This is a genomic window from Haladaptatus pallidirubidus, from assembly GCF_020700235.1.
GTDB lineage: Archaea > Halobacteriota > Halobacteria > Halobacteriales > Haladaptataceae > Haladaptatus > Haladaptatus pallidirubidus.
This window is the reverse complement of sequence record NZ_CP085305.1, coordinates 1-55,717: the sequence shown is the minus strand read 5'-3', so window position 1 is coordinate 55,717 and position 55,717 is coordinate 1. Positions and strand designations below refer to the sequence as shown.

The window sequence follows — 55,717 nt, the reverse complement described above, 5'->3', positions numbered from 1 at the left end:
AGTCGCAGACAGGACACGTTCGTTCGAGTTCATCGATCACGCAATCACTAGTATTACCGGTCCATCCACAGTCAGGACATTGAGAGAGGCTAGGACTCATTTCATTCCTCAACGGGTTCCTGTACCAACTACTTTGGGAACGCAAGAGATGTCCTGAATCGACGACGGGATTGGCGGGTATGTCTCCAAAGTCACAAGTACATTTAGTATTATTTATCGAATTTTAATAACTTGGGTCTAAGGCTGGATAGAGGCGTTCTATTCCGCGATATTACCTGTGTGAGCCCATATCGACCCACAAACCTAAGGTTGGATGAGTAACAAGAATCAGAATTACTCGGTCAAATCCTGTGTTCAGTCGTTTGAAGCTGTGAAAGGCTGCATTTATGATTTCAATCCAGCCTTAGAATCCTAAGGCTGGATTCTATGGCCGGAAACCAGCCCTAAGCGATTCTATGCAATTTTAAAGCCGTCAAATGTCGATCTGTACCTCCAAATTCTTCCAAAGTAATAGGGGGTACGAACAAGTGAGACGAGGATCGACACTGATGGGAAAGTCAAGAGGGCAAGACTGTATTGAACAGCTGTATTTTCACTGTTTGAGAACAGCGTCTGGCAGTAACTCGCTGATGACTAGCGCCCTCGATAACGGAGACGGCCGGTTACCTGCTAGACGTATCAACATGGGGAGTCTCGTTAAGTGGTTGTCGGAGGGGGCAGCGAGTGACGAATATACCGCTGAACCAATCAGATTACTATCCATTTGTCAGTACATGACCACACACGTCACAACACTTTTCACCCAATACCACATAGTAAGAGCACGTATGAGCAGTCCAGGATACAATAAGAAAATTCAGTTTCGGGCCGGGGCAGAAAAAGACGCAGCCGAGGTCCTGAACAACGTCCATATGGGTGGAATCAACACCAGCGAGCTCGCCCGTGAAGGACTGATCGAAATGCTACGCCGCATCACCACCGACGAAGACAAAATCGCGATCTACGAACAATACAGTCGAGGCGAGATCTCTGAGGATATCGCCCGCACACTCCTCGGAGACGAACTCGACCATATGGCCGAGGAACGTCGCGACTTCGAACAAGCTACTCAGCTGGACACCGACCAGTTCTTTCAGGAATAGTCCCCTTTACCCATGTCCTCTTCTCCTGTTCACCCAATTCTGATAGACACCAGTGGGTTGATTGCAGCTGCCAACACCAAGCTCTGGCCAGAAGTCTGTGACAACCTAAAACTGACAACAACCAACGTCTGCGAACACGAGCTAACCCGACACGTCCGTGACAAAAACGAGTACGCACCGGAAGACAGTCGAGAATACCAACTCCACCACGGTAGCCAAAAAACGCTTGACGTCATGGACGAAGAAGACGTTCCGATCACCACCGTCAACTGCGTACCCCGCCCACATGGAAGCGATGCTGGCGAAGAATCGCTTCGACGTCAACTCTCCCAAGACCCTGATCCATACAGTCTAGTCATTCTTATGGACGCAGACGGTCGTCGGTCAATCCGAAGGACAATCCAAAGCCAAAACGAGTCGATACCTGTGGTCGGTCCCCCCTACCTCTTTTACCTGCTCAAGGACAAGGGCATCATCAATCGGCAAGAGTTCTGCGAAGCCTGCGGAGAAATGATTGATAACGAAGGCTGGACAGGATACAAAGCAGTCAAAGCAGCGTGGGAAGGAATCCCGGTCGATTGTAGTGACTGCCTTGACGACCGACTCCTCCCGCCATAGTTAGTGGTTACTCCTTATTGTGCAGTGCAGCTGCAATCGCTTTGAGCTCTGGCTTCCGGAACGCGTTTGACGTTTGTTCTGGGTTATCGTCGTCCAGCTCACCGATTTTCCAGAGGATTCCAGCCCGCATTTGGGGTTTGGATGGCAAATTGTGGGTGTCGATATCGTAGTTTACAGCTGTACAGATTGCTGCAAGGGCTTCTTTGGTGAAGGCCGTCGATTCAACGCGTTCGTATCTCCCGACGGCCTGTCGAATGTCGTTGCGGAGTTCATTGACGGTTTGTGTCATAGAGACAATGGTGGGGGATTCGTTGTGTAGGTTCTGGTTTTTACTGAACAGGCTATAGAGGACGATATCACACTGGAAGTGATCCCCAACGGTGCTCAACGGGCAATTCATTGCTCATATTTAATAGTTTGTAAGCTGCATCAGCAGGTATGGTGGGGAATTCGAATACAAATGAAGAAGAGTCAATCAGGGCGTCATCGGACACGCGTGATGAGTTGCGGACGATAGGCTTTCGACTTCGCGAGATTCAACGATTGTTGGGAATGCGCGTGAAGCAGGAAAATCGACGACTTGAGACCGAAGGAATTGACCCCGTTTCATCAACTAGCTTCTTTAAAGATATAGATCGGTTAGGGGAGATTTCACAGACCACGATCAATGAAGCTGTAGATTCGCTCGGGAATCTTGGCCTTGGTGACTCCGTTCGTGGAACTCTTAATGATGGAACCACAATCGAAGGAACAGCGAGTCCGATTGACTATACCCCAACCGAACATCTTCGGGTAGAAGTTGAATCGGTCGACGATTCATCTCTTCGGTATGAACTTCTCTCTCATTATAAATCTGGAAAATGGGAGCCAATTCGAGTGCGACGGTATCGAACCGGTGATGACGATTGGATTCCCCGTGGTGTAATCGCGGAGATTCATGCATCAGGTTGATTATCACAAATTTCTACGGTCGCTACAAGCAGCACTGTGGCCCTAGTCGGCGGGGGGACAGTAACATTTTGGTAATTGCTCTTGTCTAAGGGGTGGTCGAGGGACAATGGTTACGGCTTACGTCTTAATCAAGGCAAATGTGCCAACGGTGGATCAGATACGAGATACGATTATGGAAATCGACGGTGTCGAAGACGCCCATATCGTTGCCGGAGACGTCGATATTATCGCAAAAGTTGTTGTTGGGAGCCCAGCGGATGTTCGGGAAATCGTTGCGTCCGGTATCCTGAGTATCGATGGGATCGAACACACCTACACATACATGGCGATGGAATGAACCTTTGAGCCCGCGGACGAACGTCTAGACGTCGTTATTCAACGATTCAAGAATCAATGCGATAAGGTTGCAGACTCAACGAGCCGGCGCACACTACACGTCAAACCGAACTGTTGATGAACAACTCTAGAAAATCGGGAAGTGGGTATCCGGGAGATGCGCTAACTGACCAACCTGACTTGCCCACGAATCGTGGTTGTACAGTGGTAAACAGCACTGTTAAGCCGTTAGCAATCGTTCTAAAGAGTTGATACCATGAGTGTGTTTACCGACGAGGAAATCGCATATTTAGACGAGCAACGACTCGGACGGCTGGCGACCGTTGGAGCAGACACCCAACCGCACGTTGTTCCCGTTGGATTTCAGTACGATGCCGACGATGACACGATCCACATTGGCGGCTTCAATTTCGGCGAGTCCAAGAAGTTCCATGACGCCGAAACGAATCAGAAGGTTGCGTTCGTCATCGACGATCTCGCCAGTATTGATCCATGGGAACCCCGCGGCATCGAGATCCGTGGCCGTGCCGAGACGTTTCGCGAAAATGGAACACACCTTGGCTCGGGCTATGATGAGTCATGGATACAGATCCATCCAGCACGAATTATCTCCTGGGGAATCAGCGAAGACGGATCCCCCAGCAGTCGGCCTGTCTAGAAACGCTTCGGTTCAACCGATACATCATCTCTTCGGGAAAAACAGACTGAAACTAGTTAGTTCGGCCTGTGCGCGTTTCTGTGCCGTATCGGCCCGTCCTATATTGAACAGAATCTGCCCCTTAGTCGTCGAACTTGGTTGCAATCAAGTAACTAAACTCATTGACCAACCCAGAATCGGGTCAATTCAGCTACTTACTACCACCATGATCCCTGAGAATTCGGTAGCAAATAACACTTGCATGGCCAATTGAGATGGGATCATTTGGTTCAAGATCTGATGGAAGAACCGATGACGGTAATTCATTCTCGTGTAGTTCAGTTCGTAGCAACTGGAGAAAATCACCCGCTGTGAGTAAAGAGGTGTCTGGTTCACCGTCGGACAGCTCTTGTGCCAATGCAGTTGGCTCCTTACCGGGATTAGATAACAATGCAGCAGTATTCTTGCTCCACTGTTGAGCACGCGATCTCGTCAGCTTCGTCGTCGGTAGGGCATTATATGAATCAAAGAAACCTTTCGAGCCGAGATACTGAACTGCGGGAATCCACGATTCAGAATTGAATTCAGAATTGTCAATGTCATTGAAGAATGAATACATAACACCGGATTCACCGAGTGTTCGTTGAAGTTCTCTAATATCGATATCAGCAGGCGGAACCTGCTGTTGCTCGGCAAGTGCAGCAGCAAAACCCGCCGATTCGCCGATATGCATCCAAGTAGGTTCTAAGCGGATCGTACCGTAGGCAACGTGCGTCGCTGACAGCGGGACGGGTGCCAGCAAGTTGTCGATGGTTTTCGGTAGCATAGATCGATAGGGGATCTGTGACGGGCGTGTGACCTGTGATGCATAAAAGAATCCCTCTGGTTCACTTCCCAATTGTCGCTCAGTATGACAGGCATGAGAGTCCAGTGGATACTCAGCAACGGCCACTGCATCCGACTTGATCGGCGTGCGCTCTAATCCAGGGGCATGGCGTGCATCGTTTTCAGTGAAGACAGTTCGCCCCTCTAGTCGTCGCGCCTCTCGAATGTAGAGTTGCCACGGGAAATTGTCCGTATCCGTAAATTCGTCAGTGGCAAGTCCCCATTCACGAGCGTTAGATTGAATTTCGTCGGGAACAGCATCATCGTTCTGCAAGAAATACAGAAGCCCAAGCGCATAATTGCGGTGTCGCGTTGCAATTTCGTCACGCCGGTTCCACCCTGCATCCGGATAATCGTGATTTTCGCCAGGGAGGTCGGCCGAGTTCATATCGGCTTTCTCGTTCGGGAGGTATCGGAGTAACAGATACCGGCGCACACCGCTCTCTATGATCTCATCTAGCTCTTCAAGATACTCGGATCGGTCGTATCCGTCGGGTTCGTCCGGAAGTCGCCTCGTTTCTGGATCCCGGCTTAAGCAGAGACGATAATTGTATGCTTGAATAGCGTCATCTCCCTCACCAGTGCTCTCCGGATAAATTTCTGTGAGACCCGCTGGATGCGGGACAATATCGAGATCGCCTTGCTGTTTATTTGCGGGCACATGAAGAGGTCCACGTCGATCCATCGGTGCAGAGTCGTCGCCGTCGCCGACCGCGGCTCGCGGATAGTACCGATCACCACGAATTCCAGTGAACAGTCGCCCTGCGAACTGCTCATTGAATTCCGAGCGTGATTCTCGACCAACACGATACGCTGCACCAGCAACCGCCATGAGATCACCCTCATATGTCGCTTCGATGAATGTCGAACCAGCAACTTGGAGGGTTGAATCGCCGTCGAACGCTTCGAACGTAACTTTTTGAATAATAGATCCGTTTCGTGTAACCGCTGTCGGTCGATACCCACGAGATACGGTCAAGTTCGGCTCATTCGCGACAAACTCCTCGAAAATCTGCTCAGCGACGTGGGGTTCGAAAATATAGCCATCTTCGGAGAACTCGTACTGTCTTGAGTCTTGCCCGTACTCTGTTCGATAGTGGTCACGAACTGAAGAGAAGAACTCGTCGAGAAGCGGTGCTCGAGATTTTTTGATCAGCGTATCTGTATAGCTCAATCCCCCGGCCATCATCCCGCCGAGATGCTGGTTGTAGGTGACGAGTAATGTTTGTTCACCGTTTCGTGCAGCACGTACTGCAGCTGCAATTCCACCTGCGGTTCCTCCGACAACGACGATTGGGTAGTGATCTTCAGTCATAACTGCGTAAGTATTCTGATTGATTTCTATTGGGATTGCTGAGCGAACGATACAACCGACTCTGGAACCAATGTAGTAGCGAATGAGTGTGCGGCACACTCCTCAAGGCTACGTCTCGACGGTCTGGATGTTCTTCTGAGCGGAAGCCACCGTAGTACGCGTTCAATTGGACTATATTGATCTCGCCACTCCGGTGGATTCTGTTCTAACAGATAATGGGCTAACTCGTGGCTACAAACGGCTTCCCGGAGAACAATTCGGTCGATGTCAGCAGTGTCGGCGACTCGGTCAATCTGTGCCTCGTACAGGGTGATAACGTCGTCCGAGTACGTCCCAAGTAATTGTACTGAGTCGAAGCCGTCCCACGTGTCCCGGTTAATTTCAATATCTCCCTCAAGGGCAATCTGAAATGGGTCGTTCGTTCCATGTTTGTCGCGAATATTGCGGGCACGGTCTTGTCCAGTTTCTTTCGCACGCTGGATCCACGACAGATGTTCAACACCCGAGGCTGTTATTTCAGTCCCCGTGGGATTAGGTACCTGGCTCATGGCTTCTCCGCTAGAATCAGGAGTTGTTCTGAGTCCGGAATCTCCTCGAATTCGACATCGAGCAGCGAGTGGATCTGTTCACGTGACGAGATGCCGCTAACGTCTAACAGTTGATTACCATGACAGATATAGAGGTTCGGCAACTTGGCTGAAGCGTTACTAAATACGGATTCTTCGTCCAGTACCTTGTCGACCACCTTAGTGAGAAGTTCACCAGTCGCTTTGTACACTCCTGCATCGTTAAGCTTGAGTTTGACGACGCCACTTTTGTCGAGAACAGCGAGTCGTTGAGTACCACTGGACACGAGACCGAAGAATTTTGAACTCGTTTCTTCGGATTGATAAACCGATAGCCTCCCAATCGAAGCAAACTTTTCAATGGTTTCGGCCTTAGCATCGAGGCTTGAAGCTGCTGTTTTTCGGAGTTCTGACTCGTCAACTGTCCCTTGGGAGAGGTCACGCGTTTGGAGTTCCGTCGACCCTTCAGCCTCCGCGCGAAGCAGGTTTCGGGAGCTATCGTACTCGACTTTTGCTTCAACCGTTTCTTGGCTCGCTCCCATACCAACTACAGAATCGATGGCTTCCCGTCGTAACTGCTGGATTTCGTCCTCACCAGGATCCATGACGTTCCGCTCGATAACGTCGCGAACCATCGCCAACCCAACACCAATAGTACTGATTGTCTCATGGTTGTGAGCAAGTCGTGCTTCGTAGTGGGTTGTTGCGGCCAAATATGGGACCAAGGCAGCACTCCCCCCACCGCCACCGACTAGTTCGAGAAGTTTTGGGTCAAGATCGTACTCTTCTACAATAGATTCAATGACAGGAATAATTTTTCCGATACTCGCATCAAGCACCATCTCAGCGGCCGTCTCAACGTCCACGTCTAATTCGTCAGCAAGTGGTTCGAACGCACGTCTGGCTGCCTCTGAATTTCCGGCTGCATAGGCTGTTTCGTCGACGTACCCGAGCAAGTTTGCCGCACCGCTCGGCGTCAACGCGTATCGATTCCCATTCGCCGTTTCGATACCAACGTATTCAGGGTCGTTCGGTTTCGGGCGAAGGCGGATAAGCGAGGGTGACTGGATTTCGTCGGGATCAACATACACTGCATACGGAATATCGGCGATATGGGCACTTCGAGGGCCAACTTCTGCGATTTCGTCGCCGTCAAGACGAATCATCGATCCACCGGCAATCCCCTCAGTTCGAATGTCCAGCGTCCGGAGGAAAGTTGTATGACCACCGATTTCGGCGGAATTCCATTTCGGTTGTCCCTTCTCAATGACGCTGATGTCGCTACTGGTGCCACCAACTTCGATAAAGATACCGTCGGTGATGTTCTCATACATCAACGCGCCGGCAACGCCTGCCGCCGGGCCGGAAAGGATCGTTTGAATAGGACGTCGTTGCATCTCCTCGATTTCCATCACGCCACCGTCTGACCGCATGATCATGAGCGGGGCATCGATCCCCATTCCGCCAATGCTCTCAACGGTCGAGCGCGATGTTTCTATCATCCGTGGAAGGATACTCCCGTTAACGACCGCCGTCCGGGTTCGAACTTTGAGGCCATAGCGCTTCGAAACAACGTTCGCACCGATTGCAGCGAGCCCATCCTGGCTCACAAGGTCGCATACCGCGTTTTCCGCAGTCGGGTCGTCGACGCTGAATGCCTGACTTACGACAACGGCTTCAACGTTCTTGTCCGCAAATCGCTCGAGAATTGGCTCGATCTCGTCAGTTGGTACCCCGTCGTCGAGCATCACAAATCCGTGTTCAGTCTCGATCGTTTGGTTATTATCTAGCGAAATGGTGTCGATTTGGGTCTCGGACCGACCGCGTCGACCTTTCAGACCGCGACCCATCCCGAGTACGCCGACCTTTGCGACGTCGCCTTCCAGAAGCGCATTGGTCGCTTGTGTTGTTCCGTGTGCGATGAACACAACGTCATCAGGAGTAACTTCGACTGATTCGAGTATTGTCGAGGCTGCCTCAACGATCCCCGCGGCGACTCCGGCATCCGCATCGTGGGTCGTTGGGACTTTTACTTGATCCAGGACCTCGAAGGTCGTGGTATCAATCGCAACTGCATCTGTAAACGTTCCACCGACGTCAATACCGATTCGTATCTGTGTCATGGATTAGAGTCCGAAAAGATACACCGAAACGATAACACCCACTCCGGCGGTAAACCATGCGAATGGGAGAATGCTCTTAGTGATATCATTGACATTAATCTCCATTTCGTCTGCAGTCCACGCATTGTGCGTGTTCGTTGGGTCAGCCGGCGCTTGTACCCGAAGCGCACTCACTGCGGTAGTCGTGATGAGAGCCGGATTGATTCCGATTGCGGCGAGAACACCGATAATGCCGCTTCCTAGGCCCCACAGGTTCAGTGGCCCCCTGTACAGCGCGAGGGGAGCAAGGACGATGAACATCGCGGCGTAGAGTATCATATTCTGAGGGATGATAAGTCTGAGTAATGGTTCCATCGTCGCTGCCACGGGCTTGGCGAAGACGGCTTGGAGAAGCCACCCAATCGCCACCATCAGCGCGATTGCTGGTGCGGCGTCCGAAATCCCCTCATGGAACGCGTATGTAACTTGATTTAGTGTCTGTTTCATGTTTTTGAATGCTCTGAGTCCGGGCTTGCTTGTGATGGCCGCATAGAGGATACCGACGACGAAGGCAGGAAGAACAGGACTGCCAGCAACGACCAACAGAACTGGGAGAACTGGTGCAAGAAGTGCATATGTCGGAACGGTCGATTCGAACTGCTGTTCGATTTCATCTGCCGTCGATCCGACGTCTTCGGCGTTCGTCGCCCAGGTCGCCTGAATGTTGCCCCGTCTTGTTTGGAATCCGATATACGCGAGCCCCGCAATCAACGCGGCTAGACCAGTTGGAAGCGCCCACACTAACACCTGCTGTAAATCTATCCCAGTGACGTCAGCATAGAACACCCAGTTAGCTGGGTTAAACATGACCCCGTTTCCATATCCCAGGAGAACGATGCCAGCGGCAACCTTCCGCTGAAAACCGATGCTAACCATGATCGGGAAGACGATAGTTGCGATCATAATGAATGCACCCAATCCCGAAATGCTCGTTGAAATGACTGCGACGGCGAGGTAGAGGAGTATCGAAACGACGATCGCATTGTCCCCGCCGAGTTCGGCTGCAGATTTGACAATCTCCTCGGCAATACCGGTTTGTTCGATGATCGCGCCGAGTGCTGCACCAAAGAACACGGCAACGAACGCTGCTGCAAGCTCCGTTGATCCATCTACAATTACCGTATTAATAATTTGATCAGCTCCCAACCCACCGACGACGGCGATACCTATTGCCATCGCAGCCAATGCGACGAAGGTGGGCACCAGCTCTGTCATCATTAGAATCCCGAAAATTGCGAATACGACGATTATTCCAATTGCTCCGATAAGCCCCATGTGGTCTAAACACCGACTCAACGTGGTAATAGACGATATATAATACTATCTAATATATTATTATAATTTTTATATCGAATAATAGGTGTATAGCGTTTACAGAAGGATATTTCCAGTCGAAACAGAATGGAACCGAGATATGGCAAAATACGTTTTTAGCTCATACAAAGAGGGATCAAGAGGTTAACGACTCTCTATTGGTGTGTTTCTAATTCAGTCTATCCAGTGGTAGAACATATTTATTGAAATATTACCATAATTTTCTGATATTACTGGTTCTGTTCCGTAGAATGGAACGCCAACCGAGAAAAACCAATGTGCTTATAGTCCAGTCATTATAATCAATGACAATATTAAATTAAAAAGGAAATATTCCATACAACGGGAATATCGTTCCACAGAGTGGAATGGTATTTATACAAATGGGCCACGTATACAAACACAATGTCTGACCAACCTGAGGGACCAATCCAAGCACTCGATACTGGAATCGAAATTCTGGAGAAGCTTGGAAATTTAAATGGAGCAGGTGTCTCAACGCTTGCTGCCGAGGTTGATCGGCCAAAGAGTACAGTACATCGCCATCTTAAGACGCTTGAGAATCGTGGGTATGTCCAAAACGATGGCACGGAATATTTTGTTGGACTGAAAGCACTTCGTCTCGGAGCAAATGCACTTAATCGCCATCTCGTCTATCCGGTTACAAAATCAGTAGTGAATAATCTGGTAGAAGAAACAGGGGAGTCAGCAGCAGTTGCCGTTGAAGAGGCCGGACAAGCAGTATATCTCTACTATAATCGAACGGATCAAGCAGTCAAAACAGACGCTCGTCTGGGTATCCGTTTATACCTTCACTGTACCGGAACTGGAAAAGCAATTTTAGCATATCTTCCAGAGGAACGAATAGACCAAATCATTGACCAGCATGGTCTGCCGAAGCGAACGCCACAAACAATCACTGATCGAGATGAGTTGGACACTGAGTTAAAACGTATACGTCAACGTGGCGTTGCATTCGATGATGAGGAGCGATTAGAAGGAATGCGAGGTGTTGCTACTCCAATAGTGAATCAGGAAACGGGTACTCTCCTTGGTGCGCTTACAGTCGCTGGACCAACTCATCGTGTTCATGGCGATTGGTTTCGAGAAGACATCCCAGAGTTGCTCCAGCGAGCTACTAAGATGATTGAAGTGAATATTACATACCAATAAACGACGGAATCGGTGGTTAGTTCGGCAGTTCCTTCCGCCCGATCCTCACGCATGGCCAGCATGGGAACCCCTTAAGGCCGTCACAGTCGCAGTCTTCTGATCCAGTATCGTCTTCATCCTCCGATGGGAAGGCCTCGAGCGTGCCGTCGTTGGTTGCGTTTTCGACGGCAGCCATGTGTTTGCAGAATGCGTTGTGGTGGACGTGGTGCGGGCAGGTACAGGCCATCAGTTCGTTGGTCACATCGTCGATGGAGACGGTGTACTGGTGGTCTGCAGGGTTCTCGTGGCTCTCGTTGGTGACGTTGATGAGTCCGGGGGCATCGACGTCGAAGGCAAATTGTTCGGTCTGTGCGCGTTTCTGTGCCGTCTCGGCAGCTTCAAGTTCCGTAGGCGATTTCGTTGACATGGTCTTCATCCATAGGAAGACCGATGCCGGGTGCTAGTGACACCCGGCGCGTTTTGACACGCCCGAGGGCACCGTTCTTCCTACTATACACTATGTAGTGCGTGGGTGGTAAAACTGTCGGTTCAACACATAGTGAATGGGTATAAGTAGGAGGGCGAGAAACGACCAGATACAATGACCGACGAGGCGGGTGACAGAGAGCGCGATAATAAGGGGCAATTCACCGAAGCAGCGACCGACGACGAGATTCTTGCCACGATGCGAGACGCCGAGTTCCCTGCAGTGACCGCCCGGTGGATCGCAGATACGCTTGAGGTGGACCGGACAACGATCCATCGTCGACTGGAAACATTACAAGAGAGTGGGACTGTCAAACGGGGGAAGCTCAGCCCCCGTGTCGTAATCTGGTGGCTCCCAGAGGACCGGTGACAGATGCCACGCGAGTACGAGCGAGAATTCACCGCAGCAGTCGCCCATCGAATCCGCCGCCGACTTGGCTTTGATACAGAGCAAGGCACTGTGGTGCGGTCGTTGTACAGCTTGAGTATTACCACGATGACGAGTGGCATTCGGTCGTGCGGTATGATCATGATGGAACGGGTGAAGCCGAGTTCACCCACGATGTGACCACTGACGGACTGCATCTCGATATTTATCGCGATGATGAGAAAGATGCAACCGAATATATTACACCCCCACTCCCAGCGGCTGACGCACTCGATCGCGCCGAAGACCATTATAGCCAACAATCTCGAACGGTATATTAGAAGGTACGAACGATGGCACGGAATCACCCCATGACGGACGACGAAATCGCCGAGCTGCGCGAAAAGATGGCTGCCCAGCGTCCAGATATTCGTGCCGCCCTCGCCGACGATCTCGACTGTGACGCCGATGAGTCACCACTTGACGACACCGCACTGCCTGACGGTGGCGACACGACCGAGTAATCCACTCGACGCGACTCGAGAGCACACCGCTTCACCTAACACTAAGGCGAAAGCCTCTCGTCGGTGGACCGCAGTGCTATCCACCTCGCTTCCAGCGGGGCAGAATCGACAGTATCCGCCAATCAGATTATGAACACCTTCACTCACATTCGAGACAGCAACGAGATGTTGCTTGTCTTGCTCGGCGCGTTCGCCCTGTTCGGTCATGACTGGCTTGCCGCGACAGCTGGCAAGACGGTTGCCGCCGTGGTTGGGATCGCGCTCATTGTGCTCGCGGGGATCGGTATCCGCGACGACATACAGGACTTGCTCGCGACTGAAGCGCCGGCCTAGCGATCAGTCACCTCCTCAATTTTGGGATGTTCGGAAGATTCGTGGCAATCGGTACAAACTACTTGTCGGTTTTCGTCTGTTTATCTCTGATTAAGTAGTTCTGGGACTTATATTATGATATGGTCGAAGATAGTGACGCAAACAGTATGGCTGACTCGCTTCACCGACAAGCACAGAGCCTGCAGGAAACGTCGCCTGCGAAGTACGGTCTCTTGGAAGCGTACCACGAGAGTGTCCGAGAAGCGCTCGAAGTCTGCTCGCGGAACTATCCCTCTACCAAACAACTGAGTGAAAATCTTCCCGATTCCAGCCTGACACCGCAAATGCTGGGGAATCTGCTAGCGTTACTCGTGCAGTTTGAGATCATCGAGGTATTCAGTGAACGCAATAATAGCAACCGCTACGACCTCACTCACTATGATCGCAAGCGAATGGACACGCTCAATCATATTCTTCAGCGAGTGTCCGCAAGTTCGTAACCAGCAAAATTCGAACGAAGAAGCCCGAGACTCGTCGGGTGATAGGGCTTCGAACGGGATAGCGGTCGCTAGAGAAATGGGTTCTGTGTAGTGACGAGCAAAAACAGGTTGATGCTACGTTAAGGCGATGAGTTGCTACAAGTCGCGCGGTTGAACGGTTTTGCGATCGTTTTCTTCGGCTCGGCGAGAGGCGTTTTCGAGAACCGTCGCAACTTCCTCATCGAGTGCATCGTAGAAGTCACTTGCAACGTTCTGTCCTTCGAGCTGTTCTTTTACTGCCGCTTTGACAATCAAATCAGCCATACAAGCGCCCAGACGGGATAATACTACAAAAGACCAGTGGTAGAATAGTTGAAAAAGGACCAGTAATTGGGATCACTGATGACGATATTCTTCGGGTAATTCGTGAGTCCGAGTTTCCGGCAGTGTCCGCTCGGTGGGTTGTAGATACGGTCGAGAATACCTAGCTACTTCTAAGTGGTGGATTATGACGAGGATCGATCTTTCTGCGTCGATCTCCAGTTAGCAAAAGGGCTGCAAGGAGTAAGAGGACAGCTGCCGGTGCAATAATCAGTCCAATGCTGAACAGCCCAAGCAGTGTCAGGACACCCAGTCCAATGGCAAGCAGCCAAATCGCCCAAAGGATGCCACGCAATACAGCATATCCTGCGAGGAGAGAGATGACGAGCAGGACACCACTCCAGAAGGCAAAGACTGGCGCGTTTGCTGCTCCGAGTGACGCATCCTCGTGACTGAATCGGATTCCAGTGACAGAGATGGAGAGGTATGGAATCACGAAGGTAAACAGCATGTAGAGTACGCCGAGAATACCAGCGATCATCGCACTCAAGCCGCTGATTTGTCCACCCTGTTCGAGTCGTGAGGGACGGTTGTTCATACGTACTATACGCTTGCAACTATCTAATACATTCTCACAGGATGGACTATGAGGGTCGAATAAACCGATGTTAGTAAGGTATACTAACCCAAACGCCACTACCGCATCATCAGAAAGCGCGATACTCGTGGTCAATTTGCAGAAGAAACGACAGACGACGATATTCTCGCGGCGATGCGCGAGCCCGAGTTTCCGGCAGTGACCGCTCGGTGGGTGACGGATACGGTTGCAATGGAACGGTGGCCAGTACATCAGCGGTTCGAGGAGTTGCATGAACTGGGCAAGTTAGAAGGCGGGAAATTGAGTCCGCAGATGGTTACGATGATTAAAGACTCTGTATTGGCCGGTTCTGGTGCCCTCTGGTGGAAATTTATCCGGTCTGGCAACCACTCATATCGCTGAATGAACGGATGCAATTTTCCGACGATTGGCTGCTACTGAGGCCACCAACCGTGTCATTCGTCCGACGATACCGGTTCGCCGTCTTCCATTCGCCATTCGAGTTCGACTTCGAACTCAGCCTCGTCGTCGGTAACCTCATACTCGACTTCCAGTTCGAAGTGCTCTGGAACCGCGACCGTGAAACCGTTGTCTCCTTCGATGTCGATTGTCCCGTTCTCCACACCATCGGCGACTTCGCGGAGGATCCCCGCACCGTCTGCCCGACTCATCACTTGCTCACCTTCACGTTCCGTCTCATCATCTGCCGATTCCGCTTCGGTTTTGGATTCTTCGTCGTCGTTTCCCATACCAAACCTGCAACGGCTGTCAATAAAACATCTCGGGCTTCATATCCGCACAGTTTGATCGGTGGTAGTCACCACTTTCATCGAAGCACCACCGAGAGGATCCTTACTGTCTCAAGTGGTAAGTCTATCTCCTGTATCTACCGATTAGAGTGACTAGTCGAGATTGTGGGTGGGGCAGGTGATGGTGAGTTCTCGAAACTGTTTCCGCCAGTATCGAGCCGATCGAACGCCTTATACAATCACCATATTATTGATCTGATTTGGTCTTTGAAGATACTCATCCCTTTCCATTGGATACATCATAATCGATTTCGGCCGTGTAACTGGCACGAGACAGTAGTCTCAACTGAATTATAAAAATCGCTTCGTCGTGAAAGAAGACCCTCATCACCAAGTCAACCAGTAGTCTCGTTCATTCATATTCAGTCCAAATGTCGCCCATTCGATCATAGACCCAAGGGACAACGACACGTGAGAATACGGATGGCAACTCTGGTGGATGCTCTCGGTTCACCCCATCGTCATGAGTCGCGTTTGGTGGTGAGTGAAAATGGTGCATAGAATATTCTTCACTCTCGTGGCGATCCCAACGACACATCCACTCCTCACCGAAATGATCTTCGACATATGTAATATGGAAATCACCGTTGACATACGATTGCACCTCGATATATGCTTCGCTCACATACTCCTCTGGGTAATGTTCGTCACGAAGCGAGATAACGATCGAATCCGGCCGATTCGATGGAAAGATAGAAATAGTCTCGATCCACTCCTCTGATCCCAGAATCGATGCGATTTCCCGCAGTAAAGCACGATTTGGTGTCCGCTTTCTCTTCCCGTCGACCACACTCAGACGACCCCTTCATCGGTTGCACTGTCGCGGTTGACACGACGAAGGTCATGGATCTCCTGTCTGACTGCCTCCCAATTGGTGATATCTAACCAGACCTGTTCTGGATCCCCGTACTCTGCATACTCTAAGGGATCGATGTCGTCAGGGCGCTCGACATCGTAAGTCTGCTTGTAGTCCTCGTTCTCGGCGAGCAAATCACCAAGCCGGGATTTGTACTCCTGCTCGCTCAACTCTGCTAAGCGATTCAGCCGTCGCCATTTGAAGTAGGCTTCATTCCGTCTGTACGTCACCGGGTTCTCTGTCACACGGGTCAAGAGACCGATCTCGGCAAGTCGTTTGAGGTGGCGTCGGGCCGCATTCGCAGAGCAGTCTGCGCGGTCAGCAACTTCAGAAACAGGGGTTGGATCGGTGAGTTCGAGGGCGATTCTGTATACTCGCTCGTCAGCGGGGGCATTTTCAAGCCGATCGGCGAAATCGGTCGCAAAATCGGTCTTGGGTGGTCCTCGTTCGTTTGTATAGCCCATACGCAGAAATACGAGCTGGTACGCAATATATCTATTGACTGCGCATATTAACGATGATTCACAGTATCTCTGGAACTGGATCGAGAATAGTTAACAGTCATTAACAGATGTACTAGCGAGGAGCAGTTATAGAGAGCTTGAGATTAGTGAATTGCCCTATTCTCTGGCTGATCCCTCCAAAAATTCGCACGCACTCGATTCGATCGCCGCAGCGTAGTCATCGTATGACTCGACAGCCGCGTTCGTGGCTAACGCCCAGAGCGAAGACGATACTCACTCATCACTCGTGATTTCTCTGCAATCCGATCGTCTCGACCAGGATAGACGAGTACTCCCGGCACTGCAAGTGCGAGGATGTACGACGTGAGCTGATAGACATTATTGGATGACGCCGACCCTGTCTTCCACTTGGCGTCAACTACCAGACGGGTGCGCCATCACTCCGAGTAACGAGGACATCCAGTCGCATGGAAACTGCATGCGGTCCTTCGACAACGTTTGGAATCGACGCTTGTCCCTCGACGGTGAAATTCCCGAATTCCTGTGCTGCCGCAGTGAATGCCCGCTCGACGATGCGTTCGAATACGTCGTGCATGTTGACGAACAGTGCCTAGCGGTGCCACCCCCGGCGCTTTCGCCCAGTCTAGCAGGTTGCGCTCCGTCGTCGGCGTGTCGTCGTGTTTGGTCGTCTCCGCGCTTTCGCTGAGCGTTCGCTGGGCAACATCGGCCAGCGTTGTTTGGCGTGCCATAAATGGAAAGAGTGAGTGGATTAGCAGCAGTCGGTGAGTGCACCTTTCCGAGTGGCTTGCGCACCACACTCCTCACACTTCCAGTAGGTGTGATCGACGTTGCCGTATTTGTCGTGGCCCGTGTACGGGCCACTGACACGCTCGTCGGTGTCCGCCGATGGGAACGTCTCAAGCGTCCCGTCGTCCGTTGCGGTTTTGACGGCGGTCATGTGCTTGCAGAAGGCATTTCGGTGGACGTGGTGCGGGCACGTGCAGGCCATCAGTTCGTCAGTCACGTCGTCGATGGAGACGGTGTACTGGTGGGCTGCGGGGTTCTCGTGGCTCTCGTTGGTCACTTCGACCATTCCGGGGGCTTCGATGTCGTAGGAGAACTGTTCCCACTGTGCGCGTTTCTGTGCCGTCTCGATACTATTGGCTACCAAAGCAGATCATCCTCTTATCGTCCAGCGTCGCTTGCCAGAAATTTCATCGTCGCAGTTAGATTGCAGCACGGTGACGAGCCCATCGAACTTGCACGTGATCGCTCGACCGAGGCTCCGAACGACAAGACGATGAAGCAGCGACTGCGGTTGGTCAACGAGAAAGAGGTGGCCACAATCATACTGCTGAGCAGCGGTGAGTAGGCGATCAGTTTCGCGACCAACCATCCCAACGGCTGTGTAGTCGATGCCAAGCGGTTCGAGCGCTTGTCGCCCAAGCTTGAGGGCGTTTTGTCGGCATGATTCTTCTGCCTGGCGTATACTGTACGTCGGAAGATGAGCGATCGGAGCGTACGCTCGCTGTCGCTCCATAAATTCACCCGTGGCCATTATGCTCACCAGTACGAGTTTACCACCCGTGCCGACGACGTACGTTCCTGCTTCACGAATGAGGCGCTGATCGATCTCGGTATCAGTGAGATGTACTATTACATTTCGTGAACGATCGTCGATCGTAACTGTGTCGTCAAACGCCTCGACAGTGACTGTCGCCGGTGATTTGGCCATATACCATAATCACTTGGAAGCTCCATAATCGCGAGCCATACCCAGAGTGAAAGTGGTTTCGTCTCTATTCAAGAGACAGTATATCGAACGGCAGAGCAGCTGATGAGCCACTTTCACCGACGGTTTTCGGGAGTGTGCTCCGAATATACTTCAACCCAACAAGGATCCTTCTGGAACTAGCGTGTTTCGACACGTCCGAGGGTACTGTTCTCCCTGCCACGTACTATGTGATACTTGGTAATAAAGCTACCGAGGTACTACGTAGTGTATGGGATTAAGACGGTGGAAAATGAACTGACGGCTACGATGACAGACGAGAGAGAGCGCGATACTCGTGGTCAATTTACAGAGGAAACGGCTGACGACGATATTCTCACGGCGATGCGCGAGTCAGAGTTTCCGGCAGTAACCGCTCGGTGGGTGGCGGATACGCTGAAGATCGAGCGGCCCTCCGCGCATCGACGGCTTGAGGAGTTGCACGAGAATGGAGAGATAAAGCGGGGGAAGTTGAGTCCGCGGGTTGTTATCTGGTGGCTTTCAGAGAAATAAGCGCAAGAGACAATACTCCTGAGCAGAAACTGATGTGAAAGACAGAGCAGCTGCTATCTATCTGGAATACTACAATTATTATATGCACATGAACATCACTCGATGGCTTGTACTCACGTCTGGGCGTGCTTCAGCGAGCTGCTCTCGCTGAGTGTCATTAGTGAAAGACCAAACGATCAACGATCAGAACAAACTCATCGAATTGATTCAGAGTCAGGGCTGGAATATTACCACCCTTGAGCTCAAAGATATTGAGACAAACCATAGTCACCATATTCATAAAGTCTCTTTATTAAATATCACTAGTAAGTTTTTGGAAATTATATCTCGACAGTCGAATTTTGGTTAGAGATAACACCCTTAGGACGTTATTTATTAATGGAGTAGCTCTTGCTTCGCAAAATCAGATTTTGATTTTCTTGACATTTGGTAACGTTAGTTACAGGAGAACAGTCACAATTACATGAAATAATGGCGAACAGCTGACGTTACGCTTCGCTCAGTAGGGCGTCAGGCAAAAAAGTAGACAATCAGTTATCGTTCACTGAGGAGATCGTCAAGCTTCTCGAATTTTGGTGCAGGGAATGCACGCTTACTCTGAATAATGCCATGGCGAGCCCAGGTGTTCGCCTGTTCGAGCGCAATGGTTGCCGGGTCGAGGAACGGAACATCGACTCGTTCTTGAATCTCGTCGTGCCGCTGTGCAAATGAAAGGCTCATACAGCCAGGAAACAGCGCCTCTGCACCGTCCTTAGTGACTGCCTCTCGTCCGACTGAAACCATCCGCTCGACCAGCTCATCCGACTCATGATCGATGGATTCGACCGGAGCGTCCACCGAACGGACGCTGGCCAATCGTTCTGATAGACCGTACTCGTGGACTTGTTCACGGGACATTGGGACGGTTTCATCGAGAATTGTCAGCCATGAGAAACGGTCAGCAACCTGTGCCGCCGTGAAGACGGTCGCCTCAGCCGGGCCGACGACAGGGATGTCAAGAAGTTCGCGTAGCGGGCGGAGACCTGGATCGCCAAAACAGCCAATAACAATAGCGTCGAACTCGTCACGGAGTTCGTAAGCACGTTGCATCTCTCCGATGACGCACCAAGCTTCCTCGACGCTGCTCTCGATGCTTGACGGTCCACCATTGCGTGTTTGGACAACCGTCACATTGGCTGCAGTTACTTCGTTGGCGATTCGTTCGCGGCGAGCCCGCTCCGCTGCGTCAAGTCCCGTTCCGGGTACAAGATAGGCTATTGCAGTCATCTATGCCTCGGGCAGTAGATCGCGTGCCTGACGAAGCTCGTGTATGACTCCATTCTGCTCGCGTTTCAGTTGCACCTGAAGGAACTTTCGGTCATCTCCTTCAAGAAACGCGAATTTGCGGGCTGGAGAATACCGTGGGAACGGTTCACGCTTTACAGCTGGATCCTGTTCGAACTGGGTGCGCCGTACGAGATTCAACCGCGTAAGGATTCTCGCAAGGCCGGTGATCGTATCATTCGCAACAGCCGGGGTGACATCGCCGTCATGAGCAGCCTCTTGGAATGATTCGATATCATCACGGAGCGGATAGAGTTCTGCGAGTGTTGGGCCAAAATCGAAGGCCTCGCCTGCTTCTTTATCGTACTCCTCGACTATCTCAATGAGCCGGTCAGCATTGCGTACATGGTCGAACGGAAGAACATCCGCGTTGAGTACGCGAAGTAAGCTGACTGCGTACACACGGATGTCGCGTACGAGTTCTTCCTTACCGGCCTTATCAAGCGTGTCGGTCGAGACATGCCATGCGTCAGAGTTGCCACCACAGCCACCAACGGGGTGCCACCCGTTTTCTTCCCGTACATCGGCTGGGATATTCGAAGAGAGCATGAAGAAGCCGGTCAAGCCAATATTGTCGAATGAGTAGTCACCCGCTCGAAATGGGTGATTTTCGCCGTATGGTGCGCCAGTCACGTCGTTGATGGCGTCGCCGACAAGCGCGTGCGCCTCTGGCGTCCAGCAGGACATATCAGCGTACTCGGTCGCGCCCTTTGCACCAGGGCTGTCCATGTTTACCTGGGCAACGCAGTTCTCTACCAAGTCGTGTGCGAACTCATCGGCATACCACGTGCTGCCGGCGTACCGCCCCGTTGAATGGCCCGGCCACCACGCGACCCGCAGGTTGCGATCCAGTTCGTCGCCGTAGTTATTGATTACACGTGCTAGTTCGAGTAATCCCGCGTCGCCGGTTGCGTTGTCTGTGATGCCGACATACCACGAGTCATAGTGGCCGTGGAGCAGGACGAACTCGTCGGTGTCTCCGCTCCCTTCGATCTCAGCAACCACGACCGGGCACTCCATCCAGTCAGTCGTCAGATCCGTCTCTAATTCGACTTTGAGGCCTTCCTCGCTGTCGGCCCACTCACGCAATTGCGCTCCGTCCGGTTTTCGGACATTTACAATGGGAATGTTGGGAATTTTGTCCGCTTCGTCCAACCGTGGAGCGCCGCCCCAAATAGGGGTCGCGATACCGTTGTGCGGCTCGCGGTCATGTTCGTGAATAGCGATAACACCGATAGCGCCCTTTTCCTCTAAAATACGCGTTGCACGAATCGAGAGACTGCCCGCGGCAGTAAGAGCAATCTTGTCGTTTAAATCACCGACGTCCGTGTACGGTTCGCGTGCATCGTCTTCTTGAGAGAGTAAGTCAGTCCCCGCTGAACCGACGTACTCTACCTTGCCCGACACGGTCGTCGAGGCAGCGAAAGAGATTGTCTTAACAGGGCCAAACTCGAACTCACGGTTCAGTGTCCGAACAGATGCATCGTGAGGCTGGCTAATGTACAATTCCGGGTCGTATCGATCGTATTTAACTCCAAACTCATCCAGCTGTTCGGTGATATACTCAGCAGCACGTACCTCGTCCTCGGTTCCGGAGACGCGTTCTAACTCCGAGAACTCCTCCAACAATGACCAAGGTTCGTCCACTGAAATGTCATCAACGACACGTGTTTCAATGTCGCTAAGGGCTGCACTGTTTGCTACTTGCTGACTCATCACATCGATACTCACAATACGTATACAAAACAGTTTGGTATGAGTGTACAGATCGCCTCTATTCGGACACAATTAGCGTCATTCGATGCCGTTTAAGAACTACCACGACTCGGCGTTCGCCGCAGCACGTAGATTTACGTATCGTGATAGGTAATCGCACGTCATGCGTACCGCACACATTATGCAGTATGGATCGTCAGATGAAGCATTGGCGGTCGTCGAGACGGACGCTCCTGAACCTGACCGAGGCGAGGTGCGGATTCAAGTTGAGGCCTGCGCACTCAACCATCTTGATGTCTTTGCCAGACTAGGACACCCTGAAGACGACGGGGACTTTCCGAAGCGTACTGGCTGTGACATTGCGGGTATTGTCGACGCAGTTGGGGATGACGTCGACGAAGATCGTATTGGTGATGAGGTCGTCGTCTACCCTGGCGTCACGTGTGGGGAGTGTCGGTACTGCCTTAACGGCGAGCACACGATGTGCCACGAATACAGAATTATTGGAGAAGATTTGCCGGGTGGCCTCGCAGAATACGTAACTGTCCCGGCGTGGTGTCTTGACCCGAAACCGGAATCGCTCACCTTCGTTACCGCAGCCGCGTGGCCAATTACCTTCACGACCGCCTGGCGCATGATAATTACCACGGGCGAGCTTCGTCCCGCTGAAACAGCATTGATACTCGGCGCCAGCGGCGGTGTCGGAAATGCTGCACTCCAGATTGCCAATCGACTTGGGGCAACAACCTTTGCCACGACCTCAACCCCTGAGAAAGCCGAACGTGTCTCCGAATGGGCAGACGAGGTTATCGACTATACGAGGGTTGCTTTCGATGAGGAAGTTCACAAGCTAACCGACGGTCACGGCGTCAACCTCGTTGCAGACCACGTCGGCCAAGAGACGTGGCAGCAAAGCATCGACAGCCTCGCGATGGGCGGCCGAATGGTTATTTGTGGGGCGACAAGCGGCTCCGACTCAGACATTGATATTCGATCCGTTTACCAGCATCACCGCCAAATTCGCGGCGCACCCATGGGAAACCGCCAGGATTTCCGCGACGTTGGCAGTCTCGTTGCTGCTGGAGAACTTGAACCCGTCATCGACCGAGTACTCCCTCTCGATGGGATCACCGAGGCCCATGAGGCTATCGAGAATCGGGAGGTATTCGGTAAAGTGGTTATTGAACCCCAAGAATAATTTCGCTAACTAGTAAGAAGTTTTACCTTTCCCGATGCTTTTAAGTGGTGTCTCTTGGTCGAAGAATGTGAGGTTGACTAGTGGTGCCAAATAACATACGAATACTATTACGAATATGTTTCCTCGTGGCGGTTCTCACAGGCCTGAGCGTCGCACCTGCGACCGCACAAGAGGAATCGAGTCCAGATGTGACGCTCGCAACTGCATCCATAGACATAGATGCTGGTGAGTCGAGCGTTGTCACAGCCCAGTACACGTTTGATGTCGAAAGCACTGGGAACGGAGAGTCATCGCTCTCCGCGGTTGAAGGGACGATGTGGCTATTCCCAGATCATCGAATCGGAGACGTGTCCGCCACAGTGAACGGAAACGAGGTCTCACCGGACGTGACTCGGCATGACAGATACATGGATCTCGCAGTTCCAGTTGAAAGCGTGAGTGATGGCGATAGGGTTACCGTCGCGCTTGAGTATACAGTGCAAGGAATAGCGAACAAGCTCAAGGCTCCGATTTGGGTTCCGTCGTTCGAAACCGCTGGAACAGACCGGAATATCGATATGACGGTAATGTTGCCTGAAGGAACGCAGGTTCACGGCGCATCGTTCCCGAAGGTGAACGCACAAAGCAACGGCGGCTCGACGCTCCAATTTGATTTAGTTCATGTCCCAGGATTCGTCTCAGTAACATACGGTGACGGAGCCGGGTCGTTTTTCACAATCGACACTATTGCAACAATAGTCGGACTCACTCTCATTGGTGGGTTCCTCGGTCTATGGTTGGCGTACACTCGCGGACTCATCGGTAACAGGAGGGAAACAAATGTCGCTTAGTTCACAGCTGATGGTATTTTTGGGAGTTGCACTGCTATACATAGTCTTCACATTTGCGTGGGGCTGGTATAAGGGTAGACAGGAGGACAATAAAACGCGGATTGATTCACAAACCGTGACCGACAGAACCGGAGGTGAGCAGTGATGGTCGGTGCTAACCTTAGCCCACTGTTCCTCGGGACGGTTGTCGTATACTTCCTCATCATCCTCGGAATCGGGTATTATGGCTATACCAAGACAAAGGATGAAGAGGACTTTCTTGTCGCAGGACGAGAGATTGGTCCGCTCGTAGGGGGTGCAACGCTCTCGGCCTCTCAAATGAGTGCAGGAACACTGGTTGGAACGTTCGGTGTCCACTACCTGCTCGGCTTTGGATTCATCTGGATTTGGCCTGGACTTTGGGCTGGATGGATTGTCTCACTTCTCCTCGTTGCACCGCAGATGCGGCGGTTCGGTCGAGTTACCGTCCCTGACTTCATCGCTGAGCGGTATCGCGACGATGGGGCTGACGGCAACTACTCGCGCGCGATCGGGGCGATTCTCATCGTCCTTGCGTACACTGTCTACCTGAGCGCACAGCTGACCGGTGGCGGTATCGTCTTCCAATCGATGTTTGGGCTCGCCCCCGAGATTGGAATTATCGCTATGGCGCTGACGGCGGTGTTTTACACGGCCATAGGCGGCATGCGCGCGAGCATGCTGACTGACTTTGTTCAAGCAATCATTATGGCGGTTGCGGTCGTCGTCGCGCTGCCGCTTGCGTTCACCTTTGTCGGCGGTCTCGGAACCGTGAACGCCATCTTCCAGTCATTCAATCCATCGTTTGTCGGGCAGGCACTATCAACCCAAGAGATTGTTGGCTTCATGGCCGCGTTCGGTTTCTCTATCGCGGCAGCACCATACGAGATCACTCGCATCTACTCGATGCGAGATGAGAAAACCGTTCGTCAGGCCATCGGTATCACCCTCATCTTCCAGGCAATCATCGGTACTTCAGTCGCACTGCTCGCGGTCTACATGCGTGTCATGTTCCCTGCGCTGTCGAACCCCGACCTGGCTAGCGTCATCATGAGTTTGAACGTGCTCGGCCCGATCCTCGGTGCGTTGCTCATTAGTGCGATCTTCTCGGCTATCTTGAGCACCGTTGACTCGGTGATGATTGTCTCGGGTGCTGGTCTCGCTCATGACATCTATGTCAAACTCTTCAACCCAGATGCAACGGAGCGACAGAAACTGTGGGCGAACCGCATCTCCATCGGAATTCTCGGTCTTATTCCGCTTGTGCTCGCACTGAATCGCGGGCTTGTCGGTGACCTCGTCCAGTTCATCGTCGTGCTCCAGGCGTCGATGATGGGAGCAATGTTCTTTATGCCGTTGGTGCTCGGTCTCCATTGGAAACGGGTGACAACGGCGGGCGGCGTAGCGGGAATGGTATTTGGATTCTCTACGGTCATTATCTGGCACGTTGGCACCGAAATATACTCGTTTATTCCGGAGAGCTTAGCAGCAAATGATCCAGTCATCCCGGGAGTACTTGTGAGTTTCCTCGTGATGGTTGTCGTCTCATACGCGACAGGGAAACCGTCTCGAAAGTCTCTCGCTCCATTCTTCGATGACGTTACTGTCGCTGATGGGGGAACAGACGAACGCGATACATAGACGCGGCAAAACTATTTGAGTAGAGAGTAACGAGGTATCGTCGTGCAATTCGATTCGACGACGTTGACTGCCATCGCATTGTTGGTAGGAATGGCAGTCCTTTCCGTTGTGCTGGGCGTCTATCTTGTCTTCACTAATCCGCCGAAGGATCGATCAAAGTTCATTGGATTACGCGCGGAGAAAATGACGGACGAAGAAGTAGACGATCTCGTATACGGGGAAGAAGAGGGCTAAATCACTCCACTCTTTGGCAACCGCTGGAGTAGCTCCATTGTCGTCAGAATGCCGTTTTTGAAGCAGTCGAGTGAGAAGTTCTCATCGGGCGAATGATTGTTCTCGTCGCTATTGGCGTACGGGACAGTGACGCACGGTATCCCGAGTTCGTCGGTAAAGACTGCCGTTGGAAGCGATCCCCCGAGCGTTGGCTTTAGAATGGGCTCGGCATCCCAGCCTGCCGCCACTGCTGCCAGTATCGGCTCGCGAACGGGATGGTCAAGCGGCGTCCGTTGCGGTCGCATCGTCCCTAGCTTCTGTACATCGATATCGACGGTTCCTGACGCGTGTTTTTCAACGTGCTGGTGGAACTTCTCAAATATGTTGTCAGGGTCTTGGTCGGCGACGAGACGCATGTCGAGTTTTGCCTGAGCCCGCGATGGAATGATGGTCTTCGTCCCTTCACCACCGTAGCCGCTCGTGAAGCCGGCGACGTTCAGCGTCGGGTAGTAGAGCAGTTTCTCCAAGTAGCTTTCCCCTGGTCCGTCGGCAAAGCCCGCCACATCTAGCTCTGCTTGTACTGCTTCAGCATCGAACGGCATCGCCTCCAACGCTTCCCGGTCAATTTCCTCAATGGGTCGCACGTCGTCATAGAATCCATTGATGGTGATACGCCCCTCTTTGTCCTTCATCGAGTCTAAGACACGTATCAACTCCCATGCTGGATTTGGGATTGGACCGCCGTAGTTGCCCGAATGGAGGTCACGGTTCGGTCCGCGCGCGTTTACCTCAACGTAGCAGAGACCGCGTGCACCCATCAGCACGTGTGGCCGACCTGAGGTATCTATGGGGCCGTCAGCTACGTATGCCAGATCAGCCGCCAGGGTTTCAGCGTGCTCCCGAACGACAGATTCCAAGTTTGGACTGCCGCTTTCCTCCTCTCCTTCAAGGAGTAGGGTGACGTCAACCGGAAGATCGTCTGTCTCGCTAAGGGCCCGAATTGCACAAAGGTGAGCGAACCACTGACCCTTGTTATCGCCCGCGCCGCGGGCATAGATTCGTTTATCGCCGTTTCCACCAGGGCCTTCACGTATCGTCGGTTCAAACGGTGGTGTCGTCCATTCTCCAGGGGAGACTGGCTGAACATCGTAGTGGCCGTAGATGAGTATCCGTGGCGTATTCTTGGCGTCGGAAACAGTTCGAGTTCGTGCGATAATGGCGGGCTGTCCTGACGTTTCGACGATCTCGACGTTTTTAAACCCATACTCGCGACAAAGCCGCTCAACAAGGGCCGTACATTCTGGTACCCCCTCACCTGTGGCGCTGATGGACGGTTGGGCGAGCAGTTCAAAAAGATCGTCTACGAACGCTTCGAACTCGCGCTCGATGTAGTCTGTAGCGCTCATGCGACCACCTCTCCACGTTTGACAACCGCCTGCGGATCAGCAACCGTGTGCGGATTCTCCAATGGATGATCGTTTACAATGACGAGGTCGGCGCTTTTGCCCGCTTCGAGGCTACCGACGCGGTGGTCGATGTGTGCCGCCCGCGCAGCTTCGGTTGTGATTGCTCGAATTGCGACTTCGGGACTCGTCCCGAGGTCGAGCAAGTGAGCGACCTCGTCAGCTAGGTGTCCGTGCATGCTGTCCGTACCCAATGCAACCGCCACGTCGCGCTCCAACAGCGTTGTCCAGGCTTCACCCCCTCGCTCGCGTGCCTCGCGGACCTTTGCCATGACGGCGGGAGAGTCTGCGTCGCCTGCTTCGATGCCGCGGGGATGGTGGAGGATAGAGAACGTTCCGATAACGTGTCGGTCGCTACCGTCGAGCGCGTTGAGTGTTTCCTCGTCGAGCGCGCCCCCGTGTTCGATCGTATCGACGCCTGCTTCAACGGCTGATAACGCTCCTCGTCCGCCATGGGCATGGGCGGCCACGTGGACGCCTAGTCGATGGCTCTCGTCCACGATGGCTGCCACTTCCTCGTCGGTGTAGAGCGGACGTCCGACGTCGCCGGTGTCGCTCGATACTCCGCCCGTGGCAAAGTACTTCACGTGGTGCGCGCCGGCCTCGACGTTCGTTCGGATGCGTGTACGTATCGCTGATGATCCGTCAGTTGCCGTCAACGCCTTTCCGTGGCCACCGGTTGGCGTCAGGTGGACACCACTCGGAAGCAGGCGCGGCGCATTGAGTTCTCCCTCACGTTCGAGCGCCGCAAGGTGGAGGTCAAGTCCCCGCTCCTCACCCATCAGACGCATTGTTGTCGTCCCGGCTTCCAAATCGCGCCAAAGGTTATTGGTCGCTCGCACCGCACCAACGGCTGCATCTGCGCGTAGCTGACCGATCTGATCACCCTCCCACGGTCGTATCGACGCGTGTGAGTGGGCGTCTACGAACCCTGGTAGTGCATACCCGTCGGTCTCTATTGTTACCTCCGTATCAGTAGGCACGTCGTCTCTCAGTTCGACGATATCCCCGTCCTCAACCACTACGATGGACTTTTTGATTTCCTCTCGATCCGGGTGATAGATACCGTCAGTACGTATGTACTCCATCGACATGGAGGGACGAACCTAGCGGTTATAATACCGTGTGTCTCCCACCCACGGTATGTTCGAACATGTCGATCGAGAGATCGAGGCGACACTCCATGAGACTATCGACCCTGACGAACTTGACCGTCACCTTGACGCCTTCGTTGGATTAGAACGGGTCTCCGGTACAGCCGACGAGTGGGAGGCGAGCGAGTACATTATCGAGACATTGACGGAATACGGTGTAGATGCGACACTTCACGAGTTCGAAGCCTTCGTCAGTGTTCCCGAGGATGCTTCTCTCACCGTGACTACGCCAAAACATCGAGCGGTGACGGAGGCGATAACGACTTCGTTTGGCGCGAGTACACCACCGTCTGGTATTCACGCTGAAGTGGTACATCTCGACGACGTGACTACCGACTCAATCACGGCCATGGATCTTGATGGTCGAATCGTTTTCACACGCGGCCTTCCAACGCCCGAACCTGTCCGCCTCCTTGAGGAAGCGAATGTAGCTGCCGTCGTCTTCGAGTCGGTCACACCCGACCAACTTCACGAGATGATCGTTACCCCAATCTGGGGAACGCCTGGTCTTGGCGACATTGGTACCATTCCCGATCTTCCAGTGGTCGAAATCACTCAAGAGGACGGTGCATGGTTACGTGAACACCTCGCCGATGGACCGGTCAAGGCGACAGTGACTACGCAGGTGACGACGGAATCAAGAACGCTTCCTTGTCCCGTTGGCCGCATTGATGGACGTGAGAGCGACCGCTTTTTCCTCGTCGGTAACCACGTCGATTCGTGGTATGAAGGAGTGACTGACAACGCCACTGCCATGGCCGCGACACTTGAACTCGCTCGAATATTTGCGGATGTGCAACCGCGTCGGGGACTAGTCTTCGGGTTTTGGCCAGGTCATTCAACGGGACGGTACGCCGGTAGCGCGTGGTACGCCGACGAGCATTGGACTGACCTTCGGGAGAACGGTGTCGCGTACCTTCACCTTGACTTAAATGGTCTGATTGGAGCTGACAGTTTTTGGTATCAGCATATGGTCGAACTCGGAGACGAGCACGTCGACGCGATGGACGCGGCAAGCGAGTTTAAGCGTCGCGAAGACGACGAGAGCTTTTTAGGTTCCTCTGATCGCCCAGCACGCAACTCCGACCAGTCTTTCTGGGGTACGGGCCTGAGTTCACTTCTTTCTGGTGCCCGACTCGATCCCGGAACGGATGAGGGCGGTCCCATCGGTGGCGGATGGTGGTGGCACACTCCCGAGGACACCCGAGACAAGGTCGACGTTGATGTACTCGTCGAGGAAACGAAGCTCTATGTCTCACTCGCCAGCCGAATTTGTTGTTCTCCTATACTCCCGCATGACTTCGCCGCGACCGCGGTCGACGTTCGTGCTGCACTCGATGATATTGATCCAGACGGGGAGCGATTTGACGACGCCCGTGCCCATCTTGACGACTTCCAGACCGCCGTTATCGAAGCAAACGCTGCTATCGATGCCGTGGACATTGACGATTCGGCCGCGTTAACAGCGGTCGAGGATCTGCAGATTGACCTTGGAAATCTACTTGTTCCTGGCCTCTACACTGCCGGTAGCGAATACCACCAAGAACCGGCGTTACCGTACGCGCCACTTCCTGGCCTACGGGTCGCGGAGGATCTCTCCCAACTCTCGGGGCGTGAACGGCTGTTCGCCGAGGCGTCGCTTCGTCGCGAGGAAAACCGCCTTTCAGATCGCCTTCGTAGCGCAACCGAGCGCATTGAACGTTTCCTAGATTAGGAGAGCGCGCCACCGCCATCGACATTCACGATGCTCCCTGTCATGTATGCGCTTCCGTTGCCGGAGAGGAATTCAATGACTCGAGCGACTTCGTCGGCCGATCCTAAACGTTCGAGTGGAAGGTCGTCCGCAAACGCCTTGATATCGTCCTCGGTCCACAACCCCGAATCGAACGTAAGTGGCGTGTCAATGAGTCCTGGGACAATGCAGTTGACTCGGACATGCGGAGCGAGCTGTTTTGCCAACCCTTTCGTCAACCCGAAGATACCTGCCTTCGATGCCGAATAGTGGACTCCAGCGCTTACGCTTCCACGTTGGCCTGCGCCACTCGATACAGTCACTATTGTGCCCTCATTGCGTTCGTACATCCGCGTGGAAACAGCCCGCGCGACGGTGTACTGACCCTTCAGGTTAACATCGAGAAGTTTATCCCACTCTTCAGGGGCAAGATCCCCAATCCATGCGTACCGCGAGACGGCGGCACACGCAACGAGACTAGTTATGTCAGCGTGCTCTTCGATGGCTATGACGGCATTAGCCACGGCGTTGTAATCAGATACATCGACAACGTGACCTTCTACACCATCAATATCTTCGATACTGTCGTCCACATCAAACCCAACTACGATGTCATATTCGTCGTTAGTACTGAACCGTTCAACCGTAGCCCTCCCGATCCCGCTTGCCGCGCCCGTCACGAGCGCCGCTCGTTTTCTCTCGGTCATACCCGTGTCTGTGAATGGGCGGGATAAAATTGTTCCTGCAACATTAGGCATTGGGTTCGGCCGCTGCCACTCTCGTCACCGAGTAATCCAGTTGCTCCGAGATTTCCGGATACGCAGTCACCAAGAGATACTGTGCCTCGTCAGCGAAATAGCCGACGAGACGCTCTAATCGTTCGATGTCAAATGCACCCATCGAGTCAAGTGCGAGAACCGGTGCTATCTCCGGCAGGTCGTAAGCAAGGTAGCCAGCAAGGGCAAGTACTAGTCCGATCGATTCGCGCTCACTCTCTGCTAGGTTCTCCACTGGCTCGCGATGGATAGTTCCGTCAACCTCGCGGGCCACCACGAGCGAGAACTCGCCGTCTAACCAGATGCGCTTAATATCGTCGAAGTCAAGAACCGCCACAAGTTCATTCATCGTTTCATTGAACGTCTCTCTGAGTTGTCGCTCCGTGTTCTCGATGCGGTCAGTCAGCTTGCGCACCTCTTCAGACAGTTTGGCCATTCGCTCTTCGGCTTCTTCGCGCTCTGCCGCTTGCTGCTGTAGCTCGTTCAACTTTGTCTCTAATCTGTCTATATTCGAAATAATCGATTGACGCTCAATCCGTACGTCCTCGATGGCGGTGGCGATGTCGGAAGCCTCCGATTCTTCTGTCTGTTTGTATTCTGCAATGGTGGCGCCGAGCGCTTCCAGGTGTGACTGTACATCGGAAAGTGCGTTGCGTTTCGTCCCCAGTGACTCTCGACGTCGTTCCAGATTCTCTTTGACCTCTTGCAGGCGAGTCCGCAGTCGCCGAACGCATTTTTCCGCTTCTTTAGCAGCCTCAATGCGCTCTTCAATATCTTTAATTTCCGGTTCATGTTCCCGGAGTCGAGCGCGATCGGTGTCGATAACGTCCGAGAGTTCTGAGAGGGTCTCTTCAAATGCGTTTTCCTCTGCTGGCTTACCACACGTCCAGCAGCGATAACGGTTGTCAAGTAAATTAGAGTCCTGACCAAGCACACCGGCGAACTCGCCAGTCAGCATTTCTCGATTCGCAGCGAGAATCGATTGGAGCACGTCGAGTCTCTCTGAGACAATGTCCCGCTCAGCTTCAAGTTCATCCTTCCGGCGTCTGAGTTCATCAATATTCTTCTCCTCGAGTGCAATGCGAGCCTCCTCTAAGTCATCAGTCAGTTCGTCCTGTCTCAGCTCGAGCCGCTCGATAGCATCCTGAAAATCCTCGACCTGTCGTTCATACTGGTCACGTTCTGATATGAGCTCCGTTTGTTCCTCTCGAAGCTCTCGAAGCGCATCACTTTCAGTCGATTCCTCGCGTTTAGTCTCCAATTCCGCTAGCTTCGCATCTAGTTTTTCAAGGTGATCGCGTTTCGTATGCAACTCATTTTTTGTCTTTGTGAGCATCCCATCGACGTCGCCCAGCGAGTCGAGCTTTCGTTTAAACGACCGTTTCGTTTGCACTTTTTCTGATCGCTCAGCTTCCAGCGCATCAAGATTAACAGGGCGTTTCAATTGCGCTTCGACATCGTCTCCCTGCCGAACGGCGGTTCGAAGAGGATTAAACTCTAGTAACGAAGCAAAATCTACGAGCGCATCAGCATCCTCACCACTAATCCAGCCCTCTCCCTCAACGTGGAGGTGCGTCCCCTGTATCGTCGCAGTTCGCGTGACCGTACGACCATCGACGGTCAGTTCAACCCGCGCTTCATCAGCTCCACTACGGACCGGCACCGTCTCCTTACCCATCACGAATGTCAGTGCTTTTAGGAGCGATGTCTTGTTTGAGGCGTTTGGGCCGGTTATACACGTCACACCTTTGGGAATTTCCAAGTCAAGATCTCTGATTCCACCGACGTTTGTGACATGAACATCCAAGTCAGTCATCGGCCGCTCGTCACCTCTGGACAGTCACAGGTAACGCCACGGCGCAGCGCACGTTCGACCGGTGTTCTACTGTTACAGTCTGGACAGTCGATATCGATTCTAATCCGAACGGCAGTGTTCTCGCCTGCTGCGATTTCCCCTTTGTTTAACAGCGAATTAATAGCCTCCTTTGCTTTTTGATGTGCTCGTTCCCGAGTGATTTCGATTGCGTCGCGTTCCCAATCGCTCGAAGTCTGTGGTTCACGCTCTGCGTCTAAACACTCCTTTAGGTGGGTTCTGATGACGCCGTACGAAACGAAATCCTTCTTCAGCTGTTCGATATCAATTCCCTCCTGGGCAAGCAGTTTGCTTACTTCTGTCACGATCATCGGATCGTCGCTGTGGAGGCGTTCATACTTCGACTCTGCCTCCCTCCCTAAGGTTGAAAGACCGGCCCGATCCATCGCGCGGCGAAGCAGGGTTACGTTTACCCAGTCGGCGAGTTGTCGATATCCCTTCCGCTGGGGAGCTGGTTTTTGCCAATGTTCGACGAGTCGGTCGTTGTATCCACGCAAATCATACACATCTATTATTCGACAAACCTTACACGCGTAGTCGCTCATTATTGATGGCGTTATTCAATCTCTACGAATAAACCCTCCGCTACGTTAGTTTGTCAGTCGGTCGGAGCATCCTCCGACAGATAATAATCACTCATAGCACTCTCGCGCTCAGTAACGACGATGTGCTCAACATTCTCCACGAACTCATATTCCTCGATGGTCGTGACGAGCTCATCTACTTTAGCTAGTGTTGGTGCCATCCCAACTGCGTAAACATCGTACGTACCGATTCCCCGAGTAACATGCCAGAACCGCATATCTGCGATCTTCTCGAACGTCTTCGTTTTTGCTTCAGACTCATCAACAGCCTTAACCGCGATACGAACGATTTCCCAGCTTACGTCCTCCGGGTCGAGCAAGAAAAACACTGTTGTCGCGTCAAGCAGCTTTGAGACGCGATAGCGGATTCCTTCGCTCGACATCTCATAGCCTGCCGCTTCGAGATGATCTGCGATTTCTGAGTACGGCGCACGGGGGTCAGCAGCAAGCAAGCGAAGAATCTCGCTGTCGATTTCGTCCCAATTCTCGAATTTGGACGTGGTCATGCGTATTCCCTGTTGTGCGCACGCTAAACTATTGTGGAGTGCCAGTTGAACGTCAAGGATGCATTAGTGGAATACTGGTGCGACGTGTTCTGCAAAGAGCTGGGCACCCTCCGTCTTCGGGAAGTCAACAAACTCCACGACAACCTCGTCAATCCCGATGGTCGCGTACTGCTTTAGCTCAGAGACGATTTTATTTGGCGTTCCAATTAGATGGTTTTCGTTGTCGTCCAAATGTTCCTGCTTGAAGCGTGGAGCCGTCTCAAGTAGTTCTTCTACCTCTTCGTCTGATTCACGGACGATACAGCGAGCGAACCACGACTTCTCGATATCATCATAGTTGCGATTATAGGTGTCACAGTGATCCGCAAGAACGTCCAGTTTTTGCTCCATTAGTTCGAGTGATCCCCAATAATTCCAAACATCGGCGTGCTTCGCCGCAATTCTGAGTGTAAACTGTTCACCGCCACCTCCAATCATCACAGGCGGATGGGGATCCTGAATGGGATGTGGTCGACAGTCGGCATCTTTGAGTTGATAGTATTGGCCATCGAACGAGACGGGGGTCTCCGACCAAAGGCGTTTCATCACCTCGATTGCCTCCTCCATCTCTCGTAGGCGAGCCGGTGCATCAGGCCATTCATAGCCATACGCCACGGCCTCGTCGTCCTTCCATCCGGCACCCATGCCAAGTTTCAGCCGACCGCCGCTCACGTGATCTAGGGTTGCCGCTGTTTTCGCCAACAATGGAGCGTGACGAAGTCGATTGTTGATCGTCTTTGGGTAGAGGTATACGTTCTCCGTGACGCCCGCCAGCGCAGTCACTGTCGTTAAACATTCGGTTGTCGGTCCATCACCAGTCATTAGATGGTCAGGGACAGCAATACCGTCGAAACCAAACTTCTCTGCTTCAGCGGCAAAATCACGTTGATCCTCCCACTTAATTTCATCGCACAATGCGAGCATGCTGTACTCAGATGTGCCGCAACTAGTTGGGACGTTGACTGCGAATTTCATATGTGTCTACTCAGTAGCTAAATCACCCTACCGGAAGTTAAAAGACTACTCTCAAACACTCTCTACAGCGAGTGATTACTATATTTTCATCCGGTTTGCAATTATGTCGAATGCAAGGCCAGTAACAATATACGGTTGTTCAACGCTAGGAGGGAGATACAACGGTGCAATCAGCGCGGCGGGAATAAAGACAGACAATATAATCTTTGCACTCGGAAACTCAACCCGATTCATCCATCATATCCAGTCAGCCACCACTTTGCGCGTTTCCATACCGGTGCGGTTTGACGCTCCTCACGTCTACGCTGTAACGATTGTTCCTCCTTAGCCCACTTCACTAACTCTTGATTTTCCTCCCGCTGAGAGAGGATTGTGCGCTTCTCATTCTCAAGTCGCTCGACCACTGTCTCTAACTTGTCAATCTCGTCTTCGTAATGTGACTGCTGTTCCTCTAACTCTCGTTCCAACTCATCCACCCCGTCATCACCATCTTTCATCGACCTGATTGACTCTCTCACCATTTCTGACTTAGAATCAAAGTCGCCGCTTTCACTCGATTGTTGATTAAGATACTCATCTAATTCATCAGGGACGGTGATTGATATTCGTGGCATTGTTATCATGCGGTGAACCACGGTGAATCATTCCATCACCAGTCACCAAGAACGGTGAGCTGTGCATCGGCCGTGGTTACTGTGTTCACCAGAATGATGACTACCGAGTACCATTAATATACGTCAGACACACGCAAGACGAAGTTAACACTAACAAATAAGGTTATTAACCCTTGTATTCGTTACTTTGCGGTGAACTTAGACCCATATGCACATAGTTGGCACTCAAGGAAAATACGTCACAAAGGGGGAGCCCCTAGAACATCTACTCCCTCGTGTACCGAAGTAATAAATCTACAGTGGGGGTGTTACTGAAGACTCGCCTAAGAAACAGCAGTCTGCGAAAATCTTTATCGTATTTTGAACCGGCTTGCAGTCGATGGTAAGATTCGCAAGAAGAAGCCCGAGGCTCGTCGGGTGATATGGCTTCGAACGGGATAGCGGTTCCTAGAGAAATGAGTTCTGTGTAGCGACAAAAAAACCAGGTTGATACTACAGCGAAGCGGTGAGCTGTTACAAATCGCGCGCTTGGACGGTTTTGCGATCGTTTTCTTCAGCCCGACGGGCGGCGTTTTCGAGGACTGAAGCGACTTCGTCATCGAGTGCATCATAGAAGTCACTCGCCACATTCTGGTCTTCGAGCTGATCTTTCACTGCCGCTTTGACAATCAAATTGCCCATACAAGCGCCCAGAGGGGATAATACTACAAAAGACCAGTGGTGGAATGGTTGAAAAAGGACCAGTAATTGGGAGTATGAGTCTGAGTTTCGGGCTGTAACCGCTCGGTGGGTGGTGGACACGCTGAGGATTGAGCGGCCATCCGCTTATCGACGGCACCAGGACTCGACAAGTAGGAGAGAATGTAGAGAAAACGATCACGGGTGGCGTCACACCCGTTGTGACCAGGGGTGAGAGGTCCACGGTGTGAGAACGCCACGATAGTCGGCGAATTGGATGGACGTGACGTGTAAGCGCGGTTTGGTTGCGGCTGAACCGCGTTCCTCACAGTCCTGACACACTCTTCCTCAGTTACAATGAAGAAAGAACCCTTTTGTTTCAGTAGTAGTGTGGTAGTATATTACGGCCAAGCGTGGTTTCGTTCGTAGTGGCGGTCACAACGGGTGTGACTACTCAACGAGAAAACCTTGACGTCTGGGACGGCGACTAATCGTCCGACGAAACCCGTGACGGTCATCCGAGGGGTCGACTCCCTCGGCGGGTTCTTGTCCGATGCGGTGCGACGAGCAACCGTCCCAGAAACCCGGGAAAGGGAGTGAACTCGTTCACCTGCTGAGCTACACACGGCAGGTGGGTGAACTGGTTCATCACCCCGATCGGGTCTCAACCGCCACCAACACGCCAAAGAAACCACCATCACGGCTGGCGGTTGAGCTCCTCCGGCGGACGGAGGTGAGAAAAACGACTCGACTACTTGGTAGTGAACTTGTTATTGCGGTATTTTTGCGGTATAAGACTGCTCTTCACCGTTTGTTGGAGAATCGGTTACACCCGAGGGGGGTGATGAACGAGTTCACCACCTCCATGTGTAAACACAATGTGAACACTTCTAAGGTGTGCGTGATTAAGCTATTGCCTTGCTTCATCGGCGTGAATAGACCAATAGATATGTACACCGGTGTGTTGGCGGTCAAGATGCTCTTGGAGTAATGCTCCTGTTTCAAACTTGGTGTTACAGATGTCACAGTAATACTGATGCTGTGGCCATGGCGCAGTCTCTTTCTGAAGATTACCAGGCGTATTCCTGTTTTGGACACTAGAGCGACCGAAAATTGATGAGTTTAGCCACATAGATATTTTATCAAAAGCCAAGAACTTTGGATGGTCAACTATGAGTTCCGAGATAATAGCGAATGGAATCGCAATCAGCACGACCACTCCAACGATGTCAAATGTGAGTTCTGCATCAGTAGCGATCAAGACTGCAAGAATATCTTCGGATACACCGAAGACGATTCCTATGACGAAGAACTCGAGTACACGCTTGATTTGACCCCGATGCATGTTCTGTGGACGCTCTATCAGTACATTATTTGATCCCTTTTGTTCGATATCTCGTGGTATTCAATCTGACCAATACTCTCCGTAGGTGATTTTGATCGATACCAGATTCAACCAGAGTGACTGGGCTAATTTCGAAGCTTACCGACTGTTATGCCGTGTCCTCGAGTCGGATCGGCAGCGATTCGACGCCATAAATGAACGAACTCCGAACCGGTTGGAGATCGGATTGACGACCTCAAACAGGAAGTCGTCGAGAAAGACAGACAAATCACGGGACTTCAGTCGAATATCGAGCAGAAAGATGCTCGGATTGCGGAGCTTGAAGAGCGCATCGAGGATCTAACGGACAAGGCAGCCAAAGCGAAAGCCCACAGAAAGGCACTTGCCCGCAAAACGCAGTCCTCTAGCGAACGGATCGATGAGTTGCAAGCCCGGGAGTTCGAGAAAGGTGCCCACCTCCTCACCGACAACGTTGACGCTGACCGTATCTTCGTCGAAGGGAACAAACTCGAACGGATCACGAAAGACGACGGCAACACCTACTTCCGACTCCCTGGCGAGGAAGATGCGCTCGGTCGCGGTGGTGCAGTCGCCCATTCGACGGCTGATCTCCTGCCAATACAGCGGCTTGCTCGCTATGACGACGAAATGCTTGCGTCTGTGACGAATCGTAAGCCCGACGAACTCGCGGGGAAGGTGTGGGGCGAACGCGATGAGGCCGGTCGCTATTCACTCTGGTGGAGGGGCAGTGGCGAGATCCGTGCCTATCTTGATGCCTCAGACCTTGCCGAGTGGATTCGGCTGAAAGAGTCTGGTGTGAGCAAGAAGTACAGCCAGGAACTTGCTCGCCGGACCATGGACGCAATGCATGAACTCTCGAATAGGCGCCTCGGGAAAATCAAACGCCAGCGATCAAAGAACGGATTGTGCTACCAGGAGACGCGGCTCGTCTTGAAAGCGGACGTCGAGCTTCCAGGAGAGGTCACGAGCAACGACACAGACGACAGTCCGACCACAGACGAGGTTGCTGGAGAGTAGCGTGGTCGGGATGAACTCACGCCCGAGAGGGACAACGAATCTAACACGAACCCCTACTCGAACGCAGTTGTGGACGTCTCGAATTGACACAGTTCGGGACAGACGCCGTACGGCTACTCGTAAGTACGGTAGTTGTATCGGCATCTATCGGCTAGAAGCCAGCGGGAGGGGGAGAGCTGGTACCGGCCACCGCGTCTGTGGTCGGAAGCAAGTGATTGAGTCTATCGAGTTGGTTGGTGTCGAACCACGACTGACGATGATATTTAAGTGACGCAACCCATACTCTGTACTATGGCAGCTGAAATCTCCGATCGTGTCCGTGAAATCGCCGACGCACGAGGTGTCCCTGAGTCGGAGGTTTTCGAGCAAGCCCTTGAACTCGGGATCGCGGACCTGTGGGAGAACGTCGTCCTCGGGAAGTACATCGACGGTGAGCTATCTCGCGAAGAGGCAATCGAATTGGTTGGACTCGAAAACGTCCAACGAGCCGATCGCGAAGCAGCGGCCGTTGAAGAGGATGTTGACTGGGGTCTGAACGCGTGACAATCGTTGCGGTCGCGGATACAGGCCCACTCATCCACCTTGCAGAAATCGACGCCCTCGATTTACTGACAGCAATCGACGAGCTACTGATCCCTGAAACAGTGTATGCAGAGCTCGAAGAAGGGGGAATTCCGCCGGAGCTCTCAGATCTTGAGTGGGAACGGATTGCTGTTTCAGAACCACTTGAGAGCAGTACTGAACTATATGCAGGTGAGCGAGCGGCACTGGCAGTAGCTATTGAACGTGATGACATCGTCTTTCTCACCGACGACCTGGCAGCACGAGAGTTCGCTCGAAACCAGAATATCGAAGTCCACGGTTCGATTGGCGTGGTTGCACTTGCGTGCCATCGAGATGTAGTATCAAACGATGATGCAGCATTGCTCATGCGGGCGCTTCAAACAGAGACGAGTCTCTTTATCACCGACGCGATCGTCGAGCGTGGGATCAAACTGCTACAGTCCAATTCTAACTAAACCGCGAATGCAGGCCGGTAACTCTTCGAGACGGTCCAGCGTTCGGAACAGAATACTGCCGTCAACTTCCGTGAGAAGCGCGCTGAGAGCCAGCAAGTCGAGGACAAGTACCTAAATGTCCTTGAGCACGCAAAGAACGTCGCCAAGACGAATGACGTAATGGTCGCACGGTTAGGCTATCGCGAAGTCGCAACGCATTACGACTGTGCGTACAAGAACGACGGCTATCGGGTAATGGAGGAGATGGCCGAACGGGTGCCCGGCGTGTGTTACAAGGAATCTCGAACGTTGTCGATCGACGACGCCATGGGCGTTGGTGGTCATCACATTGAGATCACGTTCGCGCATCCTGATCTGGCGGGGTGGATGCGAGCCCACGAAGCCAACGCGGAAATAGAGAACAGAGGACGCTAATTATAGCGTTGTAATCACGGGGGTTCGCAGAACCCCCACTTGGGCGGAACCACCACACGAGATTCACACCGCACTGCCGGTGAAACATGGTGGTAGTAGTTGGTTGATTACGGTGGAGTGCGTCATTTTCTGCGAAACAGAGGGGGTCGCGTTCGCGATCCGCCTCTATTACAATGGTATAATCGACAACGCCCACTAGCGAGAGTCAAGGACGAGGTGAGTGAGATCGTGCCGAGGTGTTCCAGAGTAACCAGTCAGCAGTTGGAAGACACCGTCCAATCATCGGTGAGGAATGATGTGCTGGATAAAGAGGACAAGTTCAGCACGACCGTCAGTACAAGACGGCAGCCGAGCCGACGGTCGATAGCGCGCCGACGCAGTCGGTAGGGGCCAATACGGCTACCAGCCGCGCTCAGATCACTCGACCGGTTCGGCTTCGGGGAACTGATAGCTCCCGTTGATGATTGGCTTGCGGGGTTGGTAGAGCCGGACGATATAGTGCCATCCGTCTGGCGTGTAGATGAAGTTCGGCTGGTCGGGATCACCACCGAAATGGATCGTGACACTACCGTCATCGGCTCGCTCTGCGGTCACGTTGTTGACCGAATACGCGTCGTACTTGTTCTCCTCGAGGTAGAGGTCACGATTGTAGACGGTGACTGACCAGAACGCGTCGACGGGGACATTCTTAACGGTGAGTGTGTATGGCGTTGTGCCATCATTCTGGGTGGGAATTCGTTGGAGGAAGAGCGCCTCCGACGGCTGCGGGACGCCAGTCCACCCCGACGGACTGGCGACGAAAGATTTTACCGGGTCGACCTGGCCGACGTCACCATATGTGCCCGAGAAGTTCTCGAGCGTGGTAAAGACAGTCGTGAGCGCGTCGTCGAGTTGTTTGAATGATTGTGGATCCCAGTTGGGAATCTCGAACGACCCTGCTGATGCTTGTTCCACGTCGATCTCGTTCTGGAGTTGCCGGACTTGTTTCACATCGTTTGGGTCGTTAGGGTCAACAAATGTGCGGATCGCGACGCCAGCATACCGAGTCCCTACCATATCCTGTGTTATCGTGTAAGTCCCAGGTTCAGTGACGCTCAGCTTCACATATTGGTTCTCGTTCTGGACATTCATTGACATGTATCGGTCACCGCTGTCTGGGAGCGTGATGGTGACTGGCTCGGTCAGATCGAACACCCCGAGTGAGTAGATCGTGTCACGATTTGCCTCGACGTCCAACTGCTCCCTGACAGGAGTTATATCTCTGAAATCATAGAACTGTCCGAACCCGCCCTTGTCGACGGTTGCCTGGAATGAAGCATGACAGTTGGCGCGTGGGTAGTTCGCCCATGTCACCGGGGTTGCATTGGCATCGTCCGTCGTCTGTTGCTCGGCGTGGTTGGTGATCTGGCTCGGCGTGTCTTGGTGGGCGCTGGTACTGCCGACGCCCATCGCGAGGAAGCCGGCGAGGCCTGCCCCGCGAAGTGCGGTGCGGCGGGTTGCCTGCAGTGGTCCGAATTCCGTTTCAGTCGTTTTGTTGTGTGTGTCTTTGTCCATGGCTCATGTCCTCCCTTCTCTCGTGCGGTGCCCAACAGTACTGCCCCACTCGACTCGCACTCCATACGATAGACTCCTACAAAGTACCGTCCCTAAATGAACATAAATTCCAGACAGAATGGCGGTGAGAACTGGTGGACGATTTGTTCAATCTTAATAAGATCTCCTACGTCATCTGAAAGCATCTCATTGATTTTGTGGTTTCCTATCTAACGTCAAATTGGTGAATAGGAGGATCTGGACCTGAATCCTGAACTTTGGGATCATTCTACCGTTGTCAACCATCAGATCATTGTTACGAATTAAACTGTTTAGCTAGTCATTTTAACCACACATTCTCTTAATGCTATATCTATTCCTTCAACCCATATGCGTAATATCGATTGATTGTACGTCTCGGGAACCTTTTTGTCCAGCACCGTTGTAGCAGCGGTGATGGCTTCAGAATCACCAACACGTCTCGACCCATCGGCCTTTGGATTGGCATGTGGGATATTTTGGTCATTTGGAGTGGCCGTCATCGGTCTGACTGCTCGACGAGGGTGGGGACAACGGTGGGAACAGTTGTTTGCTGACATATACCGTGGCTATAGCGAAACCAGTTCAGGAATCGTAATTGGGGCTGTCTGGGCGCTTCTCGACGGGTTCACGACCGGATACACTGTCGCCTGGTTATACAACCGCTTCAGTTCGGAGTGACGATCTACCTACTTTGGCATCCTCCCACGGTTATTCACTACGCTATGGTAATCACAGCTGCCATCTACGCTTGTCACTTCACTGGCTGCGGCTTTGGGAACTGATAGAAGCCGTAGAGAACCTCGTCATACGGTTTGTAGAGCCGGACATAATAGATCCATCCCTCTGGCGTATAGAGGAAGTTCGACTGGTTGGGGTCACCACCGAAGTGGATCGTGACACTTCCGTCGGGATTTTGCTCTGCGTTCTTGCTGTTGATCGAATATGCGTCATACTTGTTTTTCTCGAAGTACAGGTTGCTGTTGTAGACGCTGATATCCCAGAATGCGTCAGCAGGAACATCGTCAAAGGTGAGAGTATATGGTGTTTTGCCATCGTTCTGCGGCGGAGAATCATATATGAAAAAGTTTTCAGACGCCGGCAGCGCGCCCCAGATTCCGGAGCCGATGAAAAATTGGACAGGATCAATCCCACCTTCGTCGCCAAATGCATACTCCGGCATTCTGTTTCGTGTGTTCGCGATTGTTTTGAGTGCCTCGGTGATTGTATCGAGTGAGTCCTGATCCCAATCGGGAAGTGCTAACGTTCCGGGCGATGATTGACTCACCTCAATCTTGTTTTGTAGTTTCTGAACTTCCTTTATATCGCTTGAATCAGTTGGATCAACAAACGTACGAAATCGAACCTGAATGTATCGCGTTTCCATCTTCTCTCGCGTTAATGTATACTCACCGGGCTCGTAGATGACTGCCTTCGTGTACGCGTCCTGATTAACGACATGCATTGACTGGTAACGGTCACCGATATCTGGTTTGGTGATGGTAACCGGCTCGGTCAGATCGAAGATCCCAATCGAGGGGAGCACGTCACGATGCTCTACCGCGACAATCTGTTTGTCAATGGGGACGGGCGTTCGATAGTGATAGAATTCGCCGAACCCACCGATATCGGCATAGCTTTCAAGATATCGATCTGTTTGTGCGCGGATGAAGTTTGTATAATCGACTGGAATTGAACCGTTGTTTTCTGCCGTCTGTTGTCCCGTCTGGTGAGTGGTCGTCCCGGAGGTTTCTTGCTGGGCGCTGACGCCGTCGACACCCATTGCAAGTAATCCGGCGAGACCCGCTCCTTGAAGCGCGGTTCGACGTGTTGTCCGCATCAGTCCAGAATCCAATTCTGCGTCAGCCGGCGTGTCGTGTGTCTCGTTGGTCATGGTTGGTGTCTCTTGTTCTCTCGCGTGGTGCCCACAGCATTGCCCCACCCGACTCGCACTCCATACGATAGACTCCTACAAAGTATTGTCCCTAAACTAACATAAATTCCAGTCATAATAACGGTGAGAACTGGTTGGCCACCTGTTCAGTTCGGATCTGAGATCTGTTGTATGTGTACTGCACAACCTACCCATCTCCTGTGTACGCTCGTGGCTGGCTTGATTCGTGTTCTGCAATCAGCACGACCGTCGAAATCGATTATCGATTGAGAGTTTCCATGGAAGAGAAGGTATGCGACAGATACAGCCTCTACAGGCCGGGTGCCTCGGAGCGTGACCTCGATGCGGTTCAGCTTGCAATCGTTAAAAAAACGATTTGAGACTAGTTTCGTCATGACTCGAGAGGAATTCCTCAATGTGTTTCTCACGCCACCCAAGCGGCGATACTACACTCGCTGCTGCACGAACCAACAACTCCCGATAAAATCCAGTATCATACTCGTCTAACTTCTCACTCGCTAACAGCACCCGCTCCCGCGACTGCTTTGCATCGTCGACGACCACATACGACACACTCTGACCAGGAGCACGCCCCAATCCCAAATCAGCTACTCGCTCTAACGCCGCCACACTCCGTGTTGATTGCGTATAATCCTCCTTCTTCTTCGAGACACGATTCGTGATCACCAACTCATTCGGATCGACCGCTCCGCGCTCCAGCCGATCAACCCACGACCGCAACTCCTCACACACCGCCTCTGGATCACGGTATTCATACACCGTTCGAATCAGCGCCTTCTGCGCCTCGTCGATATACGATGGCGTACTCCGTTGCCGACACTCGATCCCGCGATATTTGTACTCATCTTCACCAGCGGCCTTCCCGAAGTACTTCGTCAACGCACCGGCATCCGAATCACGTAACGGCACGAACGATATCCAGTCGTAGTGGGCTTCGTGTTCGAGCCGAATCTCCACCTCCTCGGAAATCTCCGAAACAAGCTCAGACAGCGACGTCTGTTCTTCGCCTTCGATCGGTGTCACCCACACGCTATCGACGATGCCATGCACAATCCGCCACCCATGCTCCTCGAGCATCGCTTTCGTTTCCAACAGAATCTCCCGAGCAAACGCGTTGATCGCCTCGTGGCACTCGATCCGTCCGAACTTGGCATTCGAAAAGCCCTGGTAGCCGAAACAGGAGATCAAGATCCACTTGATCGCACTCGACTGGCCTTCTAACTCATCACGACGATCTTCATCCTCAGTCTCCCGTATCTCGGCTTTGATCGCATCACGATCCTCGATCAATGGCTCAAGCACGTCCGGAAGGTACCCTCGCTCGTCACAAATCGAATACCCGATGCCCGGCACATCTTCCCGACCAGAATGGCACTCACAGCGAATCTTCTCCGGGCTCACGTTCCGCGTGACGATGATATTTGGATACAGTGAGGAGAAGTCGAGCTCGTGAACGTCCTCGTGCAAGCCGACGTCCGGCGCGAACGTGAACCCACCCCGGTCGGCGTCGTGGAGTTGGCGCATCGTCTTGAATTTCTCGTGACGCCACGAGCGCCATGGGACCAAAACATCCCGCTCACGAGCTTCCTGAATCTGAATCCCGGTCAAAATATTTCCAATCGACGACCACGCTAACTCCTGGAGTGGTTTACCCGACTGCTCGACGAGATACAGACAGCCATCGAGGTTCGTCTGATTCCACATGAACGTATTCGAACCGTCGATGATCACCCGACCCGGGAGATTGTAGCGTGCCGGTGAATGCCCAACTTGCCCGTAGCTTTCATATGTCGATTCACCTGCCAATTGCTGCCAGCCCGGACGTCGTCCTAGCTGAAACCCTACATCAAGCCGATCGGCCTGCTGGAAGAGGACTGGAATGAGATCGCTCGTATTCAGGAAGAGTACATCCGGATCAACTGACTCAACACGTGCCGACAGTGTGGTTAACACGTCTTCTCCGCTCCCGGCCACCGTCTCATCGTCGATCGTGAGTTCGGTAACCCTCTCACTCGTGAGCTCCGTCTCCGACACGGCAATCTGCATCTGCGAGAGTTCGTGTATTGGAAGCGGGTCGATCCCCTCTTCGAGACAGTATCGGAACTCCCGCGAGAAATCGACGTTGTAGCACCGATACTCACTGGGCGAGCCCCACTTGCTCACCATTCGTGCCACTGAATTCACCGCCTTGAGGTCGACCACATCCACTTGGAGTACTTGCTCGGGGTCGTGCCGGAAGCTCACCCGTTCATCAAGCGTAGCAACCTGCGCAACAGCGGGATGGTCTCGGAGTGCAGCACGTGCCGTCGAAAAATCACCGTTACCGTGCACCGACACGTAGATTGTCGGTGTATACGATTCATCGACTTCACACTCCACCCCCGTCTCAGTTAGTGACCAAGTGAGTACGTCGCCGTCGACGTAGTCGATTTTGTACACCATCGACTCATCCCTGATCGTTCAAATCGTCCTCTAAGTGATCAAACCGATCCACCAAGTCGTCGATTTGGGTCTGCTGTTCAAGTAGAATCGAGATCAGTATCGGCGTCTCCACGAACAATGGCTTGTGAACCGTGCTGGGATCAGTGTGCAGCTGAGCATACTCAAAGAGTCGATCAAAGACCGCTTGATCAGTCGGTCGAAGCGCTCGTCGATACTCGTCCCATCCTACCTCAATGTGGCTAGTTTGGCTCATTACGAGTAAACACGACAACCGAGATACCCTTAGGCAAGCCAGGGTCGCTTCCGAATATTCCAATACAGGAATGACTGACGTCATCAAGCCCGAACACTGTGTCCTACTGATCGCCACAGCGAAGCATGATTCCGATCTGTATAATGGTTGGTTTGGACTGGTAACGGGTCGATTTGTACAGAAATACCGAGCCTACATATGGGCCTTTCCACTCCAGAAAAAATCCAGCTACAATGAGCAACTTCCACACGGTTCGGTTGCTTCCGATTCAGCCTTCCGAAAACCACGGCCTCACGATGAAAGCCGTCAGATAAGGTAGGAGAAATACAAGCGGTGGTCTTTGTTATTCAGAGCCGTAATCAGTGAGTCGGAGTTTTCCCTCGACTTCGTAAATATGGCCCTTGTTGTACAATCGTTCGATGATATCTTCGGCAGTAGGCCGCTCGAGATCTTCTTCCTCCTTCAAAATCGTATAGGCGTGGTCATATGTGAGTTCGCCCTCATCCGGGAGTCTCCTTGCGAGTGCATCAAGTGCGTCTTGCGCAAGTGGAGTGAGGGGGGATTTCTCATTTGGATCCATTCGTACTCCCAAATTCGAGGACACGACAGGTAAACCCTTGGACAGAGTGCTCGTGGCACTACCTATCTCATTCGAACAAGGGGAAAAAGCAGACAACATGGGAGCATGGGTTGGGATGAGCACAAGAACCCACATCACCTGCTGGGTTACGTTGACTGCACTTGACGCTTCGTACGTGATGGATAAAGAGTTCAGCCAACCAGAGCGGAAGTGAAACTGAAGACACGAGAGGATTCATAACCCGACGCTTCTCACCAACAACGCCAAGCCGAGAGCGCATCCGCCAAGGCGAATGCTCTCGGGTTAGCATATAATACTAACCACCAATACCCAACAACATCAAACGCTCCGGCGATGGCCTGACTCTCCAAGTCACAACGCCTGCCCGAGCCGCTGGGCTCGTTGAAGAGATTGACGACGAACTCACTCGTCTTGCAGACATCCGCGTGTTTGCATTTGACGGCCTCCTTCTTGTCGTCGACCTTGACCGAATCACAGAAGAGAATGTCGTCGAACTCGCAACGTCAGCCGCGCTCGATACTGTCTCGATCCACCGAGTTGCAAACGCTTCACTCCAAATCACAGGGAATGGCTATCAGGTTCAACTGCCGGGTGCTGCAGACGCTGGATTTCACGTTGGTGATCGAGCGCCTTGTACGCCAGCACCGAATCTGCTCGTGATTGCAGCAGACGGAACCGAACGAGTCGCAGCGGATATCGTGACGATTCGAAAAGAACAGGTCTGAAAGGGGTTGCGTCGTAAGTTAGTATTACATAATTACCCTAGCCCAACCGTTTTCCATTTGCCACCCTTCGATGCACTTTGATTCTACATTTCCCATATCAATCCTGTATGACTAGCCGAGGGTATACATATAAAGCCTTTATACTAGTGGATACCTAGAGTATCTATGGATAACAAAAGTAGCCAACAAGCGATACCAACAGGAGGTGAAGAAACATCCGGAGCGACGATACAGGTACCTGTACCAGCTAACGATCCAAATCTCTATCGGCACAAAGCAACGGATGAATTACTCCAATTTTTAATAGACCGTCCTTTCGAGGAGTATACAATTCGAACACTCGCTTCGATCGTAGACATAACACACCGAACCGTCGGAAAAGCAGTCGACGTGCTCGCATCAAATGACCTCGTCCACATTCGACACGAGGGCAACAAGAAACTCGTCAGTATCAATCGAGAGCGGGTAACGATTCCAGATAATCCCTTGCTTCGTATCCCACAGGCAGAATTCCACGCACCGGTACGAACCGCTGTTGAGACACTTAATACTGAACTCGAAGATGTGCTTGGAGTCCTAGTCTACGGAAGTGTCGCACGTGGTGAAGCAGATCGACAAAGTGACATTGATCTCTGGGTGCTCGTTCGCGAACACCGAGGCCGCAACCAACGACGCGCGGCTCAAATCGGGAAAGAACTCGCCTCACAGCAATTCAATGGAGAACGGTACGACTTTCACATTGTTGTTGAATCTCCTGCGTCTGTACCGGCACACACCGAAGACATCGCTGAAACGGTCGTCTCTGGGATCACGCTGTCCGAGACCGAAGAGTTCGAAAAATTCCAATCAATCATGGAAGACTTAGTCGATGAGTGACGATCCAAAGGTAGTCACAGATGCACTCGAAGAGGCACATCGATCCTTTGAGCGAGGTGGAACGCCGGAAGAAGGGCTTGCCGAACTGACTGAAGATGAAGCACAACTCAAAAAGGCATGTCGCCTGATTGCTGCCGCCCAGACCCTTCAAGATCAAAATGGCTACCACACAGCGGTCGTTGAACTCGCGTTTGGGGCAATCGAACGTTCATTCGAGTTTTATGCTATCGCGATGAGCGACGATTCAGTTCATGACTTTATGGATCATGAGTATGCGTATCAACGTGCCTTTGAACTGGGAGTGATTAGCGACGATTTGAAAGAAGACTTCCAAGCACTATACAACGAGAACCGAGCGGCGTCGTACTATTCTGGGCGGGCGGTTACTGCCGAGCAGGCGGATGCTATGCTTGAACTTGCGATAACGATACATGCGTTCCTACGGGATCATCCACGAGACCATTTCAACTGCCTTTGTGGATGAGAACCATCATTTGGAAGCCTGCTTCATATTAAGAGCTCAATTTGGTCAGGATGGATCCAAATGAGGGATTGTTCTCGCTGTACAGTCAGTTCAATTCGTGATACTCGAGAAACAGTGATTAGTAGTTGTGTCACTACACAACAGTAAGAATATCACCATGTCCGAATCTACACGATCGGATACACCCTCGACATCGGCCTCGGAGCAATCACGCCGTGACCGCCGAAAACAGATGGCACGAGCGCTTGCTCGCGGTGGAATGGAAGGCGTCCATGTCCTGAGCCACGAGAGCGCGGCTGAAATCCTTACACCAAAACGACGCGACCTCATTACATATCTCGCCGAGAAGGAGGTTGCGTCAGTCCGTGATCTCGCAACTCACTCCCGTCTCAGTCACCGATCAAGTGAGGACGTCACCGTCGACGTAGTCGATTTTGTACACCATGTCCTTATCCCCGATCGTTCAAATCGTCCTCTAAGTGATCAAGCCGATCTTCTAAATCGTCAATCTGCTTTTGTTGTTCAAGCAACATCGAGATTAGAATGGGCGTCTCGACAAACAATGGCTTGTGAACCGTACTAAGCTCAGTATGCAGCTGCGCATACTCTATGAGTCGATTAAATACCGTCCGATCAGCTGGTCGAAGCGCTTGTCGATACTCGTCCCATCTCGTCTCGAACTGATTGTTGTGGCTCATTGCAGATAGATACGACCACCGAGACACCCTTAGGCAAGCCTGGGTCGCTTCCGAATATTCCAATACCGGAACTATCGATAGGAATCGGTGTAGGTGCCGGTTGTGCTGGTCGCCACACTGGAGAAAGAACACGATCTGTTCACTCACCAAGTTCGACTGGGCGACTTTATTGGTATGAGCTCACTGCAAACTCGGGATATCCCTGAAATGTGATCAGGTTGAGTCCCACATTCTGTTCGCAAAATATCGATGCAGGCGAGATGATGTCGAATGAATTGGTGATGAATTTCACGCCACTTCTAGCGCCGTTTGTAGGAGGGTTGTAGATGGTTCGAGACCGCTTATGTTGACGGCGTTGTGCACGACTCTGCTATAGTCAGTCACGATCCGAGATACCAGCCAGTGGTCGTAAGATTCAACACGTTCCACCCGTTTCCGATTCCAATTTCCGAAACTCCGTCTCTCGACAGACAAGGCACCGAACAACAAAATGTACTCAACTCGTGGGAAAGGAGGTTAGGGAGGGAAAGTCAGCTCTCACAACCAGCCACAGCGATAGTGTCAGGTAATGGTGTCAGAGTATGGCGTCGTACTGGCCGTTGTGAGAATATATTTTCACCAACGTTATCGAGAATAAAATAATTTTGTTAGATATAGATCATATATATTAAATATTTATTAAATATATTAATTAACTTATGAGGGGCCTGGTATTATTGTTGGTTTTTTCTCGCAAGTGGCAAAATATGACAGTAATCGGCGGTTACTCAACTATCTGGAGAACTAACAGAAAGTATGGCAAGTGAATCAATGACGACGCAAACAACGAGCTGGTTTGGCTCCACGACCGAACAGTCTGGCCCCCGTTCACCCCCTCAATACGCACTGGTCGCATCCGCGACGATCAACCTCGAAGCATCGAACTTGGAGCTTGTTACTGAGGTTGTCAACGCGCTCAGTGATGTAGTGGAGCCGGCGACTGGCCAGACAACGCTCTCACTATACGAGTACGTGAACCCAGATGCGCTCGAAGACATCATCGGAGCAAGTGCGTCGAAAAAGAGTGACGTTGAAGTCCGATTTACGGTTGAGGACTATCTCGTCACCATTCGTAGTAACAATACAATCCTCATCTACGAACCGCTTGGAGCACACCGCGGTACTGGTGAAAACCCATGCCCAGCTAGCTGATCAAAAATAGCAATCCAAACAACGCGACGTAGTAACCACACTTACTGTCACTAACGAGATCATTCCTGCTATTCAGAGCCGCAATCGGTGAGTCGGAGCTTCCCTTCAACCTCATAGAGATAGCCGCGCATGTAGAGTCGTTCGATGATATCCTCAGCAGCAGGTTGATTCAGATCCTCTTCTTCGTAGAGGATCGTATACGCCTGCTCGTACATGAGTTCCCTTTCATCCGGAAGTCCCTTAGCGAGCGTATCAAGTGCGTCTTGCGCAAGTGGTGTGAGTGGCGATCACCGATTTGAAATCATCGATATAAGTAGGGACAATTACTATTAACGTAAAACCTCGGGACAAACTGCACACTCGCCTCGTTATTGGTCTGATACAAGGGGAATACACGGCGTGGCAGGATGGGTAAGGGCACAGGAACCACGCCGTGCACTGGGTGGCGATGACTGCGTTTTCCTATATGAAGGCTATTGATAAAGAGGTCAGCCAACCAGAGCGGAAGTGAAACAAAAAGCTGGATCGCAAGATAAGTAACTTCGCTAGATGAAGGTGTTCGTCACGTACCGAGCACCGGAGATCAGTATACAATACTTAATAAGAGCCGTCAACTAAATTAGGATATCTGGATGTTTGTTCATCCAGTATCATCGGTTGATTTCTTACTGAATAGCTAGCACCTTTGGATGATCGTTAGTCTTCAACAACCCCTGCCCAGGGACAGTAACGAAGGTATTGGCTATTTTCCCATATCACATTCTTTGTCGTGTACGCGTGGTAGTACCGTTCGCTTCCGGAGCTGTAGACAGCACGAGTTTGCCAAGTACTAACTATTAAATCACTCAATAAACTCATCAAACGCTATCCTCACGGGCACCAATATTGACTGCCACTCACTATCCTGTTAGGGTTATTGACCATCCAGAAGCAGTGATACAATCGTCCGACAAATGGCTGACGAACTGAGCTTAGCGTCAGAAAGTCGGGGACAGCGTGAGGGGACATGTCAATGACCACCCGTTCAAGTGAGCGGTTTCCTTTATAAAGACAGAGACCCCGTCGTTCAAGTGAATACTACCAAAAGAGGGGCTAGATCACAGGATTATTTATTTCTAAACAACACTAATGAGGAATTTGTCTCTGGTATTAAAATATTTCATTAGTACGGACAAAGTTAGATCCTATTTGTATTAAATCTTTTCACATTCAAAGCTACCTCTGAGAAGTCACCTTCTTCTCCCTGAGGTCATTCACTTGAACGACGGGGTCTGAGGGTCTCCACCTACACTTATATAGTTGTGGCTACACTCGAATCACTTGAACGGGTGGTCGATAGAAATAAGTGACCAGCTATCACACGAAAAATCAAATGGGCGAATTCGACTTCAAACCGGGAAACTTCCCGTTTGCAAATCGGAACGCGTTACTCGACGATTATACTCCTGAAGAATTCGTCGGACGAGATGACGAGCTCCAAGAGTACCACGCTGCTCTTCAACCAGCGATTGACGGAAGCCAACCCGACAACATCTTTCTTTTTGGAAAAACAGGCGTTGGGAAGACTGCAGCGACCCGATTCTTGTTCGATAGGCTCGAATCGGCAGGCGAAAATTACGATGTCGGAATCAAAACAAAACTCATCAATTGCGATGGAATCGACACTAGCTATCGTATCGGTATTGAGTTAGTGAATACGTTTCGGAAGACTGGCGAAAAAATCAGTGAAACGGGCCATCCACGCTCAAAGGTCTACGACATGATGTGGGAGGCGTTTGATAACCATGGTGGCCTCATCATCCTCGTGTTGGACGAAATCGACCATGTACAAGATGACTCACTTCTCTATCAATTGTCCAGAGCACGAGAAAATCGAGAACTTACGTCTGCCCGGGTGAGTGTGGTGGGAATCAGCAACGATCTTTCGTATCGTGACCGACTCTCTCCGAAAGTCCGTTCATCCCTCTGTGAACGCTCGATCAATTTTCCTGCATATAGTGCTGATGAGCTTCGCGAGGTTCTTCGCCAACGGGAATCGATCGCTTTCCAAGATGATGTTCTCGGAGGTGGTGTGATTCCACTCTGTGCTGCATATGGTGCCCAAGAATCCGGCGATGCCCGCAAAGCACTTGATTTGCTTTTGAAAGCCGGCGATATTGCACAAGAGGAAGGTGCTGATCAGGTAATTGACGAACATGTTCGTCGTGGCAGAAAGCTTCTCCAACGTGAGGAAGTTACTCGAGGCATTCTCGGATTAAATGAACATGAACGAATTCTCCTCTATGCAGTTACTACATTCGAAGCAGGAAATGAGAGTCCTGTTCGATCACGTGATCTCTACCGACAATACGAATCGTTTTGTGAACAGGCTGGACGTGAGTCTCTCACAAGCCGCTGGATGCATGATCATATCGATGAACTTGAGATGTTAGGCCTTCTTGCTGTTGAAAAACGGAATGAAGGCAGTACTGGTGGCCAGTATAAAACGGTTACACTGAACCAAGATATTAACCCTGTTCTGAAAGCGTTAGAACAAATTATCAACACTGTTGGTATTCACCAATCCATCCAGTCACAGATATAGTCTGTCTCTGATCGGTATCCTTCATACGTAGTAGAGACTGGTACGTCCGAGGGTTTCGAATGAATGAACGGACCGATCCAGTTTGAGAACCATGCACTAGATAATGATTCGGTGAGATGGACTGCCCGCCGACTTTCCTGGCTGGTTAACGCGTCGAGTTGGTCTCCTCTACGTTGAGTCCTCCTGACTAATTCAGTGACGCAATCGGATCGAAATTTATGAGTGGGTACATATTTGAACATTAACATTTCAGGTTATCTTTCACACCTGCTGAGTGTGCCTCGATATACAGTGCTGATCCCACACTGAATTTGACAGAGCCATACCGATATTTCCTTGAAAAGACCCAAAAATAGTCATTCTCCAAGTTTGAATCAACTACTGCTGATCATTAACCTATACAGAAATCCCGTCGTCAGCTTGCCAGACTGTCACGGTGACGTCGTAAATCTTGAACTCGGATCGTGACGGCGGCGCTACCCACATGCTCAGCCTGATAGACCAGTGAACCGCGACCCCACGTGGCGGGAGACCCACGTAGTGCAAGATCGCAGAACCAAAACCAGCATATTGGAAGAGTTCAACAGTTGCACTAGCCACATTATACACATAATCCACGAAATGTAGATTTCGAAGATAGCGAAGATTATGTTTGAACGGCCGGATCAGTCACTCTCAGCTTGACCGCTCAACATCTCGACGACCTCTTGAACCCGTTCCTCATCTGCTTCAATACCCCGCTCGCCAAGGATTTGAAGAGCGACCTCGTCACCGTGGTTCGCAACGACCTGTAGGCACGCATCTTGGAACTCCCGTCCTTCAAACTCGGAAACATCGAATATCGAGCAAGCGGCCATCACTGACGACCGCATTCGAGTAACGCCATCCCACGTCTCATCACGGACGTAGAATCCATGCATATCGGTCTCATCAAAGGAAAAAGCAGGTTCATCCTCGTCCGAATTATCTGGTTTCTGCGTTGATTCAGACTCTTGATCTACTTCCTGTTCACTCTCCTGGGCATGAGATTGGATGTTTTCTTCTGGAACGACATTTTCATCGTCGGCCGTTTCTTCCCCTGCTTCCGTTTGTTTGAGCTGTGCAGCGATGTCGCCGAACTGGTCGTCTTCATTAGGCATGGGTGTGATCCTCCACGAGATCCGCCAAGTGGTCGAACTTTGAGATCTGATCGCAGTCCTCGTCGAATGCCGCGACCGGCATTCCTTGCTTGAAGGCCCGAGAAATAGCCGTTCGTTCGCGGATTCCAGGCTTCGGGATGTCGTCGACGCTACGCCCCGGGTCATCGAGTGCATCGAAGATTTCTGAATCGATCCGTGCATACTCGGGGACGAATGACCCAAATTTCCGATTGAGATTCTCGACGAGTGTGCGATGCTCATTGCGCTGCCCCATCGTTTCTCGGATCATGTTTGGAGTGATGGCGAGGATGTCCAAGCCGATGTTTTCCCGAATCGGGGAGATCTGACGGCCGATCATCTTGTTGAGTCCATTGATCGAACCGGCCCGCGGAATGAGCGGGACAATCACACTTTGGACAGCGATGAGCGCGTTGTCAGAAAGTTTGCCTCGACCGCCCGCGGCATCGATGATAACATAATCATACCCGTTCTCAATGAGCGGTTCGACGACATTCCGCCGGAGCTTCACGTCCGCGAACCGTTCGTCCTTCAATCTCGTCTCCACGTTCTCCAGTTCGTTACTCGACGGAAGGAGATACACTCCGAATTCCGTCTCAATCAGCAACTCGCGGGGATCTTCCCCGTCGATAAGTGCATCGCCGAGGTTTGCTTCCCGGTCATATGCATCGTCGTAGCCCAGCTGGGTCGTCATATGCCCATCCTTATCGAGATCGATCAGAACCGTCTCATGACCTCGGGCCGCGAGGCGATCAGCGATATTGAGCGCGATCGTTGACTTGCCCACACCCCCCTTCAGGAGCGAAACCGCTACGCCGGGGAGCCCGTCGAACTCTCCGGTACTCATCGGTTAGCACTCCCACGATGAGTGGATTTTGTACATTTTGTAGGCAATTTACATTGTGTTAATTTTGGACGCAATACAGGATTTGTGGGTAATGTGAGTTTTGTCGCTCTCATACGTGCCTAATGAAATTCATCTACCTTAATTCTGCGTCAGACGTATTTGTCACATTATAGAAATTGCGTACAAAATCTAGATTTCGTACGTATTACGCACAACCAATCCAAATCGCGATCTCGAAGCAATTCACACAATCTGCATAATGTGAATTTTTGATATTGCTAAAATTGTTCGAATTTCGAAGAACGTCCATAATGCCAGTCAATCAATAGATTTTGTACACAACGTCCATAACAAACTCAGCCTACAGTTTTTACGTAATCCACACAGTATACATAATGTAGATTTTGTATGCTAGTCGGATTGTGTGAGTATTATAGATGATTCATAGAATCCATTCGGTTGCGACTGCTCTCCTAGAATATCGGAGACTCGAGATCCCGGAGAGTCACCACTATCGATTTGTTGTGTGAAAGACCACCAAACCGTATAAACACACCCCTATCGACTTGTTCTTGTCAGCGGTGTAGCTGGATCATCGATAACAACCACGCCTCTATCGATTTGTTCTAATCACGTCCCCTCCGC

At 51.8% G+C, this 55,717-nt stretch carries 62 protein-coding genes; 27 read left to right on the top strand and 35 right to left on the bottom strand.

Annotated elements, in window-relative coordinates:
- Window positions 1–827 precede the first annotated feature (827 nt).
- Together LIX15_RS27165 and LIX15_RS27160 are read left to right on the top strand one after the other, a co-directional pair.
- Window positions 828–1,142 (top strand): DUF8065 family protein, encoded by a 315-nt coding sequence (locus LIX15_RS27165; RefSeq protein WP_227778520.1) that lies wholly within the window; start codon window positions 828–830, stop codon window positions 1,140–1,142.
- A 12-nt stretch (window positions 1,143–1,154) separates the two neighbouring features.
- Entirely contained in the window at window positions 1,155–1,760 is a 606-nt protein-coding gene (locus LIX15_RS27160) for a hypothetical protein (RefSeq protein ID WP_227778355.1), read from the top strand.
- 7 nt (window positions 1,761–1,767) lie between these two features.
- On the opposite strand, the gene LIX15_RS27155 is transcribed toward LIX15_RS27160, so the two are convergent.
- The gene (locus tag LIX15_RS27155) at window positions 1,768–2,049 is read right to left on the bottom strand and encodes a hypothetical protein (RefSeq protein ID WP_227778354.1); all 282 of its coding nucleotides are present in this window, start codon (window positions 2,047–2,049) and stop codon (window positions 1,768–1,770) included.
- 149 nt (window positions 2,050–2,198) lie between these two features.
- On the opposite strand from LIX15_RS27155, the gene LIX15_RS27150 reads away from it, so the two are divergent.
- From LIX15_RS27150 to LIX15_RS27140, 3 genes are all read left to right on the top strand, one after another.
- Window positions 2,199–2,711 (top strand): hypothetical protein, encoded by a 513-nt coding sequence (locus tag LIX15_RS27150; RefSeq protein ID WP_227778353.1) that lies wholly within the window; start codon window positions 2,199–2,201, stop codon window positions 2,709–2,711.
- Between the two features lie 106 nt (window positions 2,712–2,817).
- A complete protein-coding gene (locus tag LIX15_RS27145; RefSeq protein ID WP_227778352.1) occupies window positions 2,818–3,048 on the top strand; it encodes an Lrp/AsnC family transcriptional regulator in 231 nt (76 codons plus the stop codon).
- A 255-nt stretch (window positions 3,049–3,303) separates the two neighbouring features.
- The gene (locus LIX15_RS27140; RefSeq protein WP_227778351.1) at window positions 3,304–3,705 is read left to right on the top strand and encodes a PPOX class F420-dependent oxidoreductase; all 402 of its coding nucleotides are present in this window, start codon (window positions 3,304–3,306) and stop codon (window positions 3,703–3,705) included.
- Between the two features lie 190 nt (window positions 3,706–3,895).
- Here the strand turns inward: LIX15_RS27140 and LIX15_RS27135 are convergent, their stop codons facing one another.
- From LIX15_RS27135 to LIX15_RS27120, 4 genes are read right to left on the bottom strand one after another with little or no spacing between them, the layout of a single operon-like run.
- Window positions 3,896–5,884: an FAD-dependent oxidoreductase gene (locus LIX15_RS27135; protein WP_227778350.1), complete on the bottom strand. Its 1,989-nt coding sequence runs from the start codon at window positions 5,882–5,884 to the stop codon at window positions 3,896–3,898.
- 26 nt (window positions 5,885–5,910) lie between these two features.
- Window positions 5,911–6,432: a hypothetical protein gene (locus LIX15_RS27130; RefSeq protein ID WP_227778349.1), complete on the bottom strand. Its 522-nt coding sequence runs from the start codon at window positions 6,430–6,432 to the stop codon at window positions 5,911–5,913.
- Complete coding sequence (locus tag LIX15_RS27125) at window positions 6,429–8,573, bottom strand: hydantoinase/oxoprolinase family protein (RefSeq protein WP_227778348.1); 2,145 nt, start codon at window positions 8,571–8,573, stop codon at window positions 6,429–6,431. Before LIX15_RS27125 ends, LIX15_RS27130 begins: the two co-directional genes overlap by 4 nt.
- A 3-nt stretch (window positions 8,574–8,576) precedes the next feature.
- Entirely contained in the window at window positions 8,577–9,887 is a 1,311-nt protein-coding gene (locus LIX15_RS27120; RefSeq protein ID WP_227778347.1) for a transporter permease, read from the bottom strand.
- 444 nt (window positions 9,888–10,331) lie between these two features.
- Between LIX15_RS27120 and LIX15_RS27115 the strand changes: the two genes are divergently transcribed.
- Window positions 10,332–11,099 (top strand): IclR family transcriptional regulator, encoded by a 768-nt coding sequence (locus tag LIX15_RS27115; protein ID WP_227778346.1) that lies wholly within the window; start codon window positions 10,332–10,334, stop codon window positions 11,097–11,099.
- A gap of 16 nt (window positions 11,100–11,115) precedes the next feature.
- Here LIX15_RS27115 and LIX15_RS27110 read toward each other — a convergent pair whose 3' ends face one another.
- Complete coding sequence (locus LIX15_RS27110) at window positions 11,116–11,505, bottom strand: SWIM zinc finger family protein (RefSeq protein ID WP_227778345.1); 390 nt, start codon at window positions 11,503–11,505, stop codon at window positions 11,116–11,118.
- A gap of 174 nt (window positions 11,506–11,679) precedes the next feature.
- Between LIX15_RS27110 and LIX15_RS27105 the strand changes: the two genes are divergently transcribed.
- The 5 genes from LIX15_RS27105 (at window position 11,680) to LIX15_RS27090 (ending at window position 13,267) form a co-directional block, all read left to right on the top strand.
- Window positions 11,680–11,934: an HTH domain-containing protein gene (locus LIX15_RS27105; RefSeq protein ID WP_227778344.1), complete on the top strand. Its 255-nt coding sequence runs from the start codon at window positions 11,680–11,682 to the stop codon at window positions 11,932–11,934.
- A 146-nt stretch (window positions 11,935–12,080) separates the two neighbouring features.
- A complete protein-coding gene (locus LIX15_RS33855) occupies window positions 12,081–12,272 on the top strand; it encodes a DUF7718 family protein (RefSeq protein WP_425556739.1) in 192 nt (63 codons plus the stop codon).
- 12 nt (window positions 12,273–12,284) lie between these two features.
- Window positions 12,285–12,455 carry a hypothetical protein gene (locus LIX15_RS27100; RefSeq protein WP_227778343.1) on the top strand — a complete coding sequence of 57 codons (171 nt, stop codon included), beginning with the start codon at window positions 12,285–12,287 and terminating at the stop codon, window positions 12,453–12,455.
- A gap of 129 nt (window positions 12,456–12,584) precedes the next feature.
- Window positions 12,585–12,788 (top strand): hypothetical protein, encoded by a 204-nt coding sequence (locus LIX15_RS27095; protein ID WP_227778342.1) that lies wholly within the window; start codon window positions 12,585–12,587, stop codon window positions 12,786–12,788.
- Between the two features lie 119 nt (window positions 12,789–12,907).
- Complete coding sequence (locus LIX15_RS27090) at window positions 12,908–13,267, top strand: hypothetical protein (RefSeq protein WP_227778341.1); 360 nt, start codon at window positions 12,908–12,910, stop codon at window positions 13,265–13,267.
- Window positions 13,268–13,402: 135 nt separating this feature from the next.
- Here the strand turns inward: LIX15_RS27090 and LIX15_RS27085 are convergent, their stop codons facing one another.
- The 8 genes from LIX15_RS27085 to LIX15_RS27050 form a co-directional block, all read right to left on the bottom strand.
- Window positions 13,403–13,570 carry a DUF1931 domain-containing protein gene (locus LIX15_RS27085; RefSeq protein ID WP_227778340.1) on the bottom strand — a complete coding sequence of 56 codons (168 nt, stop codon included), beginning with the start codon at window positions 13,568–13,570 and terminating at the stop codon, window positions 13,403–13,405.
- A 160-nt stretch (window positions 13,571–13,730) separates the two neighbouring features.
- Entirely contained in the window at window positions 13,731–14,165 is a 435-nt protein-coding gene (locus tag LIX15_RS27080; protein ID WP_227778339.1) for a hypothetical protein, read from the bottom strand.
- Window positions 14,166–14,620: 455 nt separating this feature from the next.
- Window positions 14,621–14,914 (bottom strand): amphi-Trp domain-containing protein, encoded by a 294-nt coding sequence (locus tag LIX15_RS27075; RefSeq protein ID WP_227380912.1) that lies wholly within the window; start codon window positions 14,912–14,914, stop codon window positions 14,621–14,623.
- Between the two features lie 412 nt (window positions 14,915–15,326).
- Entirely contained in the window at window positions 15,327–15,764 is a 438-nt protein-coding gene (locus LIX15_RS27070; protein ID WP_227778338.1) for a toxin-antitoxin system TumE family protein, read from the bottom strand.
- 2 nt (window positions 15,765–15,766) lie between these two features.
- Window positions 15,767–16,294 (bottom strand): winged helix-turn-helix domain-containing protein, encoded by a 528-nt coding sequence (locus tag LIX15_RS27065; RefSeq protein ID WP_227778337.1) that lies wholly within the window; start codon window positions 16,292–16,294, stop codon window positions 15,767–15,769.
- A gap of 418 nt (window positions 16,295–16,712) precedes the next feature.
- On the bottom strand, window positions 16,713–16,889 hold the full coding sequence (locus LIX15_RS27060; RefSeq protein WP_227778336.1) for a hypothetical protein: 177 nt from the start codon (window positions 16,887–16,889) through the stop codon (window positions 16,713–16,715).
- Between the two features lie 174 nt (window positions 16,890–17,063).
- Entirely contained in the window at window positions 17,064–17,465 is a 402-nt protein-coding gene (locus LIX15_RS27055) for a DUF8118 domain-containing protein (protein WP_227778335.1), read from the bottom strand.
- Window positions 17,466–17,471: 6 nt separating this feature from the next.
- Window positions 17,472–18,029, bottom strand: a complete 558-nt coding sequence (locus LIX15_RS27050) for a hypothetical protein (RefSeq protein WP_227778334.1) — start codon at window positions 18,027–18,029, stop codon at window positions 17,472–17,474.
- A gap of 306 nt (window positions 18,030–18,335) precedes the next feature.
- On the opposite strand from LIX15_RS27050, the gene LIX15_RS27045 reads away from it, so the two are divergent.
- The gene (locus tag LIX15_RS27045; protein WP_227778333.1) at window positions 18,336–18,578 is read left to right on the top strand and encodes a hypothetical protein; all 243 of its coding nucleotides are present in this window, start codon (window positions 18,336–18,338) and stop codon (window positions 18,576–18,578) included.
- A gap of 534 nt (window positions 18,579–19,112) precedes the next feature.
- Here the strand turns inward: LIX15_RS27045 and LIX15_RS27040 are convergent.
- Window positions 19,113–19,844 (bottom strand): aspartate/glutamate racemase family protein, encoded by a 732-nt coding sequence (locus LIX15_RS27040; RefSeq protein WP_227778332.1) that lies wholly within the window; start codon window positions 19,842–19,844, stop codon window positions 19,113–19,115.
- Window positions 19,845–21,617: a M28 family peptidase gene (locus LIX15_RS27035; RefSeq protein WP_227778331.1), complete on the bottom strand. Its 1,773-nt coding sequence runs from the start codon at window positions 21,615–21,617 to the stop codon at window positions 19,845–19,847. It lies immediately after the preceding gene.
- Between the two features lie 163 nt (window positions 21,618–21,780).
- Between LIX15_RS27035 and LIX15_RS27030 the strand changes: the two genes are divergently transcribed.
- The 4 genes from LIX15_RS27030 (at window position 21,781) to LIX15_RS27015 (ending at window position 25,538) form a co-directional block, all read left to right on the top strand.
- Window positions 21,781–22,815 carry a zinc-binding dehydrogenase gene (locus LIX15_RS27030; RefSeq protein WP_227778330.1) on the top strand — a complete coding sequence of 345 codons (1,035 nt, stop codon included), beginning with the start codon at window positions 21,781–21,783 and terminating at the stop codon, window positions 22,813–22,815.
- A gap of 125 nt (window positions 22,816–22,940) precedes the next feature.
- On the top strand, window positions 22,941–23,645 hold the full coding sequence (locus LIX15_RS27025) for a hypothetical protein (RefSeq protein WP_227778329.1): 705 nt from the start codon (window positions 22,941–22,943) through the stop codon (window positions 23,643–23,645).
- A 144-nt stretch (window positions 23,646–23,789) separates the two neighbouring features.
- Window positions 23,790–25,304 (top strand): sodium:solute symporter family protein, encoded by a 1,515-nt coding sequence (locus LIX15_RS27020; RefSeq protein ID WP_227778328.1) that lies wholly within the window; start codon window positions 23,790–23,792, stop codon window positions 25,302–25,304.
- 42 nt (window positions 25,305–25,346) lie between these two features.
- On the top strand, window positions 25,347–25,538 hold the full coding sequence (locus LIX15_RS27015; RefSeq protein ID WP_227778327.1) for a hypothetical protein: 192 nt from the start codon (window positions 25,347–25,349) through the stop codon (window positions 25,536–25,538).
- Here the strand turns inward: LIX15_RS27015 and LIX15_RS27010 are convergent.
- Together LIX15_RS27010 and LIX15_RS27005 are read right to left on the bottom strand one after the other, a co-directional pair.
- The gene (locus LIX15_RS27010) at window positions 25,535–26,923 is read right to left on the bottom strand and encodes a M20/M25/M40 family metallo-hydrolase (protein ID WP_227778326.1); all 1,389 of its coding nucleotides are present in this window, start codon (window positions 26,921–26,923) and stop codon (window positions 25,535–25,537) included. The genes LIX15_RS27015 and LIX15_RS27010 overlap by 4 nt on opposite strands.
- Window positions 26,920–28,068, bottom strand: a complete 1,149-nt coding sequence (locus LIX15_RS27005) for an amidohydrolase family protein (protein WP_227778325.1) — start codon at window positions 28,066–28,068, stop codon at window positions 26,920–26,922. The genes LIX15_RS27010 and LIX15_RS27005 overlap by 4 nt, the downstream gene beginning before the upstream one ends.
- 55 nt (window positions 28,069–28,123) lie before the next feature.
- On the opposite strand from LIX15_RS27005, the gene LIX15_RS27000 reads away from it, so the two are divergent.
- Window positions 28,124–29,848 carry a M28 family peptidase gene (locus LIX15_RS27000; RefSeq protein ID WP_227778324.1) on the top strand — a complete coding sequence of 575 codons (1,725 nt, stop codon included), beginning with the start codon at window positions 28,124–28,126 and terminating at the stop codon, window positions 29,846–29,848.
- On the opposite strand, the gene LIX15_RS26995 is transcribed toward LIX15_RS27000, so the two are convergent.
- The 8 genes from LIX15_RS26995 to LIX15_RS26960 form a co-directional block, all read right to left on the bottom strand.
- Window positions 29,845–30,573: an SDR family NAD(P)-dependent oxidoreductase gene (locus tag LIX15_RS26995; RefSeq protein WP_227778323.1), complete on the bottom strand. Its 729-nt coding sequence runs from the start codon at window positions 30,571–30,573 to the stop codon at window positions 29,845–29,847. The two genes, LIX15_RS27000 and LIX15_RS26995, sit on opposite strands and share 4 nt — an antisense overlap.
- 43 nt (window positions 30,574–30,616) lie before the next feature.
- Complete coding sequence (locus LIX15_RS26990) at window positions 30,617–32,458, bottom strand: archaea-specific SMC-related protein (protein ID WP_227778322.1); 1,842 nt, start codon at window positions 32,456–32,458, stop codon at window positions 30,617–30,619.
- Window positions 32,455–33,060: a rod-determining factor RdfA gene (gene rdfA, locus LIX15_RS26985; protein WP_227778321.1), complete on the bottom strand. Its 606-nt coding sequence runs from the start codon at window positions 33,058–33,060 to the stop codon at window positions 32,455–32,457. Before rdfA ends, LIX15_RS26990 begins: the two co-directional genes overlap by 4 nt.
- A gap of 53 nt (window positions 33,061–33,113) precedes the next feature.
- Window positions 33,114–33,605 carry an AsnC family transcriptional regulator gene (locus LIX15_RS26980; RefSeq protein ID WP_227778320.1) on the bottom strand — a complete coding sequence of 164 codons (492 nt, stop codon included), beginning with the start codon at window positions 33,603–33,605 and terminating at the stop codon, window positions 33,114–33,116.
- Between the two features lie 63 nt (window positions 33,606–33,668).
- Window positions 33,669–34,619 carry an LLM class flavin-dependent oxidoreductase gene (locus tag LIX15_RS26975; protein ID WP_227778319.1) on the bottom strand — a complete coding sequence of 317 codons (951 nt, stop codon included), beginning with the start codon at window positions 34,617–34,619 and terminating at the stop codon, window positions 33,669–33,671.
- Window positions 34,620–34,849: 230 nt separating this feature from the next.
- On the bottom strand, window positions 34,850–35,242 hold the full coding sequence (locus tag LIX15_RS26970; RefSeq protein ID WP_227778318.1) for a ribbon-helix-helix domain-containing protein: 393 nt from the start codon (window positions 35,240–35,242) through the stop codon (window positions 34,850–34,852).
- A 504-nt stretch (window positions 35,243–35,746) separates the two neighbouring features.
- Complete coding sequence (locus LIX15_RS26965) at window positions 35,747–35,914, bottom strand: DUF1931 domain-containing protein (RefSeq protein WP_227778317.1); 168 nt, start codon at window positions 35,912–35,914, stop codon at window positions 35,747–35,749.
- A gap of 907 nt (window positions 35,915–36,821) precedes the next feature.
- A complete protein-coding gene (locus LIX15_RS26960) occupies window positions 36,822–37,256 on the bottom strand; it encodes a hypothetical protein (RefSeq protein WP_227778316.1) in 435 nt (144 codons plus the stop codon).
- A 225-nt stretch (window positions 37,257–37,481) separates the two neighbouring features.
- Between LIX15_RS26960 and LIX15_RS26955 the strand changes: the two genes are divergently transcribed.
- The 4 genes from LIX15_RS26955 to LIX15_RS26940 all read left to right on the top strand — a co-directional run bounded on the left by LIX15_RS26955 (window position 37,482) and on the right by LIX15_RS26940 (window position 39,727).
- The gene (locus LIX15_RS26955; RefSeq protein WP_497007446.1) at window positions 37,482–38,294 is read left to right on the top strand and encodes a DUF8008 family protein; all 813 of its coding nucleotides are present in this window, start codon (window positions 37,482–37,484) and stop codon (window positions 38,292–38,294) included.
- Window positions 38,295–38,585: 291 nt separating this feature from the next.
- Complete coding sequence (locus LIX15_RS26950; protein ID WP_227778314.1) at window positions 38,586–38,837, top strand: hypothetical protein; 252 nt, start codon at window positions 38,586–38,588, stop codon at window positions 38,835–38,837.
- Window positions 38,834–39,313, top strand: a complete 480-nt coding sequence (locus LIX15_RS26945; RefSeq protein WP_227778313.1) for a PIN domain-containing protein — start codon at window positions 38,834–38,836, stop codon at window positions 39,311–39,313. The genes LIX15_RS26950 and LIX15_RS26945 overlap by 4 nt, the downstream gene beginning before the upstream one ends.
- 159 nt (window positions 39,314–39,472) lie before the next feature.
- On the top strand, window positions 39,473–39,727 hold the full coding sequence (locus LIX15_RS26940) for a hypothetical protein (protein ID WP_227778312.1): 255 nt from the start codon (window positions 39,473–39,475) through the stop codon (window positions 39,725–39,727).
- 417 nt (window positions 39,728–40,144) lie between these two features.
- Here LIX15_RS26940 and LIX15_RS26935 read toward each other — a convergent pair whose 3' ends face one another.
- Window positions 40,145–41,281: a DUF1214 domain-containing protein gene (locus tag LIX15_RS26935; protein ID WP_227778311.1), complete on the bottom strand. Its 1,137-nt coding sequence runs from the start codon at window positions 41,279–41,281 to the stop codon at window positions 40,145–40,147.
- Between the two features lie 435 nt (window positions 41,282–41,716).
- On the opposite strand from LIX15_RS26935, the gene LIX15_RS26930 reads away from it, so the two are divergent.
- On the top strand, window positions 41,717–41,980 hold the full coding sequence (locus LIX15_RS26930) for a bacteriophage holin (RefSeq protein WP_227778310.1): 264 nt from the start codon (window positions 41,717–41,719) through the stop codon (window positions 41,978–41,980).
- 73 nt (window positions 41,981–42,053) lie between these two features.
- On the opposite strand, the gene LIX15_RS26925 is transcribed toward LIX15_RS26930, so the two are convergent.
- From LIX15_RS26925 to LIX15_RS26910, 4 genes are all read right to left on the bottom strand, one after another.
- Complete coding sequence (locus LIX15_RS26925; protein WP_227778309.1) at window positions 42,054–43,082, bottom strand: DUF1214 domain-containing protein; 1,029 nt, start codon at window positions 43,080–43,082, stop codon at window positions 42,054–42,056.
- A 474-nt stretch (window positions 43,083–43,556) separates the two neighbouring features.
- Complete coding sequence (locus LIX15_RS26920) at window positions 43,557–45,656, bottom strand: type B DNA-directed DNA polymerase (protein ID WP_227778308.1); 2,100 nt, start codon at window positions 45,654–45,656, stop codon at window positions 43,557–43,559.
- A gap of 4 nt (window positions 45,657–45,660) precedes the next feature.
- Window positions 45,661–45,909 (bottom strand): DUF8156 family protein, encoded by a 249-nt coding sequence (locus LIX15_RS26915; RefSeq protein ID WP_227778307.1) that lies wholly within the window; start codon window positions 45,907–45,909, stop codon window positions 45,661–45,663.
- A 343-nt stretch (window positions 45,910–46,252) separates the two neighbouring features.
- Window positions 46,253–46,489, bottom strand: coding sequence for a hypothetical protein (locus tag LIX15_RS26910; protein WP_227778306.1), 237 nt, complete (start codon window positions 46,487–46,489; stop codon window positions 46,253–46,255).
- 446 nt (window positions 46,490–46,935) lie between these two features.
- Between LIX15_RS26910 and LIX15_RS26905 the strand changes: the two genes are divergently transcribed.
- The 3 genes from LIX15_RS26905 to LIX15_RS26895 all read left to right on the top strand — a co-directional run bounded on the left by LIX15_RS26905 (window position 46,936) and on the right by LIX15_RS26895 (window position 48,595).
- A complete protein-coding gene (locus tag LIX15_RS26905; protein ID WP_227778305.1) occupies window positions 46,936–47,235 on the top strand; it encodes a hypothetical protein in 300 nt (99 codons plus the stop codon).
- A 165-nt stretch (window positions 47,236–47,400) separates the two neighbouring features.
- Window positions 47,401–48,111, top strand: coding sequence for a nucleotidyltransferase domain-containing protein (locus LIX15_RS26900; protein ID WP_227778304.1), 711 nt, complete (start codon window positions 47,401–47,403; stop codon window positions 48,109–48,111).
- A complete protein-coding gene (locus LIX15_RS26895) occupies window positions 48,104–48,595 on the top strand; it encodes a DUF8154 family protein (protein WP_227778303.1) in 492 nt (163 codons plus the stop codon). Before LIX15_RS26900 ends, LIX15_RS26895 begins: the two co-directional genes overlap by 8 nt.
- A 449-nt stretch (window positions 48,596–49,044) precedes the next feature.
- Here the strand turns inward: LIX15_RS26895 and LIX15_RS34055 are convergent, their stop codons facing one another.
- On the bottom strand, window positions 49,045–49,293 hold the full coding sequence (locus tag LIX15_RS34055; RefSeq protein WP_486327112.1) for a DUF8156 family protein: 249 nt from the start codon (window positions 49,291–49,293) through the stop codon (window positions 49,045–49,047).
- A gap of 795 nt (window positions 49,294–50,088) precedes the next feature.
- Here LIX15_RS34055 and LIX15_RS26890 point away from each other — a divergent pair.
- On the top strand, window positions 50,089–50,484 hold the full coding sequence (locus LIX15_RS26890; RefSeq protein ID WP_227778302.1) for a HalOD1 output domain-containing protein: 396 nt from the start codon (window positions 50,089–50,091) through the stop codon (window positions 50,482–50,484).
- Window positions 50,485–50,552: 68 nt separating this feature from the next.
- On the opposite strand, the gene LIX15_RS26885 is transcribed toward LIX15_RS26890, so the two are convergent.
- On the bottom strand, window positions 50,553–50,699 hold the full coding sequence (locus LIX15_RS26885) for a hypothetical protein (protein ID WP_227778301.1): 147 nt from the start codon (window positions 50,697–50,699) through the stop codon (window positions 50,553–50,555).
- A 1,157-nt stretch (window positions 50,700–51,856) separates the two neighbouring features.
- Here LIX15_RS26885 and LIX15_RS26880 point away from each other — a divergent pair.
- Window positions 51,857–53,068: a Cdc6/Cdc18 family protein gene (locus LIX15_RS26880; protein ID WP_227778519.1), complete on the top strand. Its 1,212-nt coding sequence runs from the start codon at window positions 51,857–51,859 to the stop codon at window positions 53,066–53,068.
- 665 nt (window positions 53,069–53,733) lie between these two features.
- Here the strand turns inward: LIX15_RS26880 and LIX15_RS26875 are convergent.
- Together LIX15_RS26875 and LIX15_RS26870 are read right to left on the bottom strand one after the other, a co-directional pair.
- Window positions 53,734–54,207 (bottom strand): DUF7970 domain-containing protein, encoded by a 474-nt coding sequence (locus LIX15_RS26875; RefSeq protein ID WP_227778300.1) that lies wholly within the window; start codon window positions 54,205–54,207, stop codon window positions 53,734–53,736.
- The gene (locus tag LIX15_RS26870) at window positions 54,200–55,072 is read right to left on the bottom strand and encodes a ParA family protein (protein WP_227778299.1); all 873 of its coding nucleotides are present in this window, start codon (window positions 55,070–55,072) and stop codon (window positions 54,200–54,202) included. Before LIX15_RS26870 ends, LIX15_RS26875 begins: the two co-directional genes overlap by 8 nt.
- Window positions 55,073–55,717: the final 645 nt, after the last annotated feature.

Excerpts from the sequence above, each read along its gene's own strand:
- LIX15_RS27075 (WP_227380912.1), bottom strand. The coding sequence starts at position 14,914 with ATGGGAAACGACGACGAAGAATCCAAAACCGAAGCGGAATCGGCAGAT.
- LIX15_RS26885 (WP_227778301.1), bottom strand. The coding sequence starts at position 50,699 with ATGTACGAGCAGGCGTATACGATCCTCTACGAAGAAGAGGATCTGAAT.
- LIX15_RS27010 (WP_227778326.1), bottom strand. The coding sequence starts at position 26,923 with ATGAGCGCTACAGACTACATCGAGCGCGAGTTCGAAGCGTTCGTAGAC.
- LIX15_RS26960 (WP_227778316.1), bottom strand. The coding sequence starts at position 37,256 with ATGCATCGGGGTCAAATCAAGCGTGTACTCGAGTTCTTCGTCATAGGA.
- LIX15_RS26890 (WP_227778302.1), top strand. The coding sequence starts at position 50,089 with ATGGCAAGTGAATCAATGACGACGCAAACAACGAGCTGGTTTGGCTCC.
- LIX15_RS27105 (WP_227778344.1), top strand. The coding sequence starts at position 11,680 with ATGACCGACGAGGCGGGTGACAGAGAGCGCGATAATAAGGGGCAATTC.
- LIX15_RS27110 (WP_227778345.1), bottom strand. The coding sequence starts at position 11,505 with ATGTCAACGAAATCGCCTACGGAACTTGAAGCTGCCGAGACGGCACAG.
- LIX15_RS27095 (WP_227778342.1), top strand. The coding sequence starts at position 12,585 with ATGAACACCTTCACTCACATTCGAGACAGCAACGAGATGTTGCTTGTC.
- LIX15_RS27090 (WP_227778341.1), top strand. The coding sequence starts at position 12,908 with ATGGTCGAAGATAGTGACGCAAACAGTATGGCTGACTCGCTTCACCGA.
- LIX15_RS26925 (WP_227778309.1), bottom strand. The coding sequence starts at position 43,082 with ATGGGTGTCGACGGCGTCAGCGCCCAGCAAGAAACCTCCGGGACGACC.
- LIX15_RS26980 (WP_227778320.1), bottom strand. The coding sequence starts at position 33,605 with ATGACCACGTCCAAATTCGAGAATTGGGACGAAATCGACAGCGAGATT.
- LIX15_RS26930 (WP_227778310.1), top strand. The coding sequence starts at position 41,717 with ATGGCTTCAGAATCACCAACACGTCTCGACCCATCGGCCTTTGGATTG.
- LIX15_RS27115 (WP_227778346.1), top strand. The coding sequence starts at position 10,332 with ATGTCTGACCAACCTGAGGGACCAATCCAAGCACTCGATACTGGAATC.
- LIX15_RS26870 (WP_227778299.1), bottom strand. The coding sequence starts at position 55,072 with ATGAGTACCGGAGAGTTCGACGGGCTCCCCGGCGTAGCGGTTTCGCTC.
- LIX15_RS26895 (WP_227778303.1), top strand. The coding sequence starts at position 48,104 with ATGAGTGACGATCCAAAGGTAGTCACAGATGCACTCGAAGAGGCACAT.
- LIX15_RS26970 (WP_227778318.1), bottom strand. The coding sequence starts at position 35,242 with ATGATAACAATGCCACGAATATCAATCACCGTCCCTGATGAATTAGAT.
- LIX15_RS26975 (WP_227778319.1), bottom strand. The coding sequence starts at position 34,619 with ATGAAATTCGCAGTCAACGTCCCAACTAGTTGCGGCACATCTGAGTAC.
- LIX15_RS27120 (WP_227778347.1), bottom strand. The coding sequence starts at position 9,887 with ATGGGGCTTATCGGAGCAATTGGAATAATCGTCGTATTCGCAATTTTC.
- LIX15_RS26875 (WP_227778300.1), bottom strand. The coding sequence starts at position 54,207 with ATGCCTAATGAAGACGACCAGTTCGGCGACATCGCTGCACAGCTCAAA.
- LIX15_RS27080 (WP_227778339.1), bottom strand. The coding sequence starts at position 14,165 with ATGAACAACCGTCCCTCACGACTCGAACAGGGTGGACAAATCAGCGGC.
- LIX15_RS27065 (WP_227778337.1), bottom strand. The coding sequence starts at position 16,294 with ATGGGCTATACAAACGAACGAGGACCACCCAAGACCGATTTTGCGACC.
- LIX15_RS26910 (WP_227778306.1), bottom strand. The coding sequence starts at position 46,489 with ATGGATCCAAATGAGAAATCCCCCCTCACTCCACTTGCGCAAGACGCA.
- LIX15_RS27040 (WP_227778332.1), bottom strand. The coding sequence starts at position 19,844 with ATGACTGCAATAGCCTATCTTGTACCCGGAACGGGACTTGACGCAGCG.
- rdfA (WP_227778321.1), bottom strand. The coding sequence starts at position 33,060 with ATGAGCGACTACGCGTGTAAGGTTTGTCGAATAATAGATGTGTATGAT.
- LIX15_RS27030 (WP_227778330.1), top strand. The coding sequence starts at position 21,781 with ATGCGTACCGCACACATTATGCAGTATGGATCGTCAGATGAAGCATTG.
- LIX15_RS26990 (WP_227778322.1), bottom strand. The coding sequence starts at position 32,458 with ATGACTGACTTGGATGTTCATGTCACAAACGTCGGTGGAATCAGAGAT.
- LIX15_RS27160 (WP_227778355.1), top strand. The coding sequence starts at position 1,155 with ATGTCCTCTTCTCCTGTTCACCCAATTCTGATAGACACCAGTGGGTTG.
- LIX15_RS27085 (WP_227778340.1), bottom strand. The coding sequence starts at position 13,570 with ATGGCTGATTTGATTGTCAAAGCGGCAGTAAAAGAACAGCTCGAAGGA.
- LIX15_RS27020 (WP_227778328.1), top strand. The coding sequence starts at position 23,790 with ATGGTCGGTGCTAACCTTAGCCCACTGTTCCTCGGGACGGTTGTCGTA.
- LIX15_RS27100 (WP_227778343.1), top strand. The coding sequence starts at position 12,285 with ATGGCACGGAATCACCCCATGACGGACGACGAAATCGCCGAGCTGCGC.
- LIX15_RS26995 (WP_227778323.1), bottom strand. The coding sequence starts at position 30,573 with ATGACCGAGAGAAAACGAGCGGCGCTCGTGACGGGCGCGGCAAGCGGG.
- LIX15_RS27155 (WP_227778354.1), bottom strand. The coding sequence starts at position 2,049 with ATGACACAAACCGTCAATGAACTCCGCAACGACATTCGACAGGCCGTC.
- LIX15_RS26935 (WP_227778311.1), bottom strand. The coding sequence starts at position 41,281 with ATGGACAAAGACACACACAACAAAACGACTGAAACGGAATTCGGACCA.
- LIX15_RS27145 (WP_227778352.1), top strand. The coding sequence starts at position 2,818 with ATGGTTACGGCTTACGTCTTAATCAAGGCAAATGTGCCAACGGTGGAT.
- LIX15_RS27130 (WP_227778349.1), bottom strand. The coding sequence starts at position 6,432 with ATGAGCCAGGTACCTAATCCCACGGGGACTGAAATAACAGCCTCGGGT.
- LIX15_RS34055 (WP_486327112.1), bottom strand. The coding sequence starts at position 49,293 with ATGAGCCACAACAATCAGTTCGAGACGAGATGGGACGAGTATCGACAA.
- LIX15_RS27125 (WP_227778348.1), bottom strand. The coding sequence starts at position 8,573 with ATGACACAGATACGAATCGGTATTGACGTCGGTGGAACGTTTACAGAT.
- LIX15_RS26915 (WP_227778307.1), bottom strand. The coding sequence starts at position 45,909 with ATGAGCCAAACTAGCCACATTGAGGTAGGATGGGACGAGTATCGACGA.
- LIX15_RS27035 (WP_227778331.1), bottom strand. The coding sequence starts at position 21,617 with ATGAGTCAGCAAGTAGCAAACAGTGCAGCCCTTAGCGACATTGAAACA.
- LIX15_RS27140 (WP_227778351.1), top strand. The coding sequence starts at position 3,304 with ATGAGTGTGTTTACCGACGAGGAAATCGCATATTTAGACGAGCAACGA.
- LIX15_RS26965 (WP_227778317.1), bottom strand. The coding sequence starts at position 35,914 with ATGGGCAATTTGATTGTCAAAGCGGCAGTGAAAGATCAGCTCGAAGAC.
- LIX15_RS26900 (WP_227778304.1), top strand. The coding sequence starts at position 47,401 with ATGGATAACAAAAGTAGCCAACAAGCGATACCAACAGGAGGTGAAGAA.
- LIX15_RS26920 (WP_227778308.1), bottom strand. The coding sequence starts at position 45,656 with ATGGTGTACAAAATCGACTACGTCGACGGCGACGTACTCACTTGGTCA.
- LIX15_RS27000 (WP_227778324.1), top strand. The coding sequence starts at position 28,124 with ATGTTCGAACATGTCGATCGAGAGATCGAGGCGACACTCCATGAGACT.
- LIX15_RS27050 (WP_227778334.1), bottom strand. The coding sequence starts at position 18,029 with ATGGCCAAATCACCGGCGACAGTCACTGTCGAGGCGTTTGACGACACA.
- LIX15_RS27005 (WP_227778325.1), bottom strand. The coding sequence starts at position 28,068 with ATGGAGTACATACGTACTGACGGTATCTATCACCCGGATCGAGAGGAA.
- LIX15_RS27135 (WP_227778350.1), bottom strand. The coding sequence starts at position 5,884 with ATGACTGAAGATCACTACCCAATCGTCGTTGTCGGAGGAACCGCAGGT.
- LIX15_RS27045 (WP_227778333.1), top strand. The coding sequence starts at position 18,336 with ATGACAGACGAGAGAGAGCGCGATACTCGTGGTCAATTTACAGAGGAA.
- LIX15_RS27165 (WP_227778520.1), top strand. The coding sequence starts at position 828 with ATGAGCAGTCCAGGATACAATAAGAAAATTCAGTTTCGGGCCGGGGCA.
- LIX15_RS26880 (WP_227778519.1), top strand. The coding sequence starts at position 51,857 with ATGGGCGAATTCGACTTCAAACCGGGAAACTTCCCGTTTGCAAATCGG.
- LIX15_RS27150 (WP_227778353.1), top strand. The coding sequence starts at position 2,199 with ATGGTGGGGAATTCGAATACAAATGAAGAAGAGTCAATCAGGGCGTCA.
- LIX15_RS26940 (WP_227778312.1), top strand. The coding sequence starts at position 39,473 with ATGGTCGCACGGTTAGGCTATCGCGAAGTCGCAACGCATTACGACTGT.
- LIX15_RS26950 (WP_227778314.1), top strand. The coding sequence starts at position 38,586 with ATGGCAGCTGAAATCTCCGATCGTGTCCGTGAAATCGCCGACGCACGA.
- LIX15_RS27060 (WP_227778336.1), bottom strand. The coding sequence starts at position 16,889 with ATGCACGACGTATTCGAACGCATCGTCGAGCGGGCATTCACTGCGGCA.